Annotated in this window: 61 protein-coding genes and 1 pseudogene (1 of these 62 running past the window's edge); 20 read left to right on the plus strand and 42 right to left on the minus strand. The window is 41.8% G+C overall.

Features of this window, described 5'->3' with window-relative positions:
- Positions 1–71: 71 nt before the first annotated feature.
- From L4C32_RS07520 to L4C32_RS07550, 7 genes are all read right to left on the minus strand, one after another.
- Positions 72–2,342, minus strand: a complete 2,271-nt coding sequence (locus L4C32_RS07520; RefSeq protein WP_428196250.1) for a glycoside hydrolase — start codon at positions 2,340–2,342, stop codon at positions 72–74.
- A gap of 77 nt (positions 2,343–2,419) precedes the next feature.
- Positions 2,420–3,247: a DUF2861 family protein gene (locus L4C32_RS07525; RefSeq protein WP_428196251.1), complete on the minus strand. Its 828-nt coding sequence runs from the start codon at positions 3,245–3,247 to the stop codon at positions 2,420–2,422.
- Positions 3,244–3,894, minus strand: a complete 651-nt coding sequence (locus tag L4C32_RS07530; RefSeq protein ID WP_428196323.1) for a response regulator transcription factor — start codon at positions 3,892–3,894, stop codon at positions 3,244–3,246. Before L4C32_RS07530 ends, L4C32_RS07525 begins: the two co-directional genes overlap by 4 nt.
- The gene (locus L4C32_RS07535; protein WP_428196252.1) at positions 3,872–5,275 is read right to left on the minus strand and encodes an ATP-binding protein; all 1,404 of its coding nucleotides are present in this window, start codon (positions 5,273–5,275) and stop codon (positions 3,872–3,874) included. The genes L4C32_RS07530 and L4C32_RS07535 overlap by 23 nt, the downstream gene beginning before the upstream one ends.
- A 207-nt stretch (positions 5,276–5,482) precedes the next feature.
- Positions 5,483–6,022, minus strand: a complete 540-nt coding sequence (locus L4C32_RS07540) for a manganese efflux pump MntP (protein WP_428196253.1) — start codon at positions 6,020–6,022, stop codon at positions 5,483–5,485.
- Between the two features lie 224 nt (positions 6,023–6,246).
- Entirely contained in the window at positions 6,247–6,774 is a 528-nt protein-coding gene (locus L4C32_RS07545; RefSeq protein ID WP_428196254.1) for a DEAD/DEAH box helicase family protein, read from the minus strand.
- A 44-nt stretch (positions 6,775–6,818) separates the two neighbouring features.
- Positions 6,819–7,358 (minus strand): GNAT family N-acetyltransferase, encoded by a 540-nt coding sequence (locus L4C32_RS07550; RefSeq protein WP_428196255.1) that lies wholly within the window; start codon positions 7,356–7,358, stop codon positions 6,819–6,821.
- Between the two features lie 197 nt (positions 7,359–7,555).
- On the opposite strand from L4C32_RS07550, the gene L4C32_RS07555 reads away from it, so the two are divergent.
- Complete coding sequence (locus L4C32_RS07555; RefSeq protein ID WP_428196256.1) at positions 7,556–7,984, plus strand: PPC domain-containing DNA-binding protein; 429 nt, start codon at positions 7,556–7,558, stop codon at positions 7,982–7,984.
- On the opposite strand, the gene L4C32_RS07560 is transcribed toward L4C32_RS07555, so the two are convergent.
- The gene (locus L4C32_RS07560) at positions 7,985–10,045 is read right to left on the minus strand and encodes an alkyl/aryl-sulfatase (RefSeq protein ID WP_428196257.1); all 2,061 of its coding nucleotides are present in this window, start codon (positions 10,043–10,045) and stop codon (positions 7,985–7,987) included.
- Between the two features lie 159 nt (positions 10,046–10,204).
- On the opposite strand from L4C32_RS07560, the gene L4C32_RS07565 reads away from it, so the two are divergent.
- Entirely contained in the window at positions 10,205–11,110 is a 906-nt protein-coding gene (locus tag L4C32_RS07565) for a LysR family transcriptional regulator (RefSeq protein WP_428196258.1), read from the plus strand.
- Between the two features lie 3 nt (positions 11,111–11,113).
- On the opposite strand, the gene L4C32_RS07570 is transcribed toward L4C32_RS07565, so the two are convergent.
- The 3 genes from L4C32_RS07570 to L4C32_RS07580 form a co-directional block, all read right to left on the minus strand.
- A complete protein-coding gene (locus tag L4C32_RS07570; protein WP_428196259.1) occupies positions 11,114–11,362 on the minus strand; it encodes a hypothetical protein in 249 nt (82 codons plus the stop codon).
- A gap of 35 nt (positions 11,363–11,397) precedes the next feature.
- Positions 11,398–11,799, minus strand: coding sequence for a glycine zipper family protein (locus L4C32_RS07575; RefSeq protein WP_428196260.1), 402 nt, complete (start codon positions 11,797–11,799; stop codon positions 11,398–11,400).
- 108 nt (positions 11,800–11,907) lie between these two features.
- Positions 11,908–12,210 (minus strand): DUF1330 domain-containing protein, encoded by a 303-nt coding sequence (locus L4C32_RS07580; protein WP_428196261.1) that lies wholly within the window; start codon positions 12,208–12,210, stop codon positions 11,908–11,910.
- A gap of 187 nt (positions 12,211–12,397) precedes the next feature.
- Here L4C32_RS07580 and L4C32_RS07585 point away from each other — a divergent pair, with 187 nt between their 5' ends.
- On the plus strand, positions 12,398–13,588 hold the full coding sequence (locus L4C32_RS07585) for a potassium/proton antiporter (RefSeq protein ID WP_428196262.1): 1,191 nt from the start codon (positions 12,398–12,400) through the stop codon (positions 13,586–13,588).
- Between the two features lie 48 nt (positions 13,589–13,636).
- Here L4C32_RS07585 and L4C32_RS07590 read toward each other — a convergent pair whose 3' ends face one another.
- The 3 genes from L4C32_RS07590 to L4C32_RS07600 all read right to left on the minus strand — a co-directional run bounded on the left by L4C32_RS07590 (position 13,637) and on the right by L4C32_RS07600 (position 15,598).
- On the minus strand, positions 13,637–14,668 hold the full coding sequence (locus L4C32_RS07590; RefSeq protein WP_428196263.1) for an HlyD family secretion protein: 1,032 nt from the start codon (positions 14,666–14,668) through the stop codon (positions 13,637–13,639).
- Positions 14,665–14,976, minus strand: coding sequence for an Mg2+ and Co2+ transporter (locus L4C32_RS07595; protein WP_428196264.1), 312 nt, complete (start codon positions 14,974–14,976; stop codon positions 14,665–14,667). The genes L4C32_RS07590 and L4C32_RS07595 overlap by 4 nt, the downstream gene beginning before the upstream one ends.
- Before the next feature lie 139 nt (positions 14,977–15,115).
- Entirely contained in the window at positions 15,116–15,598 is a 483-nt protein-coding gene (locus L4C32_RS07600) for a GNAT family N-acetyltransferase (RefSeq protein WP_428196265.1), read from the minus strand.
- Between the two features lie 190 nt (positions 15,599–15,788).
- Here L4C32_RS07600 and L4C32_RS07605 point away from each other — a divergent pair, with 190 nt between their 5' ends.
- Positions 15,789–16,949, plus strand: a complete 1,161-nt coding sequence (locus tag L4C32_RS07605; protein WP_428196266.1) for a winged helix-turn-helix domain-containing protein — start codon at positions 15,789–15,791, stop codon at positions 16,947–16,949.
- 62 nt (positions 16,950–17,011) lie between these two features.
- On the opposite strand, the gene L4C32_RS07610 is transcribed toward L4C32_RS07605, so the two are convergent.
- Complete coding sequence (locus tag L4C32_RS07610) at positions 17,012–17,224, minus strand: hypothetical protein (protein ID WP_428196267.1); 213 nt, start codon at positions 17,222–17,224, stop codon at positions 17,012–17,014.
- 157 nt (positions 17,225–17,381) lie between these two features.
- On the opposite strand from L4C32_RS07610, the gene L4C32_RS07615 reads away from it, so the two are divergent.
- Entirely contained in the window at positions 17,382–17,726 is a 345-nt protein-coding gene (locus L4C32_RS07615) for a hypothetical protein (RefSeq protein WP_428196268.1), read from the plus strand.
- An 18-nt stretch (positions 17,727–17,744) separates the two neighbouring features.
- On the opposite strand, the gene L4C32_RS07620 is transcribed toward L4C32_RS07615, so the two are convergent.
- The 6 genes from L4C32_RS07620 to nikA all read right to left on the minus strand — a co-directional run bounded on the left by L4C32_RS07620 (position 17,745) and on the right by nikA (position 23,204).
- Positions 17,745–18,164 carry a BLUF domain-containing protein gene (locus L4C32_RS07620; protein WP_428196269.1) on the minus strand — a complete coding sequence of 140 codons (420 nt, stop codon included), beginning with the start codon at positions 18,162–18,164 and terminating at the stop codon, positions 17,745–17,747.
- Positions 18,165–18,265: 101 nt separating this feature from the next.
- Positions 18,266–19,054, minus strand: coding sequence for an ATP-binding cassette domain-containing protein (locus L4C32_RS07625; protein ID WP_428196270.1), 789 nt, complete (start codon positions 19,052–19,054; stop codon positions 18,266–18,268).
- The gene (locus L4C32_RS07630; RefSeq protein ID WP_428196271.1) at positions 19,047–19,805 is read right to left on the minus strand and encodes an ATP-binding cassette domain-containing protein; all 759 of its coding nucleotides are present in this window, start codon (positions 19,803–19,805) and stop codon (positions 19,047–19,049) included. The genes L4C32_RS07625 and L4C32_RS07630 overlap by 8 nt, the downstream gene beginning before the upstream one ends.
- Positions 19,802–20,629 (minus strand): nickel ABC transporter permease subunit NikC, encoded by an 828-nt coding sequence (gene nikC, locus L4C32_RS07635; protein WP_428196272.1) that lies wholly within the window; start codon positions 20,627–20,629, stop codon positions 19,802–19,804. The genes L4C32_RS07630 and nikC overlap by 4 nt, the downstream gene beginning before the upstream one ends.
- Positions 20,620–21,564, minus strand: coding sequence for a nickel ABC transporter permease subunit NikB (nikB, locus tag L4C32_RS07640; protein WP_428196273.1), 945 nt, complete (start codon positions 21,562–21,564; stop codon positions 20,620–20,622). The genes nikC and nikB overlap by 10 nt, the downstream gene beginning before the upstream one ends.
- A gap of 89 nt (positions 21,565–21,653) precedes the next feature.
- Entirely contained in the window at positions 21,654–23,204 is a 1,551-nt protein-coding gene (nikA, locus tag L4C32_RS07645; protein ID WP_428196274.1) for a nickel ABC transporter substrate-binding protein, read from the minus strand.
- Positions 23,205–23,602: 398 nt separating this feature from the next.
- Here nikA and L4C32_RS07650 point away from each other — a divergent pair, with 398 nt between their 5' ends.
- Complete coding sequence (locus L4C32_RS07650; RefSeq protein WP_428196275.1) at positions 23,603–23,854, plus strand: hypothetical protein; 252 nt, start codon at positions 23,603–23,605, stop codon at positions 23,852–23,854.
- 16 nt (positions 23,855–23,870) lie between these two features.
- Here L4C32_RS07650 and L4C32_RS07655 read toward each other — a convergent pair whose 3' ends face one another.
- Positions 23,871–24,590 carry a helix-turn-helix transcriptional regulator gene (locus L4C32_RS07655; RefSeq protein WP_428196276.1) on the minus strand — a complete coding sequence of 240 codons (720 nt, stop codon included), beginning with the start codon at positions 24,588–24,590 and terminating at the stop codon, positions 23,871–23,873.
- Between the two features lie 146 nt (positions 24,591–24,736).
- Here L4C32_RS07655 and L4C32_RS07660 point away from each other — a divergent pair, with 146 nt between their 5' ends.
- A complete protein-coding gene (locus L4C32_RS07660) occupies positions 24,737–25,681 on the plus strand; it encodes an alpha/beta fold hydrolase (protein WP_428196277.1) in 945 nt (314 codons plus the stop codon).
- Here L4C32_RS07660 and L4C32_RS07665 read toward each other — a convergent pair.
- Positions 25,678–26,592 carry a LysR family transcriptional regulator gene (locus L4C32_RS07665; protein ID WP_428196278.1) on the minus strand — a complete coding sequence of 305 codons (915 nt, stop codon included), beginning with the start codon at positions 26,590–26,592 and terminating at the stop codon, positions 25,678–25,680. The two genes, L4C32_RS07660 and L4C32_RS07665, sit on opposite strands and share 4 nt — an antisense overlap.
- A 96-nt stretch (positions 26,593–26,688) precedes the next feature.
- On the opposite strand from L4C32_RS07665, the gene L4C32_RS07670 reads away from it, so the two are divergent.
- The gene (locus tag L4C32_RS07670; protein WP_428196279.1) at positions 26,689–27,483 is read left to right on the plus strand and encodes a TSUP family transporter; all 795 of its coding nucleotides are present in this window, start codon (positions 26,689–26,691) and stop codon (positions 27,481–27,483) included.
- Between the two features lie 87 nt (positions 27,484–27,570).
- Here the strand turns inward: L4C32_RS07670 and L4C32_RS07675 are convergent, their stop codons facing one another.
- From L4C32_RS07675 to L4C32_RS07690, 4 genes are all read right to left on the minus strand, one after another.
- A complete protein-coding gene (locus L4C32_RS07675; RefSeq protein WP_428196280.1) occupies positions 27,571–28,548 on the minus strand; it encodes an ABC transporter substrate-binding protein in 978 nt (325 codons plus the stop codon).
- Between the two features lie 24 nt (positions 28,549–28,572).
- A complete protein-coding gene (locus tag L4C32_RS07680; RefSeq protein WP_428196281.1) occupies positions 28,573–29,520 on the minus strand; it encodes a FecCD family ABC transporter permease in 948 nt (315 codons plus the stop codon).
- A gap of 95 nt (positions 29,521–29,615) precedes the next feature.
- Positions 29,616–30,644, minus strand: a complete 1,029-nt coding sequence (locus L4C32_RS07685; RefSeq protein WP_428196282.1) for a FecCD family ABC transporter permease — start codon at positions 30,642–30,644, stop codon at positions 29,616–29,618.
- Positions 30,619–31,395, minus strand: coding sequence for an ABC transporter ATP-binding protein (locus L4C32_RS07690; protein ID WP_428196283.1), 777 nt, complete (start codon positions 31,393–31,395; stop codon positions 30,619–30,621). The genes L4C32_RS07685 and L4C32_RS07690 overlap by 26 nt, the downstream gene beginning before the upstream one ends.
- Positions 31,396–31,618: 223 nt before the next feature.
- On the opposite strand from L4C32_RS07690, the gene L4C32_RS07695 reads away from it, so the two are divergent.
- Both L4C32_RS07695 and tehB read left to right on the plus strand, forming a co-directional pair.
- Positions 31,619–32,005 carry a hypothetical protein gene (locus L4C32_RS07695; protein WP_428196284.1) on the plus strand — a complete coding sequence of 129 codons (387 nt, stop codon included), beginning with the start codon at positions 31,619–31,621 and terminating at the stop codon, positions 32,003–32,005.
- A gap of 221 nt (positions 32,006–32,226) precedes the next feature.
- Entirely contained in the window at positions 32,227–32,793 is a 567-nt protein-coding gene (tehB, locus tag L4C32_RS07700) for a tellurite resistance methyltransferase TehB (protein WP_428196285.1), read from the plus strand.
- A gap of 271 nt (positions 32,794–33,064) precedes the next feature.
- Here tehB and L4C32_RS07705 read toward each other — a convergent pair whose 3' ends face one another.
- Both L4C32_RS07705 and L4C32_RS07710 read right to left on the minus strand, forming a co-directional pair.
- Entirely contained in the window at positions 33,065–33,685 is a 621-nt protein-coding gene (locus L4C32_RS07705; protein WP_428196286.1) for a DNA-3-methyladenine glycosylase family protein, read from the minus strand.
- Between the two features lie 28 nt (positions 33,686–33,713).
- A complete protein-coding gene (locus tag L4C32_RS07710; protein ID WP_428196287.1) occupies positions 33,714–34,637 on the minus strand; it encodes a DMT family transporter in 924 nt (307 codons plus the stop codon).
- A 195-nt stretch (positions 34,638–34,832) separates the two neighbouring features.
- Here L4C32_RS07710 and L4C32_RS07715 point away from each other — a divergent pair, with 195 nt between their 5' ends.
- Positions 34,833–35,891, plus strand: a complete 1,059-nt coding sequence (locus L4C32_RS07715) for a bifunctional transcriptional activator/DNA repair enzyme AdaA (protein ID WP_428196288.1) — start codon at positions 34,833–34,835, stop codon at positions 35,889–35,891.
- Positions 35,892–36,211: 320 nt separating this feature from the next.
- Here the strand turns inward: L4C32_RS07715 and L4C32_RS07720 are convergent, their stop codons facing one another.
- Complete coding sequence (locus L4C32_RS07720; protein WP_428196289.1) at positions 36,212–37,354, minus strand: GGDEF domain-containing protein; 1,143 nt, start codon at positions 37,352–37,354, stop codon at positions 36,212–36,214.
- 472 nt (positions 37,355–37,826) lie between these two features.
- On the opposite strand from L4C32_RS07720, the gene L4C32_RS07725 reads away from it, so the two are divergent.
- Positions 37,827–38,540 (plus strand): helix-turn-helix domain-containing protein, encoded by a 714-nt coding sequence (locus L4C32_RS07725; protein WP_428196290.1) that lies wholly within the window; start codon positions 37,827–37,829, stop codon positions 38,538–38,540.
- Positions 38,541–38,650: 110 nt separating this feature from the next.
- Positions 38,651–39,547: a DMT family transporter gene (locus L4C32_RS07730; RefSeq protein WP_428196291.1), complete on the plus strand. Its 897-nt coding sequence runs from the start codon at positions 38,651–38,653 to the stop codon at positions 39,545–39,547.
- Positions 39,548–39,837: 290 nt separating this feature from the next.
- Here the strand turns inward: L4C32_RS07730 and L4C32_RS07735 are convergent, their stop codons facing one another.
- Together L4C32_RS07735 and L4C32_RS07740 are read right to left on the minus strand one after the other, a co-directional pair.
- On the minus strand, positions 39,838–40,206 hold the full coding sequence (locus L4C32_RS07735; protein WP_428196292.1) for a VOC family protein: 369 nt from the start codon (positions 40,204–40,206) through the stop codon (positions 39,838–39,840).
- A gap of 127 nt (positions 40,207–40,333) precedes the next feature.
- Positions 40,334–41,146 (minus strand): DUF6597 domain-containing transcriptional factor, encoded by an 813-nt coding sequence (locus L4C32_RS07740; RefSeq protein ID WP_428196293.1) that lies wholly within the window; start codon positions 41,144–41,146, stop codon positions 40,334–40,336.
- A 127-nt stretch (positions 41,147–41,273) separates the two neighbouring features.
- Between L4C32_RS07740 and L4C32_RS07745 the strand changes: the two are divergent.
- Positions 41,274–41,477, plus strand: a pseudogene (locus L4C32_RS07745) (DUF3313 domain-containing protein); the annotation flags it as partial.
- 25 nt (positions 41,478–41,502) lie between these two features.
- Here L4C32_RS07745 and L4C32_RS07750 read toward each other — a convergent pair.
- On the minus strand, positions 41,503–42,210 hold the full coding sequence (locus L4C32_RS07750; protein WP_428196294.1) for an HNH endonuclease family protein: 708 nt from the start codon (positions 42,208–42,210) through the stop codon (positions 41,503–41,505).
- Positions 42,211–42,266: 56 nt separating this feature from the next.
- Complete coding sequence (locus tag L4C32_RS07755) at positions 42,267–42,881, minus strand: LysE family translocator (protein ID WP_428196295.1); 615 nt, start codon at positions 42,879–42,881, stop codon at positions 42,267–42,269.
- A 244-nt stretch (positions 42,882–43,125) separates the two neighbouring features.
- Between L4C32_RS07755 and L4C32_RS07760 the strand changes: the two genes are divergently transcribed.
- The 5 genes from L4C32_RS07760 to L4C32_RS07780 all read left to right on the plus strand — a co-directional run bounded on the left by L4C32_RS07760 (position 43,126) and on the right by L4C32_RS07780 (position 49,204).
- Positions 43,126–43,593, plus strand: coding sequence for a NanQ anomerase/TabA/YiaL family protein (locus L4C32_RS07760; RefSeq protein ID WP_428196296.1), 468 nt, complete (start codon positions 43,126–43,128; stop codon positions 43,591–43,593).
- 147 nt (positions 43,594–43,740) lie between these two features.
- Positions 43,741–44,181, plus strand: a complete 441-nt coding sequence (locus tag L4C32_RS07765; protein WP_428196297.1) for a DUF2141 domain-containing protein — start codon at positions 43,741–43,743, stop codon at positions 44,179–44,181.
- 48 nt (positions 44,182–44,229) lie between these two features.
- Positions 44,230–45,267, plus strand: a complete 1,038-nt coding sequence (locus L4C32_RS07770; protein WP_428196298.1) for an efflux RND transporter periplasmic adaptor subunit — start codon at positions 44,230–44,232, stop codon at positions 45,265–45,267.
- Positions 45,268–45,279: 12 nt separating this feature from the next.
- Complete coding sequence (locus tag L4C32_RS07775) at positions 45,280–48,408, plus strand: efflux RND transporter permease subunit (RefSeq protein ID WP_428196299.1); 3,129 nt, start codon at positions 45,280–45,282, stop codon at positions 48,406–48,408.
- A gap of 22 nt (positions 48,409–48,430) precedes the next feature.
- On the plus strand, positions 48,431–49,204 hold the full coding sequence (locus L4C32_RS07780; RefSeq protein WP_428196300.1) for a MipA/OmpV family protein: 774 nt from the start codon (positions 48,431–48,433) through the stop codon (positions 49,202–49,204).
- Here the strand turns inward: L4C32_RS07780 and L4C32_RS07785 are convergent.
- From L4C32_RS07785 to L4C32_RS07800, 4 genes are all read right to left on the minus strand, one after another.
- Positions 49,201–50,466 (minus strand): ATP-binding protein, encoded by a 1,266-nt coding sequence (locus L4C32_RS07785; RefSeq protein WP_428196301.1) that lies wholly within the window; start codon positions 50,464–50,466, stop codon positions 49,201–49,203. The two genes, L4C32_RS07780 and L4C32_RS07785, sit on opposite strands and share 4 nt — an antisense overlap.
- Positions 50,467–50,484: 18 nt before the next feature.
- The gene (locus L4C32_RS07790) at positions 50,485–51,186 is read right to left on the minus strand and encodes a response regulator transcription factor (RefSeq protein ID WP_428196302.1); all 702 of its coding nucleotides are present in this window, start codon (positions 51,184–51,186) and stop codon (positions 50,485–50,487) included.
- Between the two features lie 164 nt (positions 51,187–51,350).
- On the minus strand, positions 51,351–51,950 hold the full coding sequence (locus L4C32_RS07795; protein WP_428196303.1) for an HAD family hydrolase: 600 nt from the start codon (positions 51,948–51,950) through the stop codon (positions 51,351–51,353).
- Between the two features lie 35 nt (positions 51,951–51,985).
- A complete protein-coding gene (locus tag L4C32_RS07800) occupies positions 51,986–52,399 on the minus strand; it encodes a VOC family protein (protein WP_428196304.1) in 414 nt (137 codons plus the stop codon).
- Positions 52,400–52,621: 222 nt separating this feature from the next.
- Between L4C32_RS07800 and L4C32_RS07805 the strand changes: the two genes are divergently transcribed.
- On the plus strand, positions 52,622–54,400 hold the full coding sequence (locus tag L4C32_RS07805) for a choice-of-anchor I family protein (protein ID WP_428196305.1): 1,779 nt from the start codon (positions 52,622–52,624) through the stop codon (positions 54,398–54,400).
- Positions 54,401–54,468: 68 nt separating this feature from the next.
- Here the strand turns inward: L4C32_RS07805 and L4C32_RS07810 are convergent, their stop codons facing one another.
- The 4 genes in view from L4C32_RS07810 to L4C32_RS07825 are tightly spaced (at most 35 nt apart) and all read right to left on the minus strand, a layout consistent with a single transcriptional unit that may run on beyond the window.
- The gene (locus L4C32_RS07810) at positions 54,469–54,978 is read right to left on the minus strand and encodes a nitrous oxide reductase accessory protein NosL (protein WP_428196306.1); all 510 of its coding nucleotides are present in this window, start codon (positions 54,976–54,978) and stop codon (positions 54,469–54,471) included.
- A gap of 35 nt (positions 54,979–55,013) precedes the next feature.
- Complete coding sequence (locus L4C32_RS07815) at positions 55,014–55,832, minus strand: ABC transporter permease (protein ID WP_428196307.1); 819 nt, start codon at positions 55,830–55,832, stop codon at positions 55,014–55,016.
- Positions 55,829–56,725: an ABC transporter ATP-binding protein gene (locus L4C32_RS07820; RefSeq protein WP_428196308.1), complete on the minus strand. Its 897-nt coding sequence runs from the start codon at positions 56,723–56,725 to the stop codon at positions 55,829–55,831. Before L4C32_RS07820 ends, L4C32_RS07815 begins: the two co-directional genes overlap by 4 nt.
- A gap of 12 nt (positions 56,726–56,737) precedes the next feature.
- Positions 56,738–57,446 carry the 3' portion of a nitrous oxide reductase family maturation protein NosD gene (locus tag L4C32_RS07825; protein ID WP_428196309.1) on the minus strand. The gene runs 602 nt beyond the window's last position, so only the last 709 of its 1,311 coding nucleotides appear in the window; its start codon lies beyond the right edge, outside the window — the gene reads right to left on this strand; its stop codon occupies positions 56,738–56,740.

Raw genomic sequence — 57,446 nt, forward strand, 5'->3', positions numbered from 1 at the left:
ATTCAATATAAAAAAAACAACCGCTTGCGAGAAACGGTTGTAAGATTCAATAAAATGGCGCAACTCGCTCTTTATTTTGAACGCCAAAATACAATTTTACCGTTGCTGAGCGTCGCTTTTATCGATAATGGACTAATTTTCATGCTATTTTTTGTAAATAGATTTTCTGAGAAATTGGCAACTATCTTACTTCCATCATCAAAGGTGGTTTGTTGAACATACCCTTTCTGGTCAAGCCAAATAAAGTCGACTAACGTTTTATCCCAAAGTTGTTCATGGATGGGTTGAAATCCATCCTGATAGTGTTTTAAAGCTTGAACCCTCGGCGTTAAGTCTGATGATGCTTCGTCTCTAGTGAGGTGAACCATTGGTGGTGTATTGTAAAGCATAGCCGTTAAATCTCGGTAAGCTTTGACATCTATAAATTTTAGACTATCCGAATGCCAGTGGTGGCTGTTAATGACTTCATCATGAAACACCGTTTGATATAGAGGGATTCTGAACTGAGGAGAAAAGAACAAAGATTTATACGGCTCTTTCACCTGAGCTGGTTTGAAGAAAAAATCGGGCTTGTGATCTGGATACCAACGCCCTAGGTAGTATGGTGACTGAGCGTTTGATTTCATGTCCTTATCTACCCAACCAAATCCAACGGATTCCAAACCATGTGCGAACGAGATTCCTCGAGTTGTTAAGCTGTTACCATCTTCGGATCCTAGTACTAACTGACCCTGCTTTGAGATCCATTCCATTCTGTCATTGAAAGCCTCAAGCATATCTGACTCGTTACTACTATCTCGATAATCTTCTCTACTCATCGCTGTTGCGTCAACATCAATAAATAAACTATTAAAACGTCCATATTTTGCAATATCCAGAACGCGTTTCTTTACGTAATCGAAATGGCAATTTGGATTTAAGTAATAACCATTACCTCTAAATCCTTTTTTCTTACTTTTGTCAGCAAGTTCAATAGCACATTTTTTGCGCATTTTTTCAGGTAATCTAGCGGTCAACCAGTCATCATTTTCTCCAGCAGGTATTGCCGTGTTGTACGAGTCATAAGTCGCAACCAAATACCCTGCATTCTTAGCCATATCTACCACGTCAGGTTGGTAAAAAGCGGGCATCCAGTTGTCAAAACCTAACCATAGCTTGTTTAAACCTGCTTTTTTTAAGTTGGCGACCATATCTAACGACAAGGCCTGGCCCCAACTTTTTGAAGGTTTCAAAAATGGTGAGGCGTGTTCTTCGAGCCAGATTTTTCTCTGCTGTGCGGCATGATATTGAACGGAAATAGTATTGTCAGATAGCGTTGGAATCGGGACATTATACTTAGTATTTAATGACGTGCTAATTGAATCTAATAGCAGTTGTTTATGATATTTGCTGAACCAATCTTTCCCCTTAGATAAAGATTGGAGTTCATTTTTAGCTTCCTTTGGTAGAGAAAGCTTAGATTGTTGAATATACCAATTCTTTAGACCCCACCAATCAGTTACATCTTCAATACTGATAAAGTCCTTGCCAAACAAGTAGACTTGACTTGCTCCAATGATCTTTATAATGTTTGGGTTACGTTTCACTTTTTGGGTGAGCGGATCTGAGATTTTCTTTTCGATTCTCCATTGGCGATATGTTTTTGCACCTTCAAGCCAACTATCCCCAATCGAAATGCTAACGCTAAAAGGCTGTGACTGGTTTAACGAAGTGAAATGATGTTCTGCATACATGTCCACTTTAGAATTCGCCTTCGAGAAATTAAGTTGATTGTTCGTCGCTTCAATTAATTGGTAACTGATATATTTATTCTTTTGTTGCGCTGTCCAGAATGGCATTTTTAGCTCTTGGGTAGTATTAGCCCCTGAATAATTATCAGCTAAGTAGGAGGCCCAAATTTCATTTTTCACAGGGATACGCATCCCTTCACTGAAAGGAAGAAATAAGGTATCAGTACGACCTTCATCTAAGTTAAACCATGCTAAAACAATCGGTCGATTTCGTTTGATTTTCAGATCAGACGGAGCGGTAAAATTGACGATAAGTTCATTTTTTTTCAAAGTTGCATTGACGTGTATTTTACTCGGATTTAGCATCCAACTTGCACTCGTAACAGAACTAACCTCAAGATCAGTTAGCGTTTGATCTTGGTTATTCACTTTTAGGGACGGTGAATTAACTATTAGATTATTCCATTTAATTTGAAAATCTTGAGGGGAAATAGTGACCTGATTGTTTGCCGAACTTAACTCTACGACTACTGCATGTGTTGTCACTGGAAGTAAGATTAGCGATATTGCGAAGAGAAAGCTCTGAATCGATTTTTTATGTGTATTAGGCATTTTTTGACTCCATGAATAACGTTTGAAGTTATTACACATAATTCCGGTTACTAGTTTGTCACCTATTTGTATCCTTTTTACTTGTCTTTATTCTCTGCGGAAAATGGAATCGCAACTCTTTGAATATAATTAATCTTAGAGCCATTCTGATATTCTATTAATTCAACAACCGCACTTAAGTGTTTGGCTTTGTTTGGGTATGGACTTACTTTTGGTATCTCTACATGATTATTTTGAATGGGTACTCTACTTCCTAGCATGTTGTATTGTTCATCAAACCATTGCAAATTGGCGTTCGCTTTAGGGCAACCTAATACGCTTTTTGGTAGCGTGAGAAGCACGCTTGAAGAAGATGGTTTGCTTTTCAGCTTAAGCCAGCGCTTGTTATTGTCCATAGAAGCAATAATAGGGAAGCTGTTTTGTCCAATCTCTAATTGATATACTCCAGAGGGTGGTTTAATAAGCATTTCTTCAGTTTCAATTTCTTGATACTGGTCGTGAGCAATGAATGTTCCATTGAGCAACCTTTCTCCATTAGGGGAAACGAGAGCAATATTTTGAATCACGGAGTTCCTCTCAGAAGATATCTTGAATTGATAGCCCTGTGATGAGAGTCCAAAACGGCGAATAAAACTAATCTGAATATTTGAGAATGTACTGGGATCATTCGTTAGATTTTGACCACATTCAGTTTGGTTAAGGATTTCTTGTTTTACCGTGTTCCAATACTGGCTGTCTAATTGATTCTGTTTTAGTGCAATTTGTAACTCTTGCCATGCAAGTTTTGGCTGTTCATCAATTAAAGCTTGATACGTGTGCTGTAATGGAGAATCAGTGAACCAAGCAGAATGAGTGAAAAAAGGGAGAGTAAGGACTACAATAAGTAGTATTTTTTTTATATTCACTTTATTTCCTCAATTAATCGATAGCCTACACCGCGATGTGTTTCAATATTTAATAGTGGTAACTTTTGGCGAAGACGTAGTATGTGATTGTCAACTGTTCGTGTACTTGGGAAAGCCTGATAACCCCATATTCTATTTAACAGCTCATCTCGGTGAAAAACACGGCCCTGGTTCTGTACAAATAAAACCAATAGCTTAAATTCCTTAGGTTTTAATGCGACAAATGTGCCGTCGAAGAGTGCTTGGCGTTCAGCCAGATGAATCTTGATCTTAGAATAATGGAGATTACAAACTCCTAAAGGGCGAAGCTGAGTAATGACTCGTGCGAGTAACTCATCATTAGAGAAAGGTTTAGTCATATAATCTTTAGCGCCAGCCATCAAACCTTCAATTCGTTGGTCGACGTCAACTTTGGCTGTTAATACAATTACGGGTATTGCCTTTAGTAATAACCAATGTGGGAGATATCGAAGACTGTCACCATCAACTAGCTGCCTATCCAAAATAACAAGATCAGCTCTAAACCATAACGTTTCAACTGCTGTGACATTTTTCGCCCAAAAACATTGATACCCTTTTGATTGAAAGAAAAGAACCAAGCCTTGTCCAAGTAATTCATCATCTTCAATCAACAGAACGGTGTTCATCATATGGAAGCTCCAAAATACAGCGAGTAGGGTGACGTAAAATGATAAATTTACCATCTGCTTTTTTCATAATATGTTTGACTATACTGAGTCCAATACCCATGTTGTTATCATTGGATTTAGGTTGTAAGCGTGAGAGAAAAAGGAGCAGTGGGGAGGGGAATCTCCCTTCATCTTTGACTTCAATGGTGAGTTTATCTGTGAGTTTTGTTGTGACAATAACAACACCTTTACCATGCTGTTTCGCATTTTTTATGAGGTTATCAAGGCAGATGGACAACCAATAGTAAGGTTGATTAAGTTCGATGTCCTGATCCAGTGTATATATTACCCTGTGTTTCCCACACACATAGTTGAGCCACTCGTCCAATGAGGCTCTTTGTGTTAACAATTGCTGTGACTTATCTGCACTTAAATAGATTTTACTGTTTTCAGTTAACTGAGATAATCTTTGATAATCAGATATTAAGCGCCAGACTGCATCTTGAGCATCCTTTGAGAGGTTGTCATACTCGTCCCGAAACATTTCAATTGTGAGTCCAATGCTGGTAATTGGAGTGCGAAGTTCGTGAGTAAGCAATTGTAATATGAAATATTTTTCTTTTCCAAGTTTGCGTTTTAAATACCCGCCTCTAGCTAAAACCATGAGTAATATTATCAAGAAGGCTATAACCAGAATTCGTAACATTAATTGGGATTCAGTTTGCTCGCTAATACACAGGTTACTGTATCTAAATGTGCAACTCTCAGCCTGAAACGTAATATTCAGTTGGTCTGCTATCGGTAACCAATGTGAGGATGTAATTGCCTTCCATCCCTGCTCTCCACTAAGCCACAATGTATTTCCTTCCTGCCATGCACGGTAGCCGTTGAGCAGAGCTTCTCGCCCTTCTGGTGACAAATTTGAAAGCGTTTGGTAAAGCGGATGTTGTGGGTTCGCTATACTTAAGTAGCTTTTGATGTCGTCATATTCGGATGAAAAGCTTTCGAAATAACGGTCAGCAAAACTTCCCCCGGCCGGATGTAATAAGGAATGTGTAGAAAACCAACGTTCGTCTAGAGTCTTACCGCTGCACAATGCCAGTTCAAACGTTATTGAGTCTGACAAATCCTGGTTGTCATGATCATAATACTGACAGCCCTGCCTTACTGATGAAAGTAATGCGATGTCCTGCCATCTAAATTTTGTAAAATTGGGGTAGCGTGAACCATCAAGCAATAACTCACTAGGGTACTGACTTAATTCTTGGTTTAAGACAGTTAACGGTGAGGTGTGCCAACTTTGTTGATAAAAGAGCTGCCATTTACTCTGTAAATTTTGGGCACAGACCGTTACAGGGATAAATAAAATGAAAAAAAGTGCAGAGATACACCAGCGCATCAGATTGCTCTCATAGAGAATAGGCCGATACATTGTAGAGGTTTTTTACATAGGATTGTAATCTATATGTCAACAATGTTTGATATTTAGTTGCGTCATACTAACCCAAGAGAAATGTTCACTTAGTCCTGAGTAGCTGTCATTTAGCGCTTCAGATCGCTTATCATGCAGCACGGCTTCTAGTATATGGGGTATGACATAGGCGCACTACTCTACTAGTATTTTTATACCCATTAAGATAAGTATAATGCCACCCAAGAATTCAGCTTTACTCTCTAACCAAGTACCACTTTTAGAACCAATATACACACCGACCCAACTGAATATAAAAGTCAGGCTGCCAATAAGAAAACAAGCAATAATTGGGCTTACATTCCAAATAGATAGAGTAAAACCAGCTGCCATTGCATCAACACTTGTCGCGATGGCCAGTAATAACATAACTCGGTGAGTTACTTTAGTAATGTCCTCTTCAATCCCTTCAACGAAAGATTCATAGATCATTTTAATGCCGATGAGTAAAAGCAATAAAAATGCGATCCATGAGGCATAAGATGCGACCCAACTTAAAACACCTTTCCCTCCCAGGTAGCCAATTAAAGGCATTAATCCTTGAAATAGCCCAAAGTATACTGCAGACATCAATCCTAAAGGCATGGCTTTACTATTGTGTTTTGCCCCTAACCCAATTGATACCGCAAAAGCATCCATACTTAACGCTACAGCTAAAATAACAACTTCTATCATGTTATGACTCGGCGACCACAGTTTAATACGACGAAGTAAACAATGCGTTTTGCATCTGATCACTCATTTCAATTATTCAGATATTATACCAAGGTACGAGAATTTTAGTACGTTCACCCATATCGTTTGCTTGGAAATCTCTTCAATTTATCCCGTTAGATTTATTAAAATAATAGGTAAGTAACTGGTAAAACGACTAACGTGTATAGGCTTTCACTCTTTCACTAGCCGATATGTTCCACAACCATTTTTGCTACCTGGTTAGGTGTTAGCTCAGTATTATTAATCGAGATAGCATTGGTATGTTGAATCGCATTAAATTTAGTCTCTGTCAGCAGCGTTGACAGGATTTTCGGGCAAGAAATCTTATGTGAATTCACTCTTTCATTACTTTCTGACCTCGCAAGAATTGCGGCATGACTGGGGTTCAAATGAATAGGATAAACCTCAATACCTTGCTCATCGAAGAAATTCAGGTATCTATTAATTTCTATTATCTCGCTCTCGTAACAAATCATATGCGTCATTACTAGATGCGTCACCCCTATTTCCTGAGCTTTCGCCAGCGTTGTTCTTCGGATCTGATTGGTGAAATCAAAGAAATCTTTATCTCCAAATTCCTCATAGATTGATAGACTTAAATCAACGGCTAAATGATTATGAAAGAGTTTATAGCCAAAATGTTCATTCAAAACCTTGGCCACAGTCAGTTTCCCTACCGCCGCCGCTCCGTGCAACCATACTACCTTCATACGAATACCTATTATTGAATACTGATAGAACCTATATGGCCCGCTTAATCTTTAGATAACCCCGTTTTCGCATAAACCACCGTATTGTTCAGTTCCCCCGACGGAAGCCTACGATCATTACGTAAGGTTCCTTCAAAGGCGTATCCACAGCGTTTCGCTATCGACCAACTTTTGATGTTCTCTTCTGCTGCCTTAATTTCTACTCGGTTGGCCTTAAGTTCAACGAATGCCTTTTCCTCTAGCCTGTTAAGTGCTTCGGTCATGTAACCTAAACCTACGCAAGAGCTACGAAGCCAATAACCGATTTCAAAAAATGGCACCGATTTATCGCGAATAATAAGCCCTATCGCTCCAACTAAGCGACCCGAGCACTTTTCGATAATTAAGTGCCGCAGCTCACCTTCGAAATTTTCGAAGTTATTGATAGCGCGTTTCATCTCTTCAATCGACTCTTCTTCAGTCAACGCATACGGCACCCAAGGGAGGTAAACGCTCAGTTCAGACTGACTCTCCACGATGGCTTCGAGCAATTGAGGCTGAAGATCCATTGATGGCGGCACCAACTTGAGTCTTTCCGTTTCCATATAGTTCCTCTTCATTCAATATGCATCAACATACGATCTATACTTAATCGTACGTTATCATACAAATTAATGATAACTAAGGGATTTACACACAATAACGATTATGAATTTCATAAAAGTAGTCCATCGATATGAAAAGTCAATTTCATTTAGTATAAGCTGATCCATTGAACCCTAACCCCTATTGGAACCCAGTTATGCTTTTACCTATCGCGATTCGATTAACTCAAGGGGCTGATTTAAAAAAGTCTATTTCTGAACTTGTTACTCAACACAATATTCAGGCGGGCAATATCGCTTCATGCGTCGGTTGTTTATCTTCAATTACGCTTCGCCTTGCGGGTGCGAAATCCACCTTACAATTGGAAGAGTCATTAGAGATCGTGTCAATCATGGGAACCCTAACGTCGAAACATCAACATATTCATATCTCTGTTTCAGATAGTACTGGCCGCGTGATTGGTGGACATCTATTAGAGGGCAGTGTTATCGACACCACTGCAGAACTGATTATCCATCACTACCCTTCACTGCACTTTTCACGTGAGTTTGATGATACAACGGGGTTTACGGAGTTGGTGGTAAAAAAGGGAGCTCGAAAGCTCCCTTATTCAGTGTGGGTTTGATTAATGTTGATGGTAAAGGTGAGCGTCTACTTCTTGCCCTTTTACTGGACGAGGAACTATCTCAAAAGCGGTATCAAACTCGACCGATGACGCTTTCAGCTTCTCCATCACTTTCGTATTACCTTCAAGACCTGCCGCCTTATTTGCAAACAACTTCTCCAATGTAGTTTGGCCTAACAGTATCTGTGTAATGTCAGATTTGTTGATGTACAGTGTGGCATCCGCGTCTCGAGTCTCATTGACCAATCCGTTACTTAAGTTACCATTCGACATCTCAACAAAGTGGGTCTCATTAATATCTGGGACCACGACATTCATCGTAAACGGTGTGTTTTGCGCAATAGTTGAGTCCACCTTAACGGCCATGTAGTCCAGCAAGTTAGAGACGGTCATTTCAGCTAGCACATCTGGTGATGCCGTTTTCGGTGTTCCCGGTTGTGTGCCAATTCGAAGTTCTTGTGCCCCTGTTAGGTAGGTATTTCTCCAGCCCATGGTTTCTGATTGGTAGCCCAATTGCTCGTAAGTGTCCGCTAAAAGCTGACGTGCTTCACTGTGATTTGGCTCAGCGATAACCACTTTATTCAACACTGTGGCCACGAAACGATACTCACCTTTTTCAAAATCGGCGTGGGCTTTTTTCACGATAACGTCGCCGCCACCCATATAATCCACGAATTTCGCTGACTCTTTGTCCGTTGTAAGTGGGTTTAGGTTGGCAGGGTTCATATCAAAGTAACCCAAATACATGTTGTACACCGCTTTGGCGTTATGACTGTACGAACCGTGGTAACCATTAGTGTGCCACGCTTGTTGAATCGACTCTGGAAGCACCTCAATCACCGCATCACCTATGTCTTGAATGCCAACACCACTGTTCGCTAAACGGAGCGTTTGATTATGAACAAAGCCATAGTTATCACGCTGCATTTTCATGAAATCGGTGACTTCATCGTTGCCCCAGATTGGTGAAGAGTGAGAGCCAAACAGAACATCAATATCCTCACCCCACGCATTGATCATCTCGTTAATGTCTTTTGACCATTTCAGTGCATCACGTACTTTGGCTCCACGTAATGTATAGATATTGTGCATACCGTGATACATCATCTCACCCGTCCACAACGCATTTTTTGATGGGATATAAGTGGCCATGCCTGCGGGTGCTTCTGTACCTGCCGTATCAATGAAGATCATCTCTAATCCATCAATCTTTAGCGTTTCGAACTTGCTATTGTCGTTAATGCTCACATCCGGTGCCACATAGGTGATTTCACCGCTTCCGTACTCATCCGAACTCGTCGACATCGCTTTACCAAGTCCCGCATCAACAATGCCATGCTCATGAGCACCTAATGTTGCACCGTATTGATAAGCAGCACGTCGAGACATCGCATTACCTGCCAATACATTTTCATCGACGGTCTCTTTGGTCATACCCGTTGGTGCATACACTTTTACGTCTGGGAACATCTCTTGAATCGCACGTGATCCCCCGAAGTGATCCGCATGGCTGTGTGAGTAAATCATCGCAACAATCGGCAAATCGCCACCTTCAGGAGTGTTTTCTAAAAAGAATTTCGTTGAGATCTCAGCCGCTTGTTTGGTTAACAGTACATCATAAACAATCCAGCCTGACTCTCCGCGAATAAACGTGATGTTTGATAAGTCCGTACCACGCACTTGGTAGATCCCATCACTCACTTCATACAAGCCCGCTGCCGTATTGTTCACTTGCGCTTGGCGATATAACGAAGGGTTAACTGAATCAGCAATCTTATCTTGACTAATAAAGTCATAATCATTGAGCATGATGTTCGCTGCTGAGTCGTTCAATGCTTTGATCAAACCTTGTTTATTTCTCTCAAATGCATCTCGGTCTTCCCAATTCAATGTCTTATTGACTGCTGCATTTGCATCGATGGTTGCTTGAGTTGCCGCCTTACCGTTAATTTCTAAATCGCCCGATACATGATCATGATCGTGGTTCGCCGCCGTTACAGGAAGAGCAATAATAATTGCTAGGGCAAGGGATGCTTTTTTAGTCGTTAGTCGAATCGTCATAGGTGCCTCTCTCATTACATTCAATTTAAATAAACGGGGTATCTCCGTTTGATGAAATGAGTATATGAGAGAGACACATAACAAAAAATAAAGTAAAATTTAGTAAACACATAACAAATGGTGATGTGTTTACTAAATATCGGAAGGTAAGGAGCCAACATGGACAACAAGCTGGACTTAAATTTGCTGACGGTTTTTCTCGAAGTCTATCGGCTTCAATCCATTACTCTAGCCTCAGATGCTTTAGGAATGACTCAGCCTGGAGTGAGCGGTTCTTTAAAACGATTACAACAACAGCTTGGCGCTGAGCTATTTGTTCGTGAAGGAAGAGGGATTTCCCCTACTCATATTGCCGTTCAACTGGCGGCAGACATTGAACCTGCTTTTCAATCTGTGCACTCTGCACTGGGTAATGTCTCTGATTTTGATCCACACTCAAGCCGAACGTTCACGGTCTATTCAAACGAGCCGATGATGCAACTGCTGCAACAAAAAGTCGAACGGGATCCAACGATGGGAAATTGCGAGATTGAGTTCCACCTGACACCAAATAAAGAGGAGGAGATTCAGCAAAAGCTCAGCTTACAAAAAGCTGACCTTGCTATCGATATCGGTCTGCACACAAACCACACTTACGCAGCTCAAACCTTATTTGAAGAGGATATAGTCTGTATCTGTGCCAATGATCACCACCGCATACAAGGGTCGTTGAGCCAAGCACAATATTACGCAGAAAAGCACATTACGATTAAGGTACGCCGCTCCGAGTTATATGCCGCCGACTACTTCACACAAGAAGCCATTGCACCAAGACGAATCAGTTGTGAGTGCCACTCCTTAATGTCGATGATGGCGTTGGTCTCTACCAGTCAAAGTATTGGAGCAGTAAGCAGCACTCTCGCCAAAGAGTTTAGTAACAACTTTAACCTGCAAGTATTACCCCTACCTTTTATCACCAAACCCGTTGTACATACCATGATGTGGCATAAACGAAACCAGCATCAGCCTGCGCATAAATGGCTTAGAGAAAAGCTGATGGCATTGGCAATAGAAGAGGCTGGTTAAGCATTAATGATAGTCACTAATCTCGGTAAACCACTCGCCAGTAGTACTATTACGAATATCTTTACTAATACGTAGCTGCACCTGTTTTCCAATCAGAGTTCGCGCTTTGTTATACACCTCCTCTGCGCTTAAATAGTATTTTTTTCGATTCATTTTTCTCTGTATACCTTGATCGTTCATCACAATAATATACTGTTCTTCTAGCCTAACTTCGGTTAACTGAGAAAAGTCATTCCACTCAAAATTCAACACAACTGCTCCTTTTTGATGATGGACAAACATTGCCGCTAGTTCAGTGATGCATATCCCCTGCCAGACATACAACTTCTCACAATATTTTTCTTCTTTTCTGCGTTATCTCTCTCTATCGCTTTGCGATTAGCTCGGCCTCCTAACATACCGACACCAACTCCGACAGCGGCTCCTGTTTTAGCAGCACTTGACCCAGAGTTACCGGATATCGAACCAACGGCGGCTCCAGTAGCACCAAGAAGAAGTCCAGTTTTTGCTCCTTGACGCAGTGCACCATCCGCTTCTGTATTGCCAGTTTGATGCGATAGCTGCTCACACTGATGCATGTCTGCCGAAAACTGAGTCTGGTCATATTGCCCAGTATCGTAGATAAGGCCATGAGCTAGGGTAAGTGGAGAGAGAAGGATAGTGGTTATAAACAGTACAATATTTTTCATCTGATCGTCTCGCAGCAGCCATCAAAAGTGATGGTTATAAGCTTACCCATAAGTGCTCAAGATCGATAATGACGAGATGGAATAGAGGTGATAAACAAATCTTATTATTCACCGTTTATCATGCATTGAAATAACCGTTCTACTCGTTACTGAGTCGGAAAAATGTTGATTTTTTATCTCTAGATAGTCCGAATTGGAGAAAAACTCATCCATTATTTTTCTGCTAGGAAATTCAAGAGTAAAAACGCGATTGATAGGGCCGTCTGTTTTTGAAATAAGAACCTCAGAGACAGTAAAATCATAACCAAATGCACCACCGTATGAGGTTAAGATCGGGGTCATAGCCTCTCGGTATCGTTGATACTCTTCTTTATCACTAATATACATTCCCATCACGATTTCAAATGACATTTTTATATTCCCTCTAACATGTGCATGTGACTAAACAAGTGACTAAACAAGTGACTAAACAAGTGACTGACTATAAATCAGCTTGCTATCGATTTATAGCCTTAACTCTCTTATTCAGCATGTCGCTATCTTCTTAAAAATGGTAGAATTCACACTGAAAACACCATTAAAAGACGTAAGGAAGACAATGTCATACCAACTGATATTATTGAGCATCTCTGCACTGATCGCGGTGGGTATTTTACTTCACCACCCCTCTAAGACTCTGGGGATTCCATCGTTGCTTATTTTTATGGGTGTTGGGCTAACAATAGGCAATGGTGAGTTTAACTTCATCTATGACAATTTAGCCATCACCTCGACGGTTGGTACAATTGCCCTCAATATGATTGTGTTTGTTGGTGGCATTAACACCTCAACACAAAGTATCCGTTTGGCTTATAAAGAGGGTGGCGTACTGGCAACCTTTGGCGTGTTTTTTACCACCATTATTTTAGCTGCACTGCTTTACCCATTAACTGACTGGGGCCTTGTTATTTGCCTGCTATTTGCTGCTATTGTCTCTTCCACTGATGCTGCCGCTGTTTTTTCTATTTTGGAATCAAAGAAGCTAAAACTGAAAGAAAAAACAGACACCGTATTAGAATTTGAATCTGCCACAAACGATCCCGTCGCTCTCGTCATGGTAATGATATTGACAGGTATTGCCCTCGCTCCGGATAAAGCGATTTCTGCATGGGAAATAGGACAGACACTTATCCTACAAATTCTATTAGGAATAAGTATTGCCTTTGTTGTCGCTAAAATTGCGGTAATAGCACTCAACCGTATCTCATTAGAAGAGTACGGACTGATCCCCGTTTTTGTACTAGCTTGTTTCATTCTTGCTGCTTATGGCAGTGAGTTTGTAGGAGGCAATATTCTTATCGCGTCTTATGTGGCAGGTGTTGTGATGGGCAATGGCATCAAACGCGGAAAAGAGGTAACCAAACACTTTTTTAATAGCCTTTCTTGGTTGGCACAATCACTGATGTTCATCATTCTAGGCTTGCAGATATTCCCACAGACTCTCTTTTCAGTCTTTGTTTTATCTCTATTACCAGCCGCTCTATTGATGTTTGTTGCCAGACCATTAGCGGTACAGTTATGTTACTTGCCTTTTCGTAAAGCCAGTTGGAAGAAACGTCTATTTATCTCATCGATAGGACTGAAAGGAGCAACACCCATTGTCTTTTCTCTCATCCCAGCAGCCGCAGGAGTGGATGGTGCCATTGAACTCGTTCATGTTGTGTTCTTTATCGTGATGTTTTCTATCGTGTTACAAGGGGCGGCGATTGAGCCACTAGCGAAGAAACTTAAATTGAACAATGATAGCTAAAGGGAATAATAAGTAAGGGAACAGAATGGTTCCCTTAAAATAGAAGAGTTATAACGCTTGGAGATAAGATTTCACCGCAGTTAATCGCACGGTCGCACCGCCAATGATATCTAAGAAGCCAAGCATAGAGTGCGGCTTATCCGCACTGATCCATGCAGAACCGGTAGCACCAATCGGCATTTTATCCATCGTAACGGTATCCATTTCAAGAATCACGGTACGCCCTACCGGCGCAGAACCGCGCTGAATATGCTGAGAGACAAACTGCTCTTGTGGTAGCAAACCACCCTGTGCTTCTCCAGTTGCCTGTACCACGCTGTGCACTCTCGCTCTGAATATTTCTCCAGGATAAGCATTCACATAAAACTCGCTAAACTGACCCGCTCGAATGTTTTTATACGCTTGATCAGGAATACGCATTTCAACAAACTTTTTACTGGTATCCCAAAGATGTAATGATCCGATTCGTGACCCATTAGCAATGAATACATGAGTTATCATGCCATCAAAAGGGGCATCAACCGTTAAACGCGATAACTCAAACTCTAAATGAGCCAGCTTTGCCTCTAAACCTTGTTTTTTGGCATCCAATATTGCCAGTTCGGCTTTTAGTGTCTCAACCAAATCTGCAGATTGCTCAAGATCTTTAATCGACACATGCGATTGCATTCCTTGATTTCGTAAATGGTCTCGTTCTGCTTGGTTAAGTGATACGTTTGCAGCGTCTATGGTTCTATCTACCTCTAATTGAGCTGACTCTACTTCAGAAATTGCGGCAGTAATCTTGTCATCTTTAAGCACATAGAGAACGTCACCTTTTTTAACATGTTGATTATGATCGACGAAGATCTCATCAATATGTTGTCCAATAGCAGGAGATAACACAGCATGTGGTGCTTTAACTGTCGTTGAGTTGGTTAAGTCTGCTGGAGAATAGAATCTATGGCCAAAAAACAGAGCCAATGCCAATACCACACCGACAAATACCGTGACAAAATAGTTACCCGCGGTGCGTTTTAGGACCTTAAATTTAAATAAAAGCCAAATAATCAAAATATAGGGAAGCATTATCTCTTTCATGATCGTGCCCCTTTTAACCAGTGCTGAACTTTGTCCCAATCAGTCACTATGGCCAATACTGCCAATACCCATAGCGGCTTCCAAACTAAACCTAACACACACAACCAGAATACGAGTTTCGCTTGGGCTAACCCTTTCTCTTTTGCTAAATGTTTTGGGATGGAGTGAATGTGCCAAAGCTTAGCTGCTATCCATGCAAAAATTCCAACTGTTATCAAGACAATAAGCCACATAAACCCGATAGAATCTAGTAACTTATAAACTGAAGGTAATGACTCATAAGTCAGTGTTGTGTCGTGAATTTGCATTGTGTCACCTCTACATGCGGGGTAATCAAGAAAGAGTTACTCTCACATCAATGGTAACAACCATAATTAGCTAGTGATAATGACCTTGGGGAATGGCTGTATTAACCTTAAGTTATCAACCCTTCTCCACCAATAAATACTACAGCATCTTCAACATCCAGACATCACATCCGTTATGCACGGTTCCTTCAAGCGGCTGTGGTAAGTGACTAAACCCCATTTTTTCGTACAGTCGCACTGCTGAGGCCATGTTAGAGAGCGTATCTAAGTAACATTGAGTAAAACCTTGCTGCTTGGCAAATTCAATACACGCTAAGCTCAGTTGTTTACCAAGCCCTAGTCCTCGGCTCTCCTCAAGTAAAAACAGTTTTTTCAACTCACAGGTAGTGTCGCTATCACCAAACGGAGCCACACCACAGCCGCCGACTACTTTTCCATTCAACACGGCAACCAAATAGAGACTTCGATGTTCAAGGGTGTAATACTCACTCATAGTATCAACTTCAGCATCAGAAGGGCCGAATCCTTCCCCGATGGCACCGTACTCTTCTCCTACTTGTTTAATCACGAGGCTTAAATCGTGATCATGTCGCACTGATACGGTTTCTATCTTAAGATCCATTGAACTCTCCTAATAAACTCACGCCATTCTACCTTTTCTAAATCATACCTAAATAGCTAGACTCGTAAGTAATTTTTAATCCATAAGTGCGTTTGCATACAAACTTCTGATATTTTTTTGCCTTTTGTAGACCCACTCATACAATGAGCTAGTCATACATTATGTACTCTTTATAGCGAATTGGATCATCATGCAATCACTCTCGTTACCGCAAGCACGAAAATTAGCACTACTTTCGCAAGGTCTTCCTGTGAGATCATCATTAGGCACTGCGTGCTCAAAAACCCTTGCTGTCTTTGAACAACTTGGTTACGTTCAAATAGATACGATTTCCGTGGTACAGCGAGCGCACCACCACACACTTTGGAACCGCAACCCAAGTTATCAAACCAGCCACCTCGATCAACTCGTTACTGATAAAAAAGTCTTCGAATATTGGTCCCACGCAGCAGCTTACCTACCAATGAGAGACTACCGATTTAGCTTACCTCATAAAGCAGCCATTAAATCAGGTCTGGCTAATCACTGGTATAAAAAAGACCATGCACTCATGGCCGATGTTCTCAAACGAATTGAATCTGAAGGGCCAGTGATGGCGAAAGATTTTGTCTCTAAAAATAATAAAAGTAACGGTTGGGGTAGCAAACCGGCCAAACGGGCTTTAGAGACCTTATACATGCAAGGCGATTTGATGATCCCCGAACGTCGACATTTTCATAAAGTGTATGATTTAACACAGAGAGTCCTTCCAAACGACATCAATACCTCAATGCCAACAGAGCAAGAGCATGGAGAGTTTTTGGTGCTTAGTTACTTAAGAGCCCACGGTTTTGGCACATTAACAGAAATAAATTACCTGCTCAAAGGGGTAAAAACACAGATCAACCAAACCTTAAATGAACTGTGTGAAAAAGGCGAGATAGAGACAATTTCTATTGAGGGAGAAACCTATTTCGCAAGCACAGATACGTTATCCATACTCAATAAACGCCTAAATAAACAACAAGCTAAGATTTTATCGCCTTTTGATAACCTGCTTATTCAGCGCAAACGAGCCAGCTCAATTTTCAATTTTAATTACTTGATCGAGTGCTATGTTCCAGCAGCAAAAAGAGAGTTTGGTTATTTTTGCTTACCCATTCTTTGGGATGGTAGGCTGGTAGCAAGGGCGGATTGTAAAGTGGATAAACAGACCGCCACGTTAACGGTTATTCATCTGTTCATCGAATCTTCATTGCAAACCAAAGCCCCTTTTTTAGCGGCCTTAGAAGAGGAGCTCAGCCTCTTTTCTGCCTTTAATCAGTGCAGCAGTTATCGCATCGATAAAGTGACTTCGCGATTAAGTGAATGAATAAGGCTGTCGCATATCTTCAATACAAGGATATGCTTCTACTCTATATTTGCCATTCACTCCTAACTTGGAAGGCAAAACCCCATCATTTGAGTATCTGGCATCATCTCTATCATGATGGTTTGTTGATAGAGTGGGGACAGGTAAACGTTCGGTTTATTATTCGGTTGAAAACTAAAAATCACATCCTGACAACCATCAGGTATCACATAAGCACGTCGATACTCTGTTGGGTTCGAATGCCATATGTCGATGATGTTTTCATGATTCATCACGTTATCATCCAACCTTTATCCGTTTTCAAGTCAGTGAACATTAACCATACCAGAGCACGCTTTTTTCAAACAATTGTAGTTCACCGCTAAATTAAGACAAGCTGCATTTTTTTCGCTATTATCTTCCTATATTTTAATAACGCAGTGACAAAATATCATGAGAATCTCCGTTGACGGCGGCTCTTTTAAAATCGCGATTGAAACCGAATATGCTGGCTTAATTGCTGAAGCCACCGACATCTTCCACGAAACGCGTCAACAAGCAGAGTCGAATGATAAAGCGATATTACGGTTTCTACAGATCATCATTGAACACCGTGATGAAGATGATGCCATAGGTTACGCAGTGCTTGGTTTATTGGGTTGGTATAATGAGGTTATTAACCCAGTAGAAGATAAAGACATCGAGTTAAACATCGCAAAGATATTACCTCATCTGATTAACCCAACCGGTGACCTCACGGCGACCAGTGCCAATGAAGTGAATACCTTTAAGCACTAGAGAAGAATGATAAAAGCGCTACTCAGATGGCAAGCTCTGTTTTAACGTTAACAGCATGCGATAAGCGCTTTCACCCGACATCTCATATGGACGAAATTCATCACTTCCTCCAAATTGTAACTTTAATAATCCTGTTAAATTTGATTGCGGAATATTGCCCATTGACCAGTCACCAAACTCTCTTTCATTAATCTCTTGGTAATAGAGAATGACAATATTGGTGTGCTTCTCATCTTTAAGGATACGGTTGAAGGTGCGATTCACTTCTGCCCTAGAGCCTTCTAAACACTGCAAATAATATTTATGCGTGAAACTTAAAAGCCCAGTTACATAGCCCTTTTTATTGTTTTTCCGTGATGAAATTAAAATACCGTCAAGGGTATCAGGGGTCACTTTGTCTGTTGCCGTACTCACGTAAATCAATCGGGTTAAGAACATAGTTATCACTTTAATGTAGACATAAAGGTACTTTAAAATATAAACGATACCGCCAAAAAAGCGAATAGCAGCTCATTAACCCGCTGCATTTGCGTCTGAACTTAACCCATAGGCATGGCAGGCAAAATAGCATCATTGAGCATTTTTCCCATACTGCTTTGCCATGGTTCGACACTTTGTGCAGGACGACTCTCCACAATTTTTCCATCATCAAGCACAATGACTCGATGGCAAAAGAGATCAACCAAACGTAGATCATGCGTAATAAGCAAAAAAGCGGTTCCCAGCTCACGCTGAATCGACTGTAACAGCTCAATCATCTGCTGCTGCAGGACAAGATCTAGGCTAGATAGCGACTCATCAAGAGCAATCAATTTAGGACGAACAGCCAAAGCACGTGCGATACCAACGCGTTGTAATTGGCCACCACTAAGCTGGCCAGCGCGACGTTTTAATAGTGTTGTATCCAAACCAACTTGTCGCATCAGCGTCTTACTTTCTGATGCAATTTCACTTTTACTAAGCTGACGTAAATAACGCAACGGTTCTGCCAAAATTTGTTCAACCCTTTGTCTTGGGTTGACCGCTCCGATCGCATCTTGAAAAACAAGCTGAACGTGTTGACGATACTCTCGCCATTGAGCCCCAGTAAAGGAGGCGATCTCTTTCCCTTGATGAAGAATACGCCCATCACTGCACGGCTCCAGACCTAATATTAAGCGACAAAGGGTACTTTTCCCGCTACCACTAGCCCCTACAAGTGCTAGGGACTCTCCATGATGAATATCCAGATGAATATCCGTCAATACTTGCTTGCTCTTTTGACGACTCAATAGCCCTTGAGCGTGATATCGCTTTGCTACCCCTTGTACTGATATAAATTTATCCATAGCTGTGTTCCTTGTATAACGAGAGGTGAGCATCTAACAGCGATTGTGTTGCGGGGTGACTTGGGCGATGGAAGATTTGAGTGACCGACCCTTGTTCCACTATTGCACCCTCCGACATCACAGCAACACGATCAGCAAGCCGCGCAACAACGCCAAAATCGTGAGTCACAAGTAACACGCCTAAATTACGTTTCTTGCTGATGGCTTCTAAACGATTAAGAACATGAGCTTGTACCACCAAATCAAGGTCAGTGGTTGGCTCATCAGCCACCAATAGCTCCGCGCCACTCACTAATGCTAAAGCCAACATCATTCTTTGCAACATACCCCCACTCATTTGGAATGGGTATAAGTTCAGTGTGGTTTCCCACTCCTGCAACCCGGCATCTTGCATCGCCTCAACTAAGGTATTCTCATTATATTTTTGACCGCTAGCCTGCATGGTCTCGACACCATGATGCTTCATAGTTTGCAATGGATTAAACGCACTGACTGGGTTTTGCATAATGCAGGTTATGCGTTTGCCACGTATTGACGCCATATCAATTTTTATTCCATCAAGAGTGATATCACCGCTGCGTTTAAGACCTGATGGCAACAGATCAAAAATAGCGGAACAGGTCATTGATTTTCCAGATCCACTCGCTCCAATCAGCGCTAAAACAGAGCCAGATTCAATCGATAGGCTGACATTGTTCACTAATGTAGTAGAAGATGTGATCACACTGAGGTCAGTTAATTCAAGCTTCATCCGCTGTGCTCCAAATTTGGATCGAGTTTATCGCGCAGTGCATCACCGAGCAGATTAAAAGACATCACACTGATTAAAATGGCCAGACCTGGCCAAATGACTAATAGAGGATTCGTCCAGATAAACTGTCGTGCATCGTTGATCATGACTCCCCACTCTGGTGTCGGTGATTGAACCCCTAAGCCAAGAAAACTCAAACCTGAAACGTGCAACATCACATGGCCAATATCCAACGTTGCCAGCACCATTAATTGCACCATGATGTTCGGCAATATATGCACACGAAAACGAGCAAAAGGTGGCACCCCCGCCAATTTAGCGGCCTGTAAATAATCACTGTGCCTAACGGTGAGTACCAGGCTCCTCGAAATACGCGCATACCAAGCCCAGTGTGTAACCGCTATCGCGATAATGACATTGACTAACCCAGTACCGAGAATAGCGACCATAAATAGAGCCAGCACAACCGTTGGGAAAGTCATAAATACATCACAAGTGCGCATAATAACCTGATCCGTTCTGCCTCCGACAAACCCGGCAAGACCACCAAGACCAACCCCGATAATGAGCATTAATGTCAGCGTGACAAAAACGGCACCAAGAGAGACAGAGGTTGCTGTCACAAGACGGGAAAACATGTCGCGACCAAGGTGATCGGTCCCTAAGAGATGCACACTACTCATCCCTTGCAAACGTTGCGTTAAATCGATCGAATTAGGGTCATAGGGCGAAAACCAAGGAGCAAAAACAGCAACGACCATAAGTAGTGAAAGGGAGATAAAACCAAGCAATGCACTAACGGACATACCTCTAATTATTGACATTCAACTGCCTCCAAGCGAATTCGGGGATCAAGCCACGCGTAGATAATATCGATCACCAAGTTACAAAAGATAAAAATGGTGGTCATCATTAAGGTAAAACATTGAATAACTGGATAATCATTATTACTGATTGCCGTAATAGCGTAGCGCCCTACCCCCGGCCAACTGAAAATACTTTCGACGATCAAAGACCCACCAATAAGCTCACCAATATGCATACCAGCAGCAGTTACGATAGGAAGTAAGCTGTTACGTAAAATATGGGTTCGTTCGACACGCCGCGGTGAAATACCTCGCATTCGAGCATAACGAACATGCCGTTGACCACTCACTTCTAACATGCTAGCTCGTAATAACCGAGCATTGATACACAGGGACATAAACGCAATCGCCACAGCAGGCAACAGCATATGTGACAAGCCGCCATAACCCATGGGCGGTAACCACTTCAAGTGAATGGAGAATAGAAGCACCAACAAAAATCCTAACCAGAAGTTTGGAATTGAAACGCCAATAAACGCTAAGCCTCGAATGGTAAAATCTGGCCATTTATCACGATACCGCGCCGCCCAAATCGCTAACGGAATAGAGAGGACGAGCGTCAGCAGTAATGCAAATGACGCTAACTTGAGGGTGGCGGGTAGATAATAGAGAAGATCGCCAAGAACGGGGCGACTTGTCATGTAAGACACACCGAAATCTAAATGAATGGCTCCATTAAACCAGTCAAAGTACTGCTCCCATAACGGCTTATCAAGACCTAAGAAACGCTCCGCGTCGATAATAGCTTGATCGGTTAACGGTATATTTGCCGCACGTAAGTAGGCAAGGGCAGGTTCAGCGCCACTCAAACGCAAGAATAAAAAGATGATTAACGATACTGCCCACAGTAACGGAGGTACAAGCAGCAAACGCCGTATAACAAAAGATAACATGATGATTCCTTCACCAAATAGAGCACTGACACATGGTAGTATCGATCACAAATAAGCGCTTTGGTCGACACTACCTATGCGATTAGTGATTATTGGAACTGCTCAAATGGAATATCAAACACCGTTGAGCCCATAGAGAACTTCCCGAGTTTCTTGGAAGCTACACCAGTAATACGCATATAGGTGATCGGTAGGTATACGGCTTCGTCATGCAACGTGTTCAAGAGCGTCGAGTACAGATTTTTTCGCTCAGTTTCACTGGTACTTGACAAAATCGCATCAATATTACGGTCAATATCCGCTTTGTTAGATAGGCCTGCTTGAGCCATATAATCCGCGTGGGATGGATGTCGCATTCCGCTAACAAACGAGTGCGGATCATAAGGTGATCCCCAAGTATTATTGAAGATTAAATCGAACTCTCCCCCTTTTTGTCGCTTATAAAAACGGCTTCGTTCTTCAGCGGCCAATATTAACTTCACCCCCGCATCTTTAAAGTTGGCTTGCAGTACCTCGGCAATCGCTTTTTGGTTAGCGTCATGCCCGTGATATACCAATTCAAGCTCAAGCACTTCACCCTGTTTGGTACGGTATGTTTTCCCTTCCGACAGCGTCCACCCCGCGTTATCCAACAGCTTCTCAGCATGCTTTCTGCTGTGTTGGTATGTCGTGAGCGCAACGTCCGCATAGGGCACATTTTTAGCGAACAAACTATTGGCGGGAGATTCAGTACCGTAAAAAATACCTTTTGAGATCCCTTCACGATCAATCGCATAATTGAGGGCGATTCGTACCTCACGCTCTTGTGTCGCTGATCGTGCGCTGTTCATTGCAATGAGACGAGTTGAAATTGGATCAGATAATCCCGTATGCAGAGAAGGGTTCTTGCGAAAGCGATCAAAGGAATCTGGAGAAATCTGACCTTCCAAACCATAAATTAAGTTAACCATGCCGCTTTCAAAAGCCAGTGCACGAGCATTAGGATCGGCAATGACGGCAACCTCTACTTGTTCATGTTCCGGTGTCTGTCCCCAGTAGTGAGGGTTGCGAACGAAGGTATCTTTCACTCCTAAAACCGTTGAATCAAGCATCCAAGGACCTGTTCCAACTGGTGCATTAATACCATCACCAGTATGTCCTTTTTTCGGCATGGCTGATGGAGCCATAAATCGTACAGGGCGAACTAAAGATAACTCTTGTAACGTTGGATAATACGCACTCTTTAAAACCAAGTTGACCGTTAACTCATCCACCACATCAACATGATCAATTTTCTTAATTAGCTCTAACCAACGATGCTTTTCAAAGTTCATGAGGACTTGTTCAAAGTTTGCTTTCACAGCTTGCGCATTGAAAGGTTCACCATTTGAAAACTTCACCCCTTCTCGCAACCTAAACGTATATTGAGTACCATCTGGTGAAATACCCCACGATGTTGCCAACCAAGGGATGAGTTTTCCACCTTGACTATATTTGACCAAAGGTTCATAAACCATCGCTTGGGCATACATTTGATTTGGGGACGTCTGGTGGGGATTAATAGGCCCAGCGTTTACTGTCCAAGAGAAATTAATGTTAGCAGCACTAGTAAAGCTAATAGTACTCAATACTAAACACAGCAGATATCCGATAAATTTCATTTTCACTCCTTTGGTATAAGAACATTAAGTGTTACGTTATAACATAACAGAGAGCCACGCAACACATAATACAAATGATAATGGTTATCATTATTACGTGCACGCAAAAAAGAGTCAACCGTATTTTACCTATAATTCAATAGAATAGAGTCAGAAAAGAAAATATTCATTCATCTGAATGCGCCGAATGGCAATAAAAAAAGCACCTACCAAATGGCAGGTGCTTCGCAATAAAAGTTTATTTGGAGTGTCGAAAATGTGATTACATTCTTTTCTTAAACTTACGTGATGCCACTCCTAACAACCCAAATATAAAAAGAGCAAATATAGAGTTGCATTGGGAAGGTAAATATCGCAACATTTCGCCAATTTCAATTTAGCTCAGCAGAGATACCAATATGAACAATGACGCAGACATCATCGCCAACCTTAAAGAATTAGAATCCTTTATCACTGCAGTAGAAAATGGAGTTTATGGGTTAACGAATGTAGCAGGGTTGGCAATGGCAACCAGTAATAAAGACGGTCGTCGTTTTGTGGCCGTTCTGGATGATAAGCATCAGTTACTATTATCACGTTGGGTGACAGAAGAAGTGTTCCAAACCGGTCAAGATATCGTGCGCAATGGACCAAGCCATACTACCCACTAGAACCAAGAGCGATGAATCAGCGCGCTAGGTTACGAACGGGAGAGACGTGATCGTCAAACGGAATATGTCTTCGCATAAAAGTCTTACCTTCGACAAATTCAGGGGCTCGGATCCGATCCATTCTAAAGTGACGAAAATCATTACGTTTCGGATCCCAAGCGACCAAATACCAGAGAGGCGGTAAAATAAGCATCGCTTGTGGCTCAACATATCTGTCAGTGACCACTCCTTTTGCGTCACAATATTCAAAGCGCAAGTAACGTTGTTGCAAAAAAGCAGTTTCGAAAGCGGACAGTAGCGAAGTGTCCATTTCTCTCATATCGGTGAGGTCTACTTGCGGTGCCAGTTTCCCGACATACAAACAGTCCAGCAGGCGGCGTAGATCATGTAACTTGTCTGATGGTAGCGCTTTTTCTATTTTAGCAAGCGCAATATCCGCATGCCCCGAAAATGGCATGCCTCCGATGGCATACACTGACGCTACGCTTATGAGCAGCGCAAACACTTCTGAAACCGACAGTCTCACCGTGGTTTGAACCGACCGGGGATCAAGTTGCAATCCCCCACCTCGTCCTGGTTCAGAATGAATCACAAAACCTTCATCACGCAGAGCATTGAGATCCCGTAACACTGTACGTCTGGACGCACCTACCTCTTGCGCTAAACCTGCAACTGTTAAGGTTCCGTTGCGGCGTAAGCAACGCACGATGGCATCTTGTCGTTGTCGAATAGTCATTTTTTCAGGTTACCTTTCAAAGGTGCCAATATTTGTCACCATTACGATATATAACTTACCCATCGGCGTCAGTAGAGAAAGTGCAAAGTTGTTATGTGCACCTGTAAATGCCACGTAGAGCATCTAAACCCTATAGGAGAAATACAATGTTTGATCCCACTCAGTTCCCTAAACCCACACTCATTCCCGTAAACGGTGTGACACTAGAAGTCTTCGAGGCCGGACAGAAAAATATTGGTAACCCCATCGTCCTCTGCCATGGTTGGCCAGAGCATGCCTTTTCTTGGCGCTATCAAATACCAGCCCTCGTAGAAGCGGGTTATCATGTTATCGTCCCAAATCAGCGAGGTTATGGCCATTCATCTAAGCCGTCGGAAGTCATCAAATATAACATTGAACATTTGTCGGGAGATCTCACCGCCCTGCTCGATCACTACGGATACGAAGACGCTACCTTCATCGGTCATGATTGGGGAGCGATGGTCATTTGGGGACTGACTTTATTGCATCCAAAGCGTGTTAACAAGGTAATCAACCTGAGTCTGCCCTACCAAGTGCGTGGGGACACACCTTGGATAGAGTTGATGGAGCAGATACTTGGCAGCGACAACTACTTTGTTCACTTTAATCGACAGCCAGGTGTTGCGGATACAGTATTAGAACAAAATACGTCCCAATTTCTCCGGAATCTATATAGGAAAAACGAGCCAGCCAAAGAAGCTGAACAAGGCATGGCGATGATCAACCTCGCTAACTCCAAAACACCAACTGGTGATCCATTAATGAGCGACGATGAACTGGACGTGTTTGTGTCCTCTTTCGAATCCTCAGGGTTTACTAGTAGCATAAATTGGTACCGAAACCTAGATAGAAACTGGCACATATTGGCGGACGTGAACCTCATTATCCACCAGCCTACTCTTATGATCTATGGCGAGCGGGACGTGATTCCTAAGTCGGAAAATCTGCCAGAGTTCGTCCCTAATGTCGATGTGATCAGTCTAGATTGTGGCCATTGGATACAACAAGAGAAACCAGAAGAGACCAATCAAGCCATTATAAATTGGTTAAAGCAACAGACTGTTGTCTAGAATGCCTTCCCTAATCGCTCACCTAAACGTTGCTGTAAATATTCAAGAAACGCGGTGACTTTTCGTGAGCGATTGAAGCGCTCTGATGACATAAGAGCAACGATATCTGCCGTCGCTAACTGATAATTAGGCAGCAGTTGCACTAATGCTCCACTTTCAAGCTCCTGTTTAACATCCCACTCAGATCGTTGAATGATCCCCTGTCCGGTAACACACCAATCCTTGGTTACTTGACTCACGTTACTTGATAGCGGGGGTGAGATCCTGACACTGATTAAATCGCCTGTTGCCGTCTCAGTGAATCGCCACATCGTCGCATCTTCGTCGTTCTCTCTAAGGGCAATACATCGGTGATGTTCTAAATCTAATGGGTTCTCTAATGGTAGTGCAGACTTGATGTACTCAGGCGAAGCCAATAAAAGCCTGCGATTCTTAGCCAACACCACTCTCTTAAGGGATGAGTCCTCTAAATGTCCGATGTAAAACATGATGTCTGGGCTTTTGTGTACTGACCATTTAGGAATATCCGATAAGCTGAGTTCAATTCGAGTTAAAGGATTCAGATTTTGAAATTCAGCAATGATGGGGCCAATGTGACGCTCTCCAAAACCAATCGGGGAGACTATTTTGAGATCGCCAGAAATGGCCATTCTATTGTCAGAAATATCTTGTTGTAGCCCTTCCAAATCCAATAACAGTAACTGTCCCTTTTGGGCCAATCTTTCCCCTTCACTCGTCAGTGATATTGAGCGTGCATTTCTCTCAACTAATTTAACGCCAAGTTTACTCTCAAGTAGTTGCAATCGCTGAGAAACACTTGGTGGGGTCACATTTAATTTCCTTGCCGCTGCGGCCAAAGAGCGACTCGCGGCAATGGTGACGAAAAAATGAATATCCTGAGATGACAGCATTAACTTCAACCTTAATTATAAAGTTAGGAGCAGTAAATTTAACTATACCCTTTAGGATGGTACAAATAGCAAAACGAAAATACAAGGGAATGCCATATGGAACATTTATTAAATCTGAACAGCAGTGATTCGGTCTACTTACTGCTCTTCACTATCGCGGTATTAGCTGGGGTAGTCGATGCCATTGCAGGCGGTGGCGGGCTAATTACTATCCCTAGTCTACTGCTCCTTGGATTACCACCTATGGTGGCCCTTGGTACTAACAGACTTCAAGCCGTGATCGGAGAGCTAACCACATCGCTAATGTTTATTTTCTCTAAACAACTTCCCACCAAAGGGATTGTCACTGGCATTTTTTTCACCTCAATAGGTGCATTAATTGGCTCTTTTGCGGTGAGTATTATTGATAAAGAGTCATTGGAGATATTGCTACCAATTATGATGGTTGCTATCACGGTCTATTCGATAACGTCTAATAAGCTCAAATCAACCACCACCAGCATCGCTAAGCTTTCAACACCCCGTTTCATGGTTTTGGCTGGATTGATTATTGGTTTTTACAATGGTTTTTTTGGTCCCGGCACAGGATCAATTTGGATGCTGGCATTTGTCATATTGCTCGGTTACACCATCAAGCAAGCCACAATGGCCACGAAACCGCTTAATCTTGTTGGGAACATCGCTTCGCTCATCCTTTTCATTGTATTAGGGCACGTTGATTACACGTTAGGTTTAATCATGGGAGCAGGGCAGATTATCGGCTCTATCATTGGCAGTAAGTTTGTCATTACCTATGGCACAAGACTGGTGCGACCGGTATTTATATCCGTAACGATGATGATGACGGCAAAACTGATCTACGAACACTTACCGGTTGAGTTGTTTGTGTAGGGATGAATGGGTCATACATGATCAACTCACTCGTCGAGGAGACCATGTATGCCATTGATATTAAAAATAAATCAACATTTAAATGAATTAAAAATTCTTAGCTCTATTTTCAATAATGCGTTGCTCTAAAGCATTTAACACGTAATCGACAGAGACGAAGGTAGGCGCATAGGCTTTTTCGCGATTCAAACGGATAAACTGATTGGTTTTATAGGCATTTAAAGCGCTCTGCCAGCCGGGAGCAACATCATCAAAAGCAATATCGATGGACTCAACTTTAGCACCCGATTCAGAAGAGTAGGTACTGAAGAACCAATCAGCATCTAATGATTGAATCAACTCAGAACTCACTTCATCACCAGCATCATCACGTTTAAAGTTATCTTTCAGAAATTGGGTTCGCGACAAGCCTAAATCAAATAAAACCTGAGTAATAATACCGGAATTTTGTCTAATTTTAATTTCTGCTTTGCCTTTACGTGGAACAGCATAAACAAATGTTTTTCCGGATAATTCTTCAGAGTATTTGTTTTTAAAATCATTAATTTTTTGTTGGTACTGAGCATAACGTTCTTCAAATATCGCCTCTTCACCTACCCAGGTTGCAACGTCACGATAAGCATCGAATATATTAGACGTATAACGTTTAATCAATACTGTCGGAGCAATAGCAGAAAGTTTATCGAACACTTTACTTTGATATTTTACCGTACCAATAATCAAATCAGGTTTAGACGCTTTAATTTGTTCAATATCACTTCCTTTATGGCCATAGTTAACATAGCCAGTATCAGCGAATTTAATGCCAAATACCTCTTCACCACCACGAATATACGGTTGGTTTTCAGGCAGCTTTATATAGGTTGATGTTCCCACTATCGGCGCCTGAAGATCCAGTAATATCGACGTTGCTGACATAACATGTAATGAAGCAATTCGTTTAGGGTGTTTCATTATTTCGACTTGATTGCCAGCATGGTCAGTCACTGTCATCGTTTCCTTAGCTACCGCTTGAAATGATAAGCCAATAAGTGTGTAGCTAATCAATCGTTTTATTAATTTCATGTTCTTCCTTAAAAATAAAAGGCTTTATTGCCTAACTAGAAAGCGCGTCATTAGAATAAAAAATAACGCGCCTATTAATGCGATAAAAACACCCGCATGAATCATTACTGGAGCGAACAGTGTTCGCCCTAGCGTATCAGCCCAGAGCGTCATAATGGCTCCCAACAACATACTGACCACTCCAAGCTCAGTGCCTCTATAGCCAATTATGTTTTTCGCTAAAAATGTCGCTATTAACCCAACAAAACCGATCGCTCCCACCAGAGCAATGACCGGGGCCATAGCGAAAACAGCTAAAATAATAATCAATAGGTAATACCTCTTTGCCGGTACCCCCAATGACATGGCTTGGTGATAGCCAAAATTAAGTGGATTAATGTGTCGGCCTAAGAGTAAAAATACGGTTGCCACTAAGGCTAACCAAACGATCAAAAATGCCGCGCTGAATACATCTAGATACAAAAAACTGCCAGACAAAAATGCCATCAAATAAGCCATATCCTCAACAGTGACTGAGGATAATAAAACATCACTAAGCGCCGAAAATACGGCTCCAAAAGCAATACCGACTAAAATGATAAAAGCGCCATTTACACTTTTATGTACAAACCAAAGCACCATCAATGCCGTAAGTATCACTCCCAAAAAGCTGGCGAAAATACTGGCAGTCACAGAGCTCTGTAAAAATAGAATATAAAGCACGATGACCGAAAGTGCGGCGCCATCAGAAAGGCCGAGCACGCCGGGATCGGCCAATGAATTTCGTGCTGCTATCTGCAATAAATAACCAGAGATAGCCATTAATGCCCCTGCTGCGATAGCGCCAATAACACGAGGTAAACGTAACTGGTAAATCGTCGTCGTTGCATCATTAGTGGAAGAATCCAATGTGATCACAGAGAACACATCTTGCCAATCAACGACCACCGAACCCAGTTTAAGACTGCAAATAAAGCTGGCAATTAGCACCATAAACAAAATGCACGAAGTCCAGAAGGTTCGCTTATTAATAGGCAACGAGATAGTTGAACCTATATTAAGAATCCTATTTGTCTTGTTGTAATTGTTCATACAGTTAGCTTTTTTCTGATCAAGAAATACAACAAAAACAAAAAGCAGATACTACCAATACTGGCACTGACACCGCCAACAAGTAGAACCTTTGGTGCAATCAATGTCCGTGAAATTAAATCAGCTAGAGTCAGTAATATCCCACCTATCAACATAGATAACCATGCCCCCTTCGCCCCCACTTCAGTGACAAATATTTTACTAATATGCGGGACAACTAAACCAATGAAACCAATGGGGCCAATCGTTGACACGACCAGTGACGCTAATAAAAAAATGCACGTTAAGGTCATCACTTTAGTGAACCTAACGTTGACCCCCGCGCTACGAGCTTGTTTTTCGCCCATAATTAACACATCCAGTGAGCGCCCCTGGCCAAGCAGTACCACCACTGCAAATAAAGCGATAGGAAGAATACGGAGTAAATCGTCAAAATCAGAAGGACTAATATCGCCGAGTAACCAATCTTGAATATCGGTAAACCGCAGTGGGTCCAGCTGCATTAAAAAGGTACTTAATGATGAAAACAACATAGAAACCAAGCTGCCTGCCAGTACAATGTGTAAGCTTTTGGAGATACTAGAACGGTTCATCACCTGACTCATAGCAAGGGTAAACACACCTGCGACACAAGCCCCGATAAAAGCGGGAATGAAAATATTCTCTTCTGCAATATTAAAGAAATAAATAGCACAGAGACTAAAGAATACCGCCCCACTACTCACCCCTAATGTCGAAGAAGAAACCAATGGGTTCTGTAGCAGTTTTTGCGCTTTAAACCCTGAGAGACCTAGCATTGCTCCACAACACATCGCAACCACAAAGCGTGGGAACCTCTGCTTCAAGATGATGTGATGTGTAAAATTCTGATTATCAAAATGAGTGGTTGCTTGATAAATATCTAACCAAGAGAGCGATTTTGCGCCAATACTGATGTGCGTTAGCCCAATCAACGAGATAACAAAGACGGTCAAGAACGCAATAAGTAACCTGTAAACGTTAGGTAATGAGGTGTGTTGGTACATGAACGCCCACCTTCTTACTACCCACTCTTAAGGTCGAGATTTCGAAAACCTGCTCCATCATTTTATCCGTGATCACTGACTGTGCGTCCCCCTGTGCATATACACCTTGCTCAGAAAGCACAATCACCTCATCCGCATATAAAGCCGCTTGGGTCATATCATGTAAAATGGCAATAACCGTTTTTCCTTGACGAGCCAGATCTCTTCCCATATCCAGTAATAAATATTGGTGCTTTAAATCTAAATGACTGGTTGGTTCATCAAGTAATACGATTTCTGTTTGTTGAGCTAATAACATCGCCATTCTAGCTCGTTGTTGTTGCCCCCCAGAGAGAGCAGACAAACGTTTATTAGACAGATCCGTTATTTCCATCTGTTGCATGGCACGATCAGTAATAACCTGATCTTGTTTGCTATAACGAGAAAGGAAGCTTTGATAACAATACCTCCCTTGCATAACCATATCTGCTACCGTCATATATTCCGGTAATGGCATCGATTGTGATAAAACCGAAATTGTACGTGCTTGTTCTTGATAGGAACATTGCATCAAATTTTTACCATTAACCGTAATCTCTCCACTATCTAGCGGTAAATGCCGCATGATTAAGTTGAATAGTGTACTTTTACCACAGCCATTCTTCCCAATAATTACGTAAAATATTCCTGGGTGAAACGTGAGAGAGACATTGTTAAGGATCGTCTGATGAGCTTGATAGGCAAAGCTCACATTATGTATGTTAAGTGTCATAGCCCATTAGCATAAACAAAAAACACATATTAAATGATAACGGTAATCATTTGCAACAGTACTAAGCATAAAAAGTAAGAACTCGTATTATTCTGAGGTTTTTTCTATATCAGATAATTTGATTTAGGTTATGTTTTAGGCAGTTATTCCACGTTTTACCAAGGTATCTCTTTACAACACACCCTCTTGCTAATGATAATGAATCTTATTACAGGAGGATTCTATGAATAATATTCACACGATTACATCAATTGGATTAACATCATTACAGCCAGATTACTCAGCAGACCCAGTACAAATGTGTAAAGACGTTATCTACACTTTAGAAGAAGAATTAAACAGAAACCCCAAATGTGTTGATTCATTAAGAGACTGGATAACGGGCTACCAGGCACTCTCAGGTGTTTACCTTCAGGAGGGGAAAATTGAATTGGCAAAGCAATGTCTGCTCATTCCGCATCGCTCTTTACTGCACATGGCTAAATATAATAGAGGAGATCATGAACAGCGACACATCGCCAAAGAGGCAATGAAACTTACCTTGTTACCATTACTTGAATTCACAAAAATATATCCTCTTTATGATTGCAGTATTCAGGAAATCCAATAGACATGACAGTATGTTAACGACCACATGGGCGTCTAATACTCTCGACACTTTTATTGGATTGATTAAGATCGAGTTATCGATGGCGAATAGCTTGACTAGCATTCTTGAGGAAGGGGTAACGCTTATTGGTTCAAAATGTGAACTCTGTCTTTATTAATTGATTAAGTAAAATCAATTAATAGTAAGATAATCGCCTCATTTCAAAGAATTAAGTGGTTACCATGAACGTTGATCTAAATAGCCGTTACGGCTTAAACCCGGCGCACAGTGAAGTGGTAGAAGCGTGTAAAATCATTGAACCGTGCGAAACGTTAGATATGGGATGCTCGAATGGACGCAATGCCGTATATCTCAGTCAGCTAGGATTTAACGTTACCGCCATCGATAATAACCCCAGTGCAATTGATACGCTACAAAGCATTGTTAATGAAGAGGCCATCAAGAACATTAAGCCTCATGTGTACGATATTAACAGTGCTAACCTTGGTAAAAATTATGGCTTTATCTCCTGCACTGTCACCTTAATGTTTACCAACCCTGCTCGTGTAGATGAGATCATTGCCGATATGCAGGAATGTACTCTGCCCGGTGGTTATAACTTGATTGTTTGTGCTATGAACACAGAAGAGCACCCATGCCCAGCTCCCTTCCCCTTTACGCTACAAGCTGGACAATTGCGTGATGCTTATAACGATTGGGAACTCATTAAGTACAATGAGAATGTTGGTACGATGCACAATGGTGCAAAACTACAGTTTGCGACCCTATTGGCGAAAAAGCTTGCGTAAAACAGATACGTATTAACCTATCTAGCGCGTTGATTATCGTACCAGCGCTCTTGTCCAATAACGAGCTAGGGGTTATTTTTCTATCTTACTTCTGCCCCATTGTGAGTTGACGCAATTACTCAGTGGCGGATCATGCCACTGAAATCACAGTAGTTTTTCTCATGGCTGACGGTTAAGGGGCCGCGCTCGGAATCTCCCAAAAGTTAGCAAAATCGCGCTTTCACCTTAGATTTATAACGTGCATATTTATGTAAATTGGTAATGTCATGATTTACTCCTGAATAGAGATACAATGGTGATAATAATGCCATAAAAATATTGCTCCGATGCTTCTCGAAGGAGCCCAATGCTCAACCATTTCACACGCTTGCTTTGGTGTTGGCCTGCTATTAAGCCCTTTCAATAGCTGTAATCCGACTAGTAACCCCAAGTCATCAGAAGGAAATACATCCATCCGTCCTAATGAAAAAATAAGGTATATTTCAGCACTCCAGCGACCAAGTCCTCTGAGATTAGTGATTGCTTTTATGGCCTCTTCATCTCCGAGCCTTTTCAGAACATCAATATCAAAGGTACCATCGAGAGCAGCTCTAGCTAAGCCTTGGGTATACTCAATCTTTCTAAAAGATAAGCCAGCTTCACGCAGGCTTTGACCTGAAATCTTCATGAATTGCTCGGGGGTAGCTCCTTCCATTAAGCAAAGGACACGTTCCATAATTACCGTCGCTACTTTTGTAGATAGCTGCTGACTGATAATCGTAAATAAGAAAGCCTCAAAACCACTAGAACGCATCCGAGCTTCTGGCATACCCAGTTCAATAAAAGCTTCTTTCATATCTGGGTCTACTTGAATAAGGTGTTGCATTCCTAGGTATAATGTCTTGTTTTTCATAATTATCCTCTTTGTAACGTGTCATTAGTTAAGCAAAGGCTGATTTCAGTCGGTGCCACAGGCGCCCATCAATAGCGGATAACCCGGAGACTATTAACGCCATTCCCAAGATATGAATAACTTCCAGCGATTCGTTCAGGAATAATGAGCCAAGCAGAGTCGCAGAGGCTGGTACAAGCAGTGTTACCAGCAACACGTTTGTCGCGCCTGCCAATTCAAGGATTTTGAAATAGAGAACATAAGCTATCGCCGTGGAAGCAACGGCAAGCCCTACAATCGCTATCCATGTGCTCATGTTTGTTTTGTTCGTATCGACAGCACCATCTACAAATAGCGTGATAGGAAGCAATATAAGTGTTGAGGTGGTGACCTGTCCTGCTGCGGTAACAACAGAATTAATGCCTAGTGATTTGAATCTGCGTCCGTATACGCCTGCAAATGCATAAGATACTGTAGCGGCAACAATAGCAAGCTGTGCTAACAAGCTGCCTTCGCCACCTAAAGCTGGTACCCCAATCATTACGACTACACCGACGAAACCGATAGCAACACCGAACAGTTTTAACGGAGTCGGTCGTTCATCAGGCAGAAAAACACTTGCCACAACTACGGTAAATATCGGCGTTGCAGCGTTCAGAATAGAGGCCAGACTTGATGCAATCTGAGTTTGTCCCCATACAATCAGAGCAAAAGGGATCACGTTGTTTAGCAATCCCATCCCTAAGAATTCCTTCCAGATTTTTAGACTTTTTGGCGGGCGTAACCCAAGTATCATGGCTATTCCCCATAGAGTAAACGCTGCAATACCAACTCTAAGTGTCACTATGGTTAATGGAGGAAGGTCATTGATCACTACGCCTACAAAGAAGAAAGATCCACCCCATAAGATGGATAGCAAAATGAGCATAGCCCATACTTTTGAGTTCATAGAGTGATTAATGCTAGATGTCATGGTCGTTATAATCCGTGTTATTCGTCTTTAAGTTCATATTAGCTATGACGACAACCTTAAAACATCCGAAAATTGCGCTACATTCAAATTGAAGGGTTAATAAACAGCCGTGAATTAACCCGCAAGAATCGGATGGTATCATCAAGCTTTCTGTGATGAGATATTGATGAATCCTGCTAAACAGTGAGCGTAGCTATGTCAAAGTTATCTGAAAATGAAATGAAAAATGTGATATCGCAGAGAGATGGGTCTTTTGATGGACAGTTTTACTATGGCGTCATCACCACTGGCGTATTCTGTTCGCCTTCCTGTTCAACCAAAGCGGCAAACCCAGAAAACTTGAGATTCTTTTTTGATATTGAATCCGCAATTCAAGCAGGGTTTCGTCCCTGTAAGCGTTGCAATCCAGCAGGACAGGATGAGCGTACACATCAGCTAATCGATGTGGCTCGCTATATAGAAACTCATGCCGAAGACAAACTGACGCTAACCCAGTTAGGCAATATTTCAGGGCTTTCACCTTCCCGGTTACAACGCAAATTTAAAGACATGTTTGGTGTGTCACCCAAACATTATCAGGATGCAGCGCGAATGCGAAAGTTTAAGCGTTCGTTAAAAGAGGGAAAGGGTGTAACTGATGCGATTTATTCGTCAGGTTATGGCTCAATAAGTCGAGTATATGGTGAAGCGACCAGAAATATAGGCATGACGCCAAAAGCATACAGAGCTGGCGGTAAAGGTGAAACTATCCATTATGCGTGTCGAGAGACGGCGCTTGGGTACATGATAATGGCTGCGACAGATAAGGGAGTATGCTCGGTACAGTTTGGTGATGACAAAGATTTTTTACTAACCCTATTATCTGATGAGTTTCCAGAGGCTCAGCTTGTACTTTCTGCGGCACAAGATACATCTGAGCTGGATAGCTGGATGTTGGCTTTAGATCAGCATATTAGTCAGGGCGCTCCCAGACCCAATGTGCCTATTGATATCAGAGGAACGGCATTCCAAATCAAAGTGTGGCAATTTCTGCTAAGCATCAAAGAAGGGGATGTGATGAGCTATGGTGAGGTTGCAGAGCATATTGATAGCCCGAAGGCGGTTCGCGCTGTAGGAACCGCTTGTGGCAAAAATCCAGTTGGAATTCTTATCCCCTGCCACCGAGTATTGCGTAGTGACGGTTCTTTAGGAGGTTATCGCTGGGGACTAGAGCGCAAAAGAACATTGTTGGATATGGAAAGAGCAAGGCGCTAATTCAATTGATCACTAGAATAAGTGAAATATTGAATACTCTCTGATAAATCCTGCATAAAACAAATCTAATAGTGTTGATGGAGAGTGGAAGGTTATGTCCAGTTCCGCGCATCTCAGCCACCGCAGAAATCGGTGAATGATTACGTTTTGAGATACCAAAAGTTATCCTAAGGGTAAATTCAGGCCGAAGCGTTCAACTCGGTTCTGCCCCAAGACCTGTTACGCAAGAATTTATTATCTAGTTTTAACCCAAGTTTTTCCTTACGAGTTGTTATCAATCGAAATCTAATATAGTGGCCAAAATGATTAAGCCACTACAGTCATCGTTGCGCAATGCAATCACGCCCTTTAGATTTAGCCTTATATAAAGCACTATCTGCTCTGTTAATTAATGAACTCCAATCATCATTAATTTGGATTTGAGTAAATCCGATACTAGCTGTATATCTACAAAAGGATAGCTCTTCACTAGAGCTATCCTTTGCGTGGGTCATGACTCTGTTCGCTATATGAATTGCTTGTTCTTTCTTAGTTCTCGGCAAAATGACAAGAAATTCGTCTCCACCGTAGCGAAAACAGAGATCATTTATGCGACATGTTTCTTTAAGAACGCGACTAAAATGTTTAATAACTTTATCGCCATAGTCATGACCATAGGTATCATTAATTGTTTTGAAATGATCTAAGTCGACTAAAAGTATAGATGTGTTGTTTTCTCGTCTTGTTTGAATAAACTGAGGTACGAGTTCTTTTAGGCCTCTTCGATTATAAAGGCCTGTTAGTTCATCAGTGATAGATGAACGATAAGTTTGTTTCAATAGCCGATCGGTTAACATCCAGAATACTGAAAATACTAGGCTAACAACCGTAATTGTTGTGACAACGAAAGACAATTTATGAATATCTGATGTCAGATGATAGTCAATTATAGTTCCTTCTATAAGAGTAGATAAAGTTCTAATCACCATATATAAAGCGTTTATGAATAATGTCAGATTTAGTAGAAACCTTGCTTTTTTATTGTCTAGCTTCGTCCCTGAACAGTTTGCATAGATGGCTAAGACACACACAGTTACAACTAAAACACTTCGCGTCTCAATTCTAGAGGTAACGGAAGGAGCAATAATTGTGTTATAGAAAAAGAAACCAATGGTAAAGACAGTAACAACAACTGATATCACTAGAAGATATTTATTTGCTTCTCGTAATATTGTTATACCTGTGAGCAGAAAACAAAAAGCAACGGTATATATGCAATTGGAAAAAAAGACTATATATATTGAAGATTGGGTAAAGCCCAATGAAAGCGGCGCAATGCTAATTCCTAACAACAGAGCAGCATAACCAATATGATTAAGGCCTAAAGCTGTCCCTGCGAACATATGTTTATGGGTTAGTAACATAGCACTAGCGACTGTGATTGTTAATAAGGTACTATAAACAGCTAAGGTATATACATCCATAAAGTCACCAACAACATATAGATCCAAATCTCTTAGAACCAGTATTGCGCATTTTTGGCTTTATAAGTTGATKTGCGATAATATTTGTATTAATTTTTATAAATTTTAAAATATTATGTGTAACACTGCTATGAATTACCTCCGTAGATACAATAAAACCAGAAATGCCACACCAATTATCAGTGATTAAAATCTAACTAGAGGTAGACCTTTATTGATATTATTCCTTATATTGTTAATAATTGTAGTGTCCGAATATGTCCAGAACCTTTCTTACTTGGCGGCATAACAGGAAAATGCTCCTTTCGGTGTTAACGGTGTAGTTGACTGACAGGATATGTGAGCTAGCTTTCCTTAAATTTTTAATCCTTTAATTCGATTTAAATGGATTAAAGCAACCTCTTCACATTTGATTTTTATAGCTAAGCTTTAACCGCTATAATACTATTCTCTATGGTCACTTGTTGGATTTATGAAAGCTAGTTTAAGTATCCGCACATATACCAAACGCATGAACCGTCATGTTCATGGGAACTATCATCAACTGGTGTTACCCACTCAAGGTAACATTTATATAGATATGGACGGGTTTGTCGGTAAAGTGGCGGCTGGAGATTGTATAGTTATTCCTCAAGGAGTTGCCCACGGGTTTAATGCGGATGAAGCTTCACGTTTTATCGTCTCAGATATGGAAGAGTTACCTTTTCACTTGCTTGACGACAATATTGTGGTTTTCTCCATGACACCACCTTTACTTAGCTTTATTCAATTTGTGGAGAATCAGCTCGAATTTCAGGTAAATCGTAAGTTAGAAACCTCGATCGTAGAGACCTTCTTCTTGCTACTGGAACAACAGGAGTTGTCTCGAACCGTTGACTCACGTATCCGAGGCGTACAATCATTGATCGCAGAACAACTAGAGCAATCATTAACAATCACTGTTTTAGCTAATGCCGCCTTCTTGAGTCCTACACAGTTTAAAAAACTATTTAAAGACAATTTAAGAATGAGCGTTCATAAATACATCACTTTTCAGCGCATGGAGAAGGCCAAAGCATTACTGACTCATACGGACCTCCCTATTCAACAGATTGCTGAACGAGTTGGTTATAGTGATCTTTCAGCTTTTAGTCGAAGATTTTCAAAACACTTCGGAGTTTCACCAAGAGAGTTTTCTCGAACTTAATTAAAATAGTCTAATCAAGCAACTATTCCGTCTTTTTAGCACAAAAATATCCTTTATTTTCCTTTATGCTTTCTACTTAATAAAAGCTATTAAACTAGGTAGAAAATACTATGTTGCTATATCGCTTCACCAGTTATCAATTGGGTATCATATCAATACTTTTGGCCGCTACCTTATGGGGGACAACGGGTACGGTAGCCAGTTTTTCGCCCAATATTAGTTCTTTGGCAATTGGTGCGTTCTCAATGGGGGTCGGAGGGATTTTTCAGGCATGTTTATCATTTAAGTCAGTCAGGAAAGATTTTGGAAAAATCATGTCTCATAAGAAGGAGTTAATAGTCAGTGTTATCGCCTTAGTTGCCTATCCATTAGCTTTTTATTCATCTATGAGATTGGTGGGAGTGGCAATAGGCACTGTTATATCTATCTCTACCGCTCCTTTCTTTTCAGTTTTGTTAGAGTGTCTATTTAGCAAAAACACAAAAATAACTAAACAGTGGTTGCTTAGTTTTGTAGTAGGCGTGACAGGAATAATGTTGTTGGTAACTTCTGAGTCTTCCTCAATCAACAGAATTGATCAAGATATGAGATTTTGGGGTATCTTACTTGGTTTTGTTGCAGGTATGACTTATGCGACATACTCATGGGGAGTGAAGGCTATGATTGACCGAGGTGTTCAATCACAAGCCGCAATGGGCAGCACTTTTGGTCTTGGTGCTATTTTGCTTCTCCCAACACTTTTTATTACAGGAGATAACCTGTTTGCTTCTTCGTCGAATGTAATGGTTATTGGCTATATGGCATTGATCCCTATGGGGGTAGGCTATATAGCTTATGGATTTGGATTAAGGTCTGTTACAGCAAGTAGTGCTAACTTACTCACTTTATTTGAGCCAGTTATTGCTGCCGTACTGGCAGTTGTGATTGTGGGAGAGTCTATCCCTTCGATTGGGTGGGCTGGAATTGTATTGATACTGCTCTGTTTGTTACTTCAAGCTAAAAACTAAATTATTCGATCGGTGCAGCTTTTACTGGGACATACAAACAGACGCACAGCTTGTCGTCCGATTTTCTAGTTAAGCTGCTCATGAATTCTGCAGGTATTGTAAAAGTTAGGGTGTTTAGATTCCAGTAAACACCTTTCGCCTACTCATTAGCATTTTTGTCTAATATCTTTTGAGCTTTTACATGACCTTGCTCAGCCGCTTTTCGAATCCATTTTTCTACTTGTGTTTCATCTTTAGGAAACTATGAACATCCCATCAACATGATCAGTCACCAGCAGTGTTCCGCCTTATCAATTTGGGGAATGTAACCCCATTCTGTTCCCTTCTGAATCAAGGAAAATGGCAAAAAATCCACTTTCGTCAACATGAGCTGTTTTAGGGATAATGATTTCACCGCGATTATTCACAACTTCATCAAGAATGACCTGAAGGTTTTCTCCCCCGTTTAGGTATATAGTGACGCCACTTGATGAAGGCTGGAAACCTTCTTCTTTTAAAATAACGCCAGTAACTGCCTGACCTTCATAAGGAAAAATGCCCATTTCCATACCCGGCATTTCCATTTGTTCTATATTGATACCCAGAATTGCCTGGTAGAATTCGATTGCTCTTGAAATATCTAATGCTGGAATTTCAAAAATTGAAATATAACTGTTCATACCTTCTCCACTTTGATTCATAGCTGAATAGCACTTTTACTTTACTCTCACATCTACTGATTGAAATGCTAAGGCAAGGATATGTGGTCAATGGAAAAAGGAATTGTAAAAATGCGACAGAGTAAATTCACTTATAGAAAATAGAAGAGAGAGTCATGTTTTCATTCCCTAGAAACTCTTTTGGGCTGACTCCGGTAAATTCTTTGAAATCTTTGATAAAGTGCGATTGATCGTAGTAGTCATTTTGATAAGCGATCTGGGTAAGGCTTTCCTCTTCGTTAAGCATCGCTTTTAAGGCATTTTGAAGCCGAATCAATTTGCCTAATTGTTTCGGACTGACGCCAATTTGTTTTACGAACATCCTCTCAAGTTGCCTTCTTTGGGATAAGTCTTCTTTAAGGATTTTGCTAATCGACGAACTTCCCTTTGTTGCGAGTAGAGTATCTATTGTTGCTTTGACAATATTATCAACCGTTGTCTGTTCATTGAGCTTATTCAGAAGAAATGACTCGATTATCTTTATTCTTTGTTTCGTATCTGCTGCGTGAATGATCTCTTGTTCCAGTTTTTTAGCCGTTTTTTCCTCGAACAACTGAGCTAAGGGCGTCTCGGTATTCGCCAATGCCTTGATAGGTACAGTTACAAAATTAGCAAAACCATAAGGGTAAAAACGGATGGAAAATGTGTCGACGTACCCCGTCGGCTCAATATAAAAAGGATCGATAGTATGACCCAGCACCATGGCTCTGGGCTGCATAATGAAGCTATCTTCAGAGGTATGTCTTTTTATATCGTCTCCAAGAATGAATGCCATTTCGATGGTGCCATCTGGAATGATTCGTTGTCTTTGATGGTCATCCGTTTTAGGGACTTCCAATGTCCAGTAGCAACTGATTAACGACTCTAGATCTGGGTGTGGCTGAAAGGTCTGATAATTCATAAGTGCTTTAATTCCCTATTTTATGCCGCCGTCAAGGAGGCGCCAGTAATGACACCAATCGACCATAATGAAGTACTCATCAACTTAGAACAAGTAGGCGTTAAGATTGAAGAGTTAATGGCTAGCACATACCAATGTTGGTAGTGCGGCTATCGGACTATTGGCGAGTGATGCTGCAACGAATCAGCCGATATTTGCAGCCATTGATAATGAAGGCGGGAACAAAGATTTTGCCACTATGATTGATTCACTTGATGATGCAAAAGATGCCATCAATTTTTGGGTAGACCGTTTGGGTGTGACCCTGCAAGAGTGGAAAAAGCCAGATTAAAAGAACCTTATTGAATGTAGCCCCCTCACCCACAATACCTATCCTTCATCTTATTAAATGCTTTCTCTTTCGAGGCACTGACGTCCAACCCATACGTTATCCTAATGCGCTCGAAACGAGCAATATATTGGCACTGATTTTTCGGCGGTAACCACTCATCCAACCCTTTTGCACCTTTCTGGCGGTTTAGCGAGGCTTCGACACTGAGTAGGTTTGCTGGATCATTAGCTATTTGTACCCTCTTCTCTTTTGGCCACTGATTAGCACCATGGTCCCAAGCCCATTTTAATGGCACGACATGGTCAATATCGATATCTGAGGCTTTATAGATCGTTTTTCCTGAATAGGGAGAGTTCCAGCGTCCCGATTTCACCATGCACTCTTTACCTGTTTTAAAGTGTACTGGCGCCAATGATTGCGAAATCAACGCTTCCATACGTGAATTTTGGCAATCTTTATCACTATCAGACCAGCCTGAACCAAACTGAGAGCGACTGTATTTATTCGCTGATTGGCTACTCGACGCTTTCATGTTTTTAGGCAAGCGCCCACCGGACTCTACACAGTGGGGAATTGAATCAAACGCGGTGTATTTTTGGGTTCGTTCATAAGAGCCAGAGGATTCATCGTGGCAAATACCACTGGACGACTTCTTAATTGGCAACGAAGCGTGTGAAAGCGTGCTAAAGATAAACAGAATCGATACAGGTAAAACAGCGGAAAATTTAATCATAATTTCAACTCATTAACTACTGAGAGCAGTAAAGGGACAGACACCTGATGTATGCGTTAGCTAAAACGTAAAAACATCATATAGAGTGAAATTAAGACAAATAAAATGCCGATAACATGATTAGTATGTCGCCCTTTCATGAAGGACATTTTTAGCTTGCTGGCCAACAGTGCTAATGAGGTTAAGTAGATAAAGCCAATGGCATTTAATATCAACCCAAGAGTGAGCGACTGCTGCAATTTGTCGATTGAGGTCGTGGCCGTAACAAACTGTGGTATCAACAGTAAAAAGAAGGTAATGGCTTTTGGATTGGATAGATTCGAAACCAACGCCGTAGTGATGATTTTAGAGTTCTGTATCTTGCACTCTCCCTCTTCCACACTCGGTTCAGTGAGAAAAATCTGCCAACCCATTCTCAATAGGTAGAGTGAGCTTAAGGTTTGAATCAACATGTTTACCGTTTCATTTAGGCTCAAAAACCCGGCAATAAGCAGTGCACTAATGACCGTTAACGTTACACCTGAAATGCCATTACCAATAGCGACCAACACTCCCGCTCGCCAGTTGATACTTTTGGTCATCGTAACGGTTAACAGGCTATCTACGCCAGGCATGATCACTAAAATGGACACTGCAGTAACATAGCTGATTAATAACTCAGGGGTAAACATCAAACGGACCTAATTGAGAAATAAAAGAAGAGCGCGCATATTACGCACAATATATGGCTATTAACAGAACCCAAATCAAATAAACGCTACAAAAAATCATTTTGGCGATAAAATACACTGAACGAGTGCGGTTATTTCGAGTATTAATCTAAGCGATTTCATAAAATGATGTTTACCGTCATACAATTAATAATTAATCCATAGTAATATCAGGGTAACTATCATCTCTATCGTCGAGGTTTCTGTGTTTAAAGGTAATTTAAATCAACTAGAACAATTTACTGGTGTGCATGCCAAAATCATTGAGTGTATTAAGCAGGTTAAAGAGTTACTGGATAACAATAGCCAGCATGGTACCTACCCACTGATTGACGATAAGGCTTTTTTCTTTGTGGTTGATGAGCATACTCAAGCATTAGAAGAGAGACGTTCTGAAATCCATCAGAGATACATTGATGTACAAATCGTATTGAAAGGTGAAGAGAAGTTTGGTTATTGCGAACAAACCTTCCTCTCCATCGAAGAAGATCAATTGGCAGAAAACGACGTCGCTTTTAGCGAAGATCTTGTCGATGAGAAATTTGAAGTATTGGGCGAAGGCGATTTCATTATTTTCCATACTAAGCAGCCTCACCGCCCACTCATTGCGGTTAATCAGCCAGCTCCTGTTAAAAAAGTAGTGATTAAAATCGATAAAAGCTTAATCGAATAACGACTCCATTTTACCTCACCACTGAGAGGCCCTCTCTCAGTGATTGATCTTTTGTAAGCGATTGTAAGCCCCTCCTGACATACCATTACTGTCTTCAGCAGTTACAACCAATATGCTAACTCCTTAATCACTATTAAGGATAATGACATGCATAATTCAATAAAATGGTTGGCAACGTGCCTACTGATCACCACATTACCTACTGCTGCGGATCCTCATTCATCAGCAGGATTATTAACCGTGCACATCAATGGCATTATTGAAAACAGTGGCAGCATCGAGCTACAACTGCTTAGTAATCAACAGCAGTATGATGAACAAAATCCTCCATATAGAGAGTGCAGCCAACCGGCGGACACGCAGAGTGCAATTTGTGTTTTCTCTGATGTTCCCCACGGTGATTACGCCATCTTTGTGTTCCACGATAAGAACTCGGACGGCGATCTGAACATGAACTATTTTGGTATACCCACTGAGCGACTTGGCCTTACTAATGTCAATTTAGAGACTAATGAGTACCCCAGCTTTGATGACAGTAAATTCTCATTTAACAGTCAGCATGCTCAAGTTTTTCTAAACTTACAATAGGTTAAGACGATGTATAGATTCTTCACCTCTCTCAGATTTAGACAATTTGTGGCATTTTTATTTAGCCTGTTTTTACTGGTTGTGGTGCTAGATACCTTAGAAGCACCATCTACTCGGTCAGAGTCAACACCAGTTCGAAGCCCTCTGCTTGAAACACCGGTCGTTGCGCTCGAAGCTGTTGACTCCCTACCTCGTATTGAGCGGTTAGGCACTGTTGAACCTATTAAACAGAACGAGATCACCACTCAGGTGTCGGGCCAAATAATTGCCATTTCAAAAACGTTTCAACGGGGACAGCTACTAAATAAAGGGGAGTGGTTAATCGCCATTGATCCACTTCCCTACCAATTAGCAGTTTCTGAAGCTCAAACAGGCCTATTAAATGCAGAAGTAGAACTAAAAAAAGCGATGATTAGACACCCGAATAAAGGGCTGATTGTAAAGCTCGCGCAATCCAATGTAGCGCTAAGCAAGGTAATGCTCACTAATGCCAAGAAAAATCTTATAAATACAAAAATCCGTCTACCCGTTGATGGTGAAGTGGTAGAGATCAAAGCCAATTTAGGTGAATACATTGAAGCTGGAACCAGTATTGCTAGTTTACTGCCATCCAAAGAAAAAACCGTTGTCGTCCCCATCAGTAATCAAGATCTCACCCGCATCAAATCACTAAAGATCAACAGTGAGGTGGCCATCACAGACCTTGAACACTCAACACAGTGGCGAGCAACTTTAGTAGGGGTAAGCCAACACTCAAGCAATATGCAACGACGTCTTTTCCTAAAGGTGAACGACAAGCAAGAGAATCTACCGATTTATGGCCAGAATCTCTACGCCCAGCTTCCCATTAAAGGGTGGGAGAAAACAGTGGCCCTACCTGCCAGTGCATTGACACTGAAAGGGGAGATTTGGTGGATAAATGACCAGGACAGACTTACGCGTTCCAAGCTTAATAACTATCTCTTGATCGACGAAAGCGTCTATTTCTCTTCATCGGAGAGCTTGGCCTCACGAGCGGTCTTATATCCATTCCAATCATTAGTATCAGGAATGCCGATTAAACCATTGGTCCACACTCAACAATAGAAGGTTTTCCACATGATTGCATGGTTTACTCGGCACGCTGTCGCCGCCAATTTACTCATGGTGATATTACTGATTGGGGGATACCTCTCTGCAAACACCATGCGCAAAGAGATCATTCCAAAACTCCCCGTCAGTACGGTAACCATTTCTGTCTCTTATGATGGCAGAACGGCCAAGCAGGTCGATAACGAAGTTGGGCAAAAAATTGAACAGGCATTGGAAGGGGTCGCGGGCATCGAGCATATCGAACTGACCTCTTCACAAGATCAACTCAGTGTGACTATTAGCAAGAAGCTCGACTACAACATCGATCGGTTAGTCAATGATATAAAAAACCGTGTAGACAATATTTACGATTGGCCAATGAATGCGGAAAAACCGCAAGTGCAGCGAGTTGAAGAAAGTTATTCGGCACTAATGGTTCAACTGTATGGCGATACTGATGACGAGACGCTGTTGGATGTGGGTCAACGAATCAAACAGTCGTTATTAGCCAATCCTGCTATTCATAAAATCGAGACGCACTCGGCCTCTAACTATCATATCTACATCAATATTGAACCGGATAAAATGAAGCAGTATCAGCTGACATTTTCCGACATTGCAGATGCTATTCGACAGCAATCGGTAAGAAGCAAAAGTGGTCTTTTGAAAACAGATAATGGCCAATTCTTGATCTATTCAGAGCAACACGCAAGGCAGCAGCGCGACTTTGAACAACTGGTGGTAAAAGCTCCTGAGAGTGGAGGTGCGATCTACCTCTCTGACATCGCAAGCATCCATGATGATTTTGTTGAACATGACTCAACAATGCACTTCAACGGCCAAGCCACCATCGGTTTCGAGATCAAAATGTCCGCTGAAAGCGATGTATTGGAGATAGCGAAACAGACAAAAAAAGTGGTGGCACAGCTAAGACAAACTCTGCCGGATAACCTACAGCTTATCACTTGGTTTGACGCCAGCACCTATGTACAAGATCGACTGAATTTATTACAAAACAGTGCGTTCCAAGGCTTTGTTTTGGTGATTCTACTGCTAGGGCTATTTTTACAAGTTCGCTTGGCATTTTGGGTCGCGATGGGGCTACCTGTGGCTATTGCTGGCACTTTCATCGTCTTAAGTCCGCTGGGCTTTGACTATACAATAAACGAAATTACCACTTTCGGTTTTATCCTGGTACTAGGTATTCTGGTTGATGATGCCGTTGTCGTGGGAGAAAGTATCTACGCCAACAAAGAGGAAGGGGGCGATCCGCTACAAGCGACCATTAATGGCGTACACAATGTCGCAATACCCACTATTTTTGGCGTGTTAACTACCGTCGCGGCGTTAGTGCCAATGACACAATTCCCTTCAGAAACTGGCCGCTTATTTGCGTCATTTGCCTGGGTGGTGATAGCCGCGTTACTGTTCTCTCTGATCGAGTCCAAATTTATATTACCTGCTCATCTGCGCCACTTAAAAACGCATAACCCGATCCGCCTCCATTCAGACAATAACGGTGAGCATAAACCAACACGTTTACACCAGTGCCGATACTACCTATCAAGGTTACGCCACTCGCCGAAAAAACTCTTACAGTGGTTTGCCATCCATCTATATCAGCCTACATTGAAGTTTGTCATTCGCTACCGCTATGCCTGGTTCATCTGTTTTCTTTCACTCAGTTTTGCGGTGTTAGGTGCTCTATACCAAGGTAAAATTCGCAGTACTTTTTTCCCTGATGTTCCTGGTAACTTTATCGTCTTAACGGTCCAACTTGAAGATAATGCGCCCCTCGTTTTAGTACAACAAGCGATGTCTCGTGTTGAACAACTCAAAGTCGATATCAATCAAAAATTTCGCCCTGCCATTACTAATCAAAATGATCTGATTGAAAAAGCCCTATCGATTCAGTATGAACAAGGATACATCCTCGTTTTTGCAGAACTGGTTAAAAAAGATCACCGACAAGGTGTGGACATAGAAGAGATTGCTAAACAGTGGCGCACCCCACTCTCTCATCTGGCAGGTATCGTCAGTGTCGAAGCCGAAATAACGGAAGAGGGAACGTCCTCAGGCACTCATGTCATTTTACAACACCCGGATGCCGATGCCCTCAATGACATTGTCGCTCAGTCTAAAGTGTGGCTCAAAGAGCGAGCAGGCGTCCGAAATATTAAAGACAGTGAGAATAGCACGACTCCTCAGTTCTCTTTCAAACTGAAACCCCATGCTCATTTATATGGAATTACACCGCAAATGTTAGCTAATCAGCTATCTGCGGCTTATGGCGGAATTGAAGTCGACCGTTTTAATCGAGGCGAGCATAGGGTCAAAGTGACTTTAACCTTACCCAGACCGAAGAGAGACTCCAGAAGCGACTTTGACAATATGGTGATTTTCAATGGCCGACTTGAGAGCTTTCCATTGACTGCTATTGCGGATGTCACCTTAGAATTGGTCAATAACAGTTTTACTCGATACGACGGAAAATTAAGCCGCCATTTGGAAATAGACATAGATAAAAATATCACCTCTCCTGAGTGGATATATCAGCAGTTACACACCCATTTCCAACTCCGGATTCGTAGCCAGTACCCAGAATTTACTCTGGTAAAAGCTGGCGAACTGGAAGAGACCTCAAAATCAAAAAAGGGGTTGCGTAATGCGTTTATCATCGCCTTTATCATTATTTATGTCTTGCTCGCTCTGCCACTAAAGCGCTATGCCCAGCCTCTGATCATTATGTCAGCCATCCCTTTTGGCATGGTCGGGGCACTCTTGGCTCATATTTGGTTAGATATCGCCGTTAGCATCTACTCCTTTTTGGCCGTATTAGCCCTTTCGGGAGTAGTCGTAAATGACAGCCTATTGATTGTTACCCGCTATAACGACATTCGGCCTCTAGTTAGCACACCAACTGAGGCTGTTATTGATGCGACCACCAGCCGATTCAGAGCAATTTTTCTCACCACAGTGACCACCTTTATTGGGTTATATCCATTGCTCAATGAGACCTCAGAACAAGCGCAGTATTTAATCCCAGCAGCCGCATCCATGGCATATGGCTTGCTGTTTGCCACCTTAATCACGCTCTTTCTCATTCCAGTATTGCTGTTGATATGTCGAGATATCAACGCATTTTTAACCGAATAACTAATAACACCAAGGAACTAGTATGAATAACACACAAGGAACCACAATGAATAACCTGTTCAAACAAACATCTACGATAACGCTTTTAGGTACGCTAGCATTTATTCCACCACTTCAAGCAGAGGGGGTTTTCTCTGTTGGCGCAGGGGCGTTTATCGGGGCTCAAGAGTATGTGGGCAGTAGTGGTAAAGTCTACCCTATCCCTTTTATCGAGTATGAGAGTGAACAATTTAGCATCAACCCTTTAGAAGCTAGCTATCACTTCTTCCTCACCGAGGATATTTGGATTGATGCCATTGCTTCAGCGAGATTACAAGGATTCGATGAGTCGTTATCTGATCAACTCAAAGGCATTAACGAAAGAGATAATGCTATTGATGCTGGCATCCAACTCAACTATTTTACCGACTACTTTGGTCACCTATCCATGAGTATCATGCACGATATCAGTAATGTGCATCAAGGCAATGAGATCCAACTCAATTATGAGTACACGTTCGACTACGGGAATGTCGACCTCTCACCTTCACTGTTTGTTAATCGACAAAACGGCAACCTCGTCGATTACTATTATGGCGTTGAGGCTAAAGAGTCCAAGGCTAATCGAAAAGCGTATCAAGGCGAAGCAACGTTCAATTATGGTGTCGGTCTATCACTGGACTATCATTTCAATGAAGCATGGACACTCTTTACTATGGCAAATCTAACCCGTTTTGGTAGTGGTATTGCAGACAGCTCAATCGTTGAAAATGATTATGCGTGGTCAAGTGGTTTAGGCTTCGTTTACTCCTTTTAAAAAACAAACGTAAAGCAGGCTCCACCCAATGAGCTGTCACTAATCATCAGTTTGACTTGATGCTTATCTATAATGCTTTTTACGATGGTTAAACCTAGGCCGCTACCAGTCACATTGTGACTGGTATTTAAACGAACAAATGGCTGAAGAATCGTCGATTTAGATTCTGCATCGATACCTATCCCGTCATCCTCAATGGCGAGGTGAAGTTGAGAATCTAACGCTGAAAGTGAAATATGCACTTTGGTTGTTGCAAACTTAAGTGCATTCATTACGACATTTTCAATCGCACGGGTGAGTAGCTTATTGTCTCCACAAATAAACGTTGGGGCCACCTCATAGGAAAGGTCAATATTTGGATAGAGAGGGGTTAATTTATCCGCACAAATTTGTATGGTTTTAGATAGATCAAAAGATTGTTTGTCTATTGGTAATGAACGGCCATTAAGCTGAGCATAAAAGAGCCAATCTTCCACTAGATTATCCAACTCATCGAGATCGAGATCCATCTCTTGTACCCTCTCTCTGAACTGCTCAACAGAGTCACAATTTCGGGTCATATCCAGAGCAAAACGTAATCGGGCGATCGGTGTTCTTAGATCATGAGACACACCATTTATTAAATTCTTTTGCTCTTGAAGCAGCGATTTGATCTGACCCGCCATCCTATTGAATGTTCTCGCAAAGGGGGTATAAGGTGGAGGAATATTCTCATCCGCTCGTACATCAAACGCACCGTCACCGTAAGCTTGATAAACCTCCGTCAGGGTTCTCACTCGCCTTTTATGGCCAATGGCATACACAAATATAATGGCTGCTAGCATAAAAAAGATCAGCACAAACAAGATTTGCAGATATGTCTCCCAGATTTTATGACTGCCCGCTTTCTTGTTCATCACCAAAACAGTGTCACTGCTATGGTTAGTAAAGTAGAGAGTAATATTATCGGCTGTCCAATTGCTTTTGACATCAACAAAGTAATTCAGTTTTATCAACTCATCGTGTTGTGCGGGAGAGAGAGGGAGTTCAGATAAGGCTTTTTGTTCAAGGTGGTGGTTGGTTAAATGCTGCCAGTACTCTAAGCGTTGTTGAGGATTACTCCGTTGATTGACATCATTCATGATCAGTTGCCCGATGTGTTGATAATCCGTCAACTGATCGGCTTTTACCCCTTTAATATACAGATCATCAAGCAACACTAAAGCCATCACAGCAGTAACAATGATGATCGCAATAACGCGAATAAAGAAATGACTAAACATACGTTCCTCTCATCAAGATTAACCGGGTAACAAATACCCTTTAGCTCTGATTGTCTTAATGTATTTATAAGGCGGTGTATTATCATTAAGTTTTTTCCTCAATGAGCTAATACGCATATCAATAGAGCGATCAAGACCATCATAGTCGATATTCCTGATCTCATTGATGATCATCTCTCGGCTCAGAACCTCACCGGGATGAGACATCAAAAAATGGATAATTTCGTACTCTGCGGTTGTAACATTGACCGTATGTTCTCCAATGAAAAGCGCTCTATCGTTGATATTAATTCGAAGATCTTGCACACAAAGCAGATGATTTTGTTGCGGACTGCTTTGTTGTTTCAGGCGAGAAAGCGATCGCAGCTTGGCTAAAAGGATATGAGGACGCAGTGGTTTGGTTAAAAAATCATGCACACCTAGGTTAAGCGCTGAGACTTCCAAAAGCTCATCACTTTCAGCGGTGATCATAATAATGACACCAGAGAATGGTTTCTCTATACGGTGTAATACCTCTAAACCATTACAGCCTGGTAAACCCATGTCCAATAAAAGGATATCTGGTTCCCTTTCAGTAATGGCTTTAATTGCTGACAATCCATCAAGTTCAGAGCTAACTCGATATGACTCACTGCGTAACATCTCACACATCATCTGATTAAGACGTTTATCATCCTCAACCACAAGCACATGTTGATCTTTGGTATTCAAATTATCCATACTTTACGACACACTGACTCCATACCTATTATCAATCAGTATACAGTATCTCATTGATTGCATTTATGAACATTGCCACTCTATTGGTATTATTTATCCCTAACCCCAAATTGGCTACGATATTGGCTTGGAGAGATCCCCAGCTGTTGACGAAAATAGTGCTATCAATGAGAGCTGCTCTGGCGTAACAAGAGGAGTAACTCGTCCAACTCATCCACCACCAGCGAAGCTTGTTCCATAAATGCTGGTGAGTGGCCGTGAGTCACTAAACATGACGGCATATTGGCATTAGCAGCTGCTTGTAGGTCATACAGATAATCTCCCACATAAAGCACGCTGTCAGTTGGTAAACTCCATTGATTGGCCAGTGCCATCAAAGAGTCCGGTGCGGGTTTGGCGGGGAAATCTTCACGGGTTATCACCTGTTCAAACTTGATGTTATTGTGGTTCAATTTCAGCATCGTCGCTTGTCGACAGTTACGAGTTACAACCGCGGTATAAAAATCTTCTCGCTGCAAAAAATCGAGCAATTCATAACAGCCAGACATCGGCTCTGATCTCATGGCATCACTCATCTCATGCTCTAGGATGATCTGATGGGCACGATCTCTATCGTGTTGATCGGGTAAGGAATCAGAATAGGTCAGTAGATCCTCACTTAATGGGCAGCCAATCACCCCCCGCAAGATCTGGAAGTCCATTCCGGACGTCACTAACGTATTATCAAGATCAAACACCACTGCTTTAATATTACTTAAATCCATATTGCACTTCACCTAACGAAATTGTCTCTAAATAGTTAAGTATTAAACAGCTCATTACTGTCTGGATAGCTTTTGAACTCAATGGGATTTCCAAATGGGTCAAAGAAAAACATGGTGTATTGTTCGCCTGGTTTATCTTTAAAGCGCAATGTTGGCGGAAGCACAAATTCAATCTGTGCTTCTGTGAGCTTATCTGCAATGCTCTGCCACACGTCGAACGGCAAAACCAGACCAAAATGTGGCATAGGAACGGCTATACCATCTACGATGCCGGTATAAGCACTCTCTAAAGGCTTACCAAGATGTAGCGACAGTTGATGACCATAGAAGTCAAAATCTACCCACGTATCAGTACTTCTTCCCTCTGTAGAGCCGAGTAGCTCACCATAAAAATTTCGTGCTTGTTGCAGATCGGTGACATTAAATGCCAGATGAAAAATGGATTGCATCGTTACCTTCCCTTCACTATTTTAGAGCGAGTTCCAACATATCAATCTACGTAGCAAAATAATAGGGATTACAGCACTTACAGTGTGATCTCATCAAACCAATCACATTACCGATTGTAAAACATCACCAAAAATTGTCTGTCCATAAATAGTTCATCAAAGCATAACATTACTGCCATGTTTTTTAATTAGGTTCAATGGGTTAATTATTAAGGAGGATATATGCATCCGTTAGCGAAATCATTTATTGCCATCAGCATCACCAGCTTATTCATGACCGCGTGTACATCACAGTCTGATTCCACAACACCTACGTTCAATGCCCAATGCAACACAGAATCTAAAGCAGCTGAAACTAACGCCACAGTGACAGGCTTAACCTTGGTTGGTCGCTCCATCGCCGACGCTCCTTTTGAAAGTTCATCAGCAGAAATTGTCAGTTATGATGTATGCAGTGATCAATTGTATGTGGTTAATTCTCAAGCTAAGAAAGTGGATATTATAACCTTAGATGACAATTCGGTTCCTTCACCTATCGGTCAGATTGACCTTCAATCCGCCGCTATTCATTCAGGCATTGCCATTGGTGCTGCCAACAGTGTAGCAACCCATGAAGGCTTGGTTGCCGTGGCCATTGAGAATGAAGTCAAACAACAAACTGGCATAATTGCACTGTATCGCTCTGACAACCTCGAACTTATCACCACTTTTACTGCAGGAGCCCTGCCAGACATGGTGAGCTTCTCTAAAAATGGACGTTATATTGCCTCAGCGAATGAAGGAGAGCCCAATTCACGCTATTCCATCGATCCAAAAGGCAGTGTGACTTTGATTGATTTACATAACGGACCACTCAATGCCATCGTACACCAAATTGGTTTTGAGGCTTTTAATCAAGATGGATCAAGGCATGATGAGCTACCAAAGTCCGTTCGCATCTCAGGACCAAATGCCTCTGTATCTCAAGATCTAGAGCCTGAATATCTCACTTTTGCTGATAATGGGAAGCTCTATGTGGCGTTGCAAGAGAATAATGCCCTCGCCGCAATTGATGTTGAGTCCGCCTCCGTTGACGCCATTTTTGGTTTAGGTGAAAAGTCGTGGTCAATGGCGCAGCTAGATGCTTCAAATAAAGACAAAGTGATAGGAAATTTCCACTCATACCCAATGTTATCGGGTCTTTATATGCCAGATAGCATTACCAGCTATTCTGTAAACGGTCAGTCCTTTATCGTGACAGCCAATGAAGGTGATGGCAGAGAGTATGGTTATGAAACAACTCAACTTCAGTGTGATTCCGCTGGTTATGAGTGGGATGGCGACGACTATAAGGGCAGCAGTAATTACAACAGTAAGATAGATTTTTGTGTCGTATATAGCGATGAGACTCGAGGAAAGAAACTAAACACAGAGAAAAACCACCCTTTAGCAGCGCAACTAAAGGATAAAAAACAACTGGGTCGTTTGAAAGTAATTAAATCCAACACACCATTAACTGCCGAACAAAATGTGCATGCGTTTGGTTCTCGTTCATTCTCAATTTGGGATCAAAATGGTGAGCAGGTATTTGATAGTGGTGATCAGTTTGCTCGTATTGCTCAAATGACAGAACAAGATAACTTCAACAGCAGTAATAACAGCAATGACAGTAGTGATAGCCGCAGTGACGACAAAGGTGTCGAGCCCGAAGCGCTGGAAGTGGCGTTGATCAATGGTCGTCATTACGCATTCATTGGGTTAGAGCGTCAAGGTGGAGTGATGGTATATGACATATCAGATCCATCTAATGGTTTGTTTATCACTTATGTGAATAATCGCAATTACCAACAGCCTGTGTGCACTAAGGTTGATGATGGAAAATGCGACAATGCCACTTATAATCCGAAAGCGGGGGATTTAGGACCTGAATCCATCGACTACTTTCAACGTAAAGGGCAGCACTTTATCGCAGTGGGCAACGAAGTAAGTGGAACCACATCGGTTTATCGCATCGACTTTTAAACCGAACCGGCTATTTTCAATAACGCATAAAAAATCGAGCATAGTTGCTCGATTTTTTTATACGGAGTCTACAATGTCTCTAGCGTGATCTCGTCAAATCCAATCACCTTGCCACCAAATTCAACACTGAATGCCTCAGCATCGGACTTCTGACTAAAGCTTGCTAATGTTTCCCCCATCGCCCCTTTCTTATCAGAACCGATCACATACCACGCTGTTTTGGCGTCGACAAAGTGCTCGTCATTGGGTGAACCCCATGGGCTTTTGCTCATGTCATGGACGAATATCTGCGTTATCTGTCGCCTGTTTTCCGGTTGTAAAACATAACTGAATAGATCGCGTGTTGAACAGAACTTCTCTATACGTTCGGAGTTTTTCTGCGCAATTTCACCTTTAGGACCAGGGAAGTTGACGATCAACATTCCGCATAGGTGACACTCATCAGCCGCCTCTATGGCAACGGCTTGTTTCAACATTTGTTGCTGATCGTTTTGTTCTGAACAACCCGCAATAAAACTGGCGCAAACCAAGATAAATACAATTTGGTTCACGCACTTTTTTCTTAATAATTGGCTCATCAACAGATCCTACTTTTATGCTCGGTTAGATGGGGTTAAACACTTTTACGATTGAAAATAGCCATCGCGATCCCGAGGGGCGCAACCACCCAACCAAGCATCATCAATAATAGACTGAGAGGAGATTGGTTACTGTTAATGGCTACGGCTAATACACCATTCACATCACCTGTATCTAATGCTGCGAGGTTAATCAAACGAAAAAGATCCGCAGGATTAAGCATCATGAGCTGAACCAAGCCGTGCTGTGTCACCCCCTCTTCAATGCCAACCAATACCGCCAACAACACTAGATCAAAAACCAAGACAAAAAATAACCAGATGATCAAAGAGATGCCTGCCGCTTTTGATTTCTCAGAGACCGACACACTGATCACAAACGCCAGCGCCACAAAGCTCAAACCTAGAAGTACTGAGGTCAGAATAAACAACCCAAAGGCCGGCAATACTTCAGCAAAACTGCCGTTAACCCCTAACAGTAAGGCTGCACTGCCAAAACCAAACAGTGTCGCGAGTGAGATAATACCGCCTTGTCCAATGAACTTGCCCAACATCAATTGATTGTGACTGATTGGATAGGTCAACAGCAGCAGCAAAGTGCCTGACTCTTGCTCACCGACAAAGCTGTCGTAACAGAGCAGTAGGGCAATTAAAGGAATAATAAATACCGATAAACTCGACAGACTTGCGATCATCGTTGACAGTGATGTGGTGCCTATCTGACCAGAAGCTGCAGAGCCGTAATAACTCAATCCAATGGAAAATAGAGCAAAAATCACTGTTATGGAGACTAGCCAACGATTACGCAGACCATCCTGAAACTCTTTTAATGCGACGGCGAAGATCGGATTCATGATGATTTCTCCTGTAAAAAGTACTGATATATCTGTTCTAAGTTCGCCTGTTCAATACTCAGATCATTGAGGGTGTCGTAATTCATTAACTCACGGATGATATTGACCTTCTCTGTTTCAGGAACCAAAAGTCGATCACTGCTGACCATGAAACCAACCAATTTTTGATTCTGTTGTAATGCACCATTGATACCGGATGTTTGAATGGAGACTGGCAGTTGCGCCATGCTTCTTAACTCTGCCAACGTGCCCTCGGCCACAGACTCTCCGTTGGAAAGAATTTTCGCTCGATCTATATGTTGCTCCACACCGGGGAGAACATGAGAGCAGAGAATGACACTCGCCCCTTGGCTTTTCAGCTGATCGACACTGGTATAAAACTCTTGGGTCGCACTCGGATCGAGCCCAACCGTTGGTTCATCGAGTAACAGTAATTTAGGATCACCTAAAAATGCTTGAGCTAAACCAAGGCGCTGCCTCATCCCTTTCGAATAGGTTTTTACTTGCCGATTCATTGCATCACTTAACCCTACCTGACTAAGCAGTACTTTGACCTGCTTAAGATCAACCGATTTTAAACGAGCAAAAAAGGTTAATATTTCAACGCCAGTTAACTGATCATAAAAGCTCACATTCTCTGGCAGATAACCGACCTTTTGACGGCTATGCCACGCTTGTTTGTCTTGCGGATCAACACCAAATACAGACACCACACCTGAAGAGGCTTTGATCACACCTAAAATCAGCTTCATCATGGTGGTTTTTCCCGCACCATTGTGACCAAATAGGCCTAACACCTCACCAGCACCAAGGGTAAGGTTCATGTTTTTTAACGCACCTAGGTTCTGATACTCTTTGTTCACCTGTTGTAGCGTAACAATTGATTCACTCATTCTTTTCTCTCTTTAATTGTTCGCAAGCGAAGGGGCGGTAACGGGAGACATCTGCGGATAACTGTCTTTCACCCCGGCAGGTTTGAGTATTGGAAACTGCTTTTGTACCCAACGCAGCACTAACACAGATGGACTATCGAGTAGGACTTTGGCTTCAGGGTACTCCCACACTAATTTATCAATACCATCATTGGGTTCAAAAGGGGTATCTCCAGCGCCATCGTTATTCAAATCCCAACCCAAATAGTTGCTCCAGTAATTTCCAACGCCATCTTGGCTCCACTCTTGCTCTCGGTTAGAGACATATTTAACCTGTACGGGATTGTTAATAAAATTGTTGCCATACACCTTAGTATTCTCTGAGCCCGCTGTTAAATGAATGCCAATTTCAGCGGTATCGATGAGGTTGTAACTGATGGTATTGTAGGCTGAGTTATAAACAAACAACCCTTTTCCCTCTCGACCAAGCACCTTATTTTCAGGCTTGGTCCAGACATTATTAATGATGTTATTGCTGATCGTTGATGAGGTGATAAAGTTCATCAACATGCCGTAATCTTCGCTGTCTCTGCTCACATTACCTTCAACGGTTAGTTGCTTTGAGCTCATTAAAGCGTAACCCGCTCGAGTTTGGTAAGCGAGATTATCAATGACTTTATTACTATGGGAATACATGTAATGTACCCCATAGCGAAGGTGATGCATGGTGTTTCCTCTTAAG

Origin of the sequence: Aliivibrio kagoshimensis, assembly GCF_050337105.1 — a bacterium.
Taxonomy (GTDB): Bacteria; Pseudomonadota; Gammaproteobacteria; order Enterobacterales; family Vibrionaceae; genus Aliivibrio_A; species Aliivibrio_A kagoshimensis.

Bases quoted from the DNA above. Each gene is read 5' to 3' on its own strand.
- L4C32_RS07575 (WP_428196260.1), bottom strand. From the start codon at position 11,799: ATGAAAAATATTGTACTGTTTATAACCACTATCCTTCTCTCTCCACTT.
- L4C32_RS07590 (WP_428196263.1), bottom strand. From the start codon at position 14,668: ATGAAAGAGATAATGCTTCCCTATATTTTGATTATTTGGCTTTTATTT.
- L4C32_RS07520 (WP_428196250.1), bottom strand. From the start codon at position 2,342: ATGCCTAATACACATAAAAAATCGATTCAGAGCTTTCTCTTCGCAATA.
- L4C32_RS07750 (WP_428196294.1), bottom strand. From the start codon at position 42,210: ATGATTAAATTTTCCGCTGTTTTACCTGTATCGATTCTGTTTATCTTT.
- L4C32_RS07535 (WP_428196252.1), bottom strand. From the start codon at position 5,275: ATGCGCTGGTGTATCTCTGCACTTTTTTTCATTTTATTTATCCCTGTA.
- nikB (WP_428196273.1), bottom strand. From the start codon at position 21,564: ATGTTATCTTTTGTTATACGGCGTTTGCTGCTTGTACCTCCGTTACTG.
- L4C32_RS07630 (WP_428196271.1), bottom strand. From the start codon at position 19,805: ATGAAGCTTGAATTAACTGACCTCAGTGTGATCACATCTTCTACTACA.
- L4C32_RS07815 (WP_428196307.1), bottom strand. From the start codon at position 55,832: ATGAATCCGATCTTCGCCGTCGCATTAAAAGAGTTTCAGGATGGTCTG.
- nikA (WP_428196274.1), bottom strand. From the start codon at position 23,204: ATGAAATTTATCGGATATCTGCTGTGTTTAGTATTGAGTACTATTAGC.
- L4C32_RS07720 (WP_428196289.1), bottom strand. From the start codon at position 37,354: ATGGATGTATATACCTTAGCTGTTTATAGTACCTTATTAACAATCACA.
- L4C32_RS07665 (WP_428196278.1), bottom strand. From the start codon at position 26,592: ATGCTGTCATCTCAGGATATTCATTTTTTCGTCACCATTGCCGCGAGT.
- L4C32_RS07615 (WP_428196268.1), top strand. From the start codon at position 17,382: ATGAGAATCTCCGTTGACGGCGGCTCTTTTAAAATCGCGATTGAAACC.
- L4C32_RS07530 (WP_428196323.1), bottom strand. From the start codon at position 3,894: ATGAACACCGTTCTGTTGATTGAAGATGATGAATTACTTGGACAAGGC.
- L4C32_RS07705 (WP_428196286.1), bottom strand. From the start codon at position 33,685: ATGAAAAACAAGACATTATACCTAGGAATGCAACACCTTATTCAAGTA.
- L4C32_RS07690 (WP_428196283.1), bottom strand. From the start codon at position 31,395: ATGACACTTAACATACATAATGTGAGCTTTGCCTATCAAGCTCATCAG.
- L4C32_RS07675 (WP_428196280.1), bottom strand. From the start codon at position 28,548: ATGAAATTAATAAAACGATTGATTAGCTACACACTTATTGGCTTATCA.
- L4C32_RS07800 (WP_428196304.1), bottom strand. From the start codon at position 52,399: ATGCAATCCATTTTTCATCTGGCATTTAATGTCACCGATCTGCAACAA.
- L4C32_RS07565 (WP_428196258.1), top strand. From the start codon at position 10,205: ATGGACAACAAGCTGGACTTAAATTTGCTGACGGTTTTTCTCGAAGTC.
- L4C32_RS07735 (WP_428196292.1), bottom strand. From the start codon at position 40,206: ATGAACAGTTATATTTCAATTTTTGAAATTCCAGCATTAGATATTTCA.
- L4C32_RS07585 (WP_428196262.1), top strand. From the start codon at position 12,398: ATGTCATACCAACTGATATTATTGAGCATCTCTGCACTGATCGCGGTG.
- L4C32_RS07730 (WP_428196291.1), top strand. From the start codon at position 38,651: ATGTTGCTATATCGCTTCACCAGTTATCAATTGGGTATCATATCAATA.
- L4C32_RS07555 (WP_428196256.1), top strand. From the start codon at position 7,556: ATGCTTTTACCTATCGCGATTCGATTAACTCAAGGGGCTGATTTAAAA.
- L4C32_RS07550 (WP_428196255.1), bottom strand. From the start codon at position 7,358: ATGGAAACGGAAAGACTCAAGTTGGTGCCGCCATCAATGGATCTTCAG.
- L4C32_RS07655 (WP_428196276.1), bottom strand. From the start codon at position 24,590: ATGACTATTCGACAACGACAAGATGCCATCGTGCGTTGCTTACGCCGC.
- L4C32_RS07795 (WP_428196303.1), bottom strand. From the start codon at position 51,950: ATGGATTTAAGTAATATTAAAGCAGTGGTGTTTGATCTTGATAATACG.
- L4C32_RS07670 (WP_428196279.1), top strand. From the start codon at position 26,689: ATGGAACATTTATTAAATCTGAACAGCAGTGATTCGGTCTACTTACTG.
- L4C32_RS07660 (WP_428196277.1), top strand. From the start codon at position 24,737: ATGTTTGATCCCACTCAGTTCCCTAAACCCACACTCATTCCCGTAAAC.
- L4C32_RS07595 (WP_428196264.1), bottom strand. From the start codon at position 14,976: ATGCAAATTCACGACACAACACTGACTTATGAGTCATTACCTTCAGTT.
- L4C32_RS07725 (WP_428196290.1), top strand. From the start codon at position 37,827: ATGAAAGCTAGTTTAAGTATCCGCACATATACCAAACGCATGAACCGT.
- L4C32_RS07680 (WP_428196281.1), bottom strand. From the start codon at position 29,520: ATGGTGCTAATTGCCAGCTTTATTTGCAGTCTTAAACTGGGTTCGGTG.
- L4C32_RS07560 (WP_428196257.1), bottom strand. From the start codon at position 10,045: ATGACGATTCGACTAACGACTAAAAAAGCATCCCTTGCCCTAGCAATT.
- L4C32_RS07620 (WP_428196269.1), bottom strand. From the start codon at position 18,164: ATGTTCTTAACCCGATTGATTTACGTGAGTACGGCAACAGACAAAGTG.
- L4C32_RS07715 (WP_428196288.1), top strand. From the start codon at position 34,833: ATGTCAAAGTTATCTGAAAATGAAATGAAAAATGTGATATCGCAGAGA.
- L4C32_RS07775 (WP_428196299.1), top strand. From the start codon at position 45,280: ATGATTGCATGGTTTACTCGGCACGCTGTCGCCGCCAATTTACTCATG.
- L4C32_RS07650 (WP_428196275.1), top strand. From the start codon at position 23,603: ATGAACAATGACGCAGACATCATCGCCAACCTTAAAGAATTAGAATCC.
- L4C32_RS07780 (WP_428196300.1), top strand. From the start codon at position 48,431: ATGAATAACACACAAGGAACCACAATGAATAACCTGTTCAAACAAACA.
- L4C32_RS07740 (WP_428196293.1), bottom strand. From the start codon at position 41,146: ATGAATTATCAGACCTTTCAGCCACACCCAGATCTAGAGTCGTTAATC.
- L4C32_RS07820 (WP_428196308.1), bottom strand. From the start codon at position 56,725: ATGAGTGAATCAATTGTTACGCTACAACAGGTGAACAAAGAGTATCAG.
- L4C32_RS07545 (WP_428196254.1), bottom strand. From the start codon at position 6,774: ATGAAGGTAGTATGGTTGCACGGAGCGGCGGCGGTAGGGAAACTGACT.
- L4C32_RS07600 (WP_428196265.1), bottom strand. From the start codon at position 15,598: ATGGATCTTAAGATAGAAACCGTATCAGTGCGACATGATCACGATTTA.
- L4C32_RS07625 (WP_428196270.1), bottom strand. From the start codon at position 19,054: ATGGATAAATTTATATCAGTACAAGGGGTAGCAAAGCGATATCACGCT.
- L4C32_RS07765 (WP_428196297.1), top strand. From the start codon at position 43,741: ATGCATAATTCAATAAAATGGTTGGCAACGTGCCTACTGATCACCACA.
- L4C32_RS07685 (WP_428196282.1), bottom strand. From the start codon at position 30,644: ATGTACCAACACACCTCATTACCTAACGTTTACAGGTTACTTATTGCG.
- nikC (WP_428196272.1), bottom strand. From the start codon at position 20,629: ATGTCAATAATTAGAGGTATGTCCGTTAGTGCATTGCTTGGTTTTATC.
- L4C32_RS07785 (WP_428196301.1), bottom strand. From the start codon at position 50,466: ATGTTTAGTCATTTCTTTATTCGCGTTATTGCGATCATCATTGTTACT.
- L4C32_RS07810 (WP_428196306.1), bottom strand. From the start codon at position 54,978: ATGAGCCAATTATTAAGAAAAAAGTGCGTGAACCAAATTGTATTTATC.
- L4C32_RS07695 (WP_428196284.1), top strand. From the start codon at position 31,619: ATGAATAATATTCACACGATTACATCAATTGGATTAACATCATTACAG.
- L4C32_RS07805 (WP_428196305.1), top strand. From the start codon at position 52,622: ATGCATCCGTTAGCGAAATCATTTATTGCCATCAGCATCACCAGCTTA.
- L4C32_RS07605 (WP_428196266.1), top strand. From the start codon at position 15,789: ATGCAATCACTCTCGTTACCGCAAGCACGAAAATTAGCACTACTTTCG.
- L4C32_RS07580 (WP_428196261.1), bottom strand. From the start codon at position 12,210: ATGTCATTTGAAATCGTGATGGGAATGTATATTAGTGATAAAGAAGAG.
- L4C32_RS07790 (WP_428196302.1), bottom strand. From the start codon at position 51,186: ATGGATAATTTGAATACCAAAGATCAACATGTGCTTGTGGTTGAGGAT.
- L4C32_RS07710 (WP_428196287.1), bottom strand. From the start codon at position 34,637: ATGACATCTAGCATTAATCACTCTATGAACTCAAAAGTATGGGCTATG.
- L4C32_RS07755 (WP_428196295.1), bottom strand. From the start codon at position 42,881: ATGTTTACCCCTGAGTTATTAATCAGCTATGTTACTGCAGTGTCCATT.
- L4C32_RS07540 (WP_428196253.1), bottom strand. From the start codon at position 6,022: ATGATAGAAGTTGTTATTTTAGCTGTAGCGTTAAGTATGGATGCTTTT.
- tehB (WP_428196285.1), top strand. From the start codon at position 32,227: ATGAACGTTGATCTAAATAGCCGTTACGGCTTAAACCCGGCGCACAGT.